We start from the raw sequence: 57,189 nt of genomic DNA, 5'->3' as shown, positions 1-57,189 counted from the left end.
CTTTGCCGGGTTCGCGCCGACGAAAGCGGCGCAGCGGATCCTGGCCGAATCACTGGCCCGCGACCTGGGACCGAAGGGCGTGCATGTCGCCTATCTGATCATCGACGCGGTGATCGACGTGCCCTGGCAGCGCGAGCGGCTGCCCGAAGCGGCGGACGACTTCTTCATCTCGCCCGCCTCGATCGCGGGCGAGGTCTGGCACCTCGCGCACCAGCCGCGCGACGCCTGGTCGTTCCTCGCCGAAGTCCGGCCCTTCCACGAGCCGTGGTGAGCGCCGTGGACACGTGGGGAGACGACGCGCTCAACGGCCTCGAGCAGCTTCGCGCCCTGATGGTGGCAGGAGCCAACCAGCCGCCGATGGGCGAAACGCTCGGCTTCACGCTGGTCGAGGTCGATCGCGGCCATGCCGTGTTCGAAGGCACGCCCGACCGGACCGTCTACAACCCGCTTGGCTCGGTGCACGGCGGCTATGCGGCGACCCTGCTCGACAGCGCCTGCGGCATTGCCGTGCACAGCCAGCTCGACGCCGGGCGCGGGCACACCACCCTCGAACTGAAGGTGTCGTACCTGCGCCCGCTCACCGACAGCAGCGGCACGGTGCGCGCGGCCGGCCGCGTCGTCTCGATGGGACGGCGCGTCGCGTTCGCCGAGGCGACGCTGCATGACGGCGAGGGTCGCTTGTGTGCGACGGCCACGTCGACGCTGCTGGTATTCGATATCGAGCGCTGAGCGATCGCATTCCGTGCGCTCCTCCCGTTCGAGAATTCCCATGAGGCAACTGAGATGGACAAGACGATGAAAGGACTGGAACTGCGATCGCTGGCGACGTCCGATGGACAGCTTCGCCTGAGCCTGGAGACGGTCGTGCTGGATGAGCCCGGCCCGGATGAGCTGGTGGTGCGGGTCGAGGCCACGCCCATCAATCCATCCGACCTTGGGCTCCTGCTCGGCCCTGCCGATGTATCGACCGTCCGGGCCGAAGGCGCGCCGGAACGGCCGGTGCTGGTCGCCGACATTCCGCAGCAGCGCCTGGCGGCCATTCGCAGTCGGCTGGATCAATCGCTGCCGGTCGGCAACGAAGGCGCGGGCACCGTCGTCAAGGCGGGTCGCGATGTGCAGCATTTCCTTGGCAAAAAAGTCGGGATGCTGGGCGGCGGGATGTATACGCAGCTGCGCAAACTGCGGGCGCAGGACTGCATCCTGCTGCCCGATGACGTGGACGTCGCGGACGGCGCGTCGATGTTCGTCAATCCGCTGACGTCGCTTGGCTTCACCGAGACGATGAAGGCCGAGGGGCACAGCGCCATCGTGCAGACCGCCGCCGCTTCGAACCTGGGCCAGATGCTCAACAGGATCTGCCTTGCGGACGGGATCGGGCTGGTCAATATCGTGCGCAGCAGCGCGCAGGCGGCGATTCTCCGCGAGATCGGCGCACGCCACATCGTCGACAGCACGTCGCCCGACTTCCAGGCCGAGCTGACGGAAGCGATTGCTGAAACCCGCGCCACCATCGGCTTCGACGCCATTGGTGGCGGCAAGCTGGCCGGCCAGATCCTGCAGGCGATGGAAACGGTCGCCAGCCGCGGCGTCACCACCTACAACCGCTACGGCTCGGATGCGTTCAAGCAGGTCTATATCTACGGCGCCCTGGACACCGGGCCGACCGTGATCGATCGGACGTTCGGCTTTGCCTGGAACGTCGGCGGATGGCTGCTTTTCCCGTTCATGCAGAAGGCGGGCCAGGAGGTCGCGGCGCGGATGCGCCAACGTGTCGTGGATGAGCTGACAACGACTTTCGCCAGCCACTACACGAAGACCATCAGCCTCACGGATGCGCTCCAGCCAGAAATTTTGGCTGCGTACGAGCGCAAGTCGACCGGCGAGAAGTATCTGATCAACCCGTCCTTGCAGGTGTAAAGGGGTCACGTGGCGATACTTACGATCGCGATTGCAATACACGAACATGTGCAGGCGCTGGACGTCGCGGGGCCGGTCGACGTGTTTGCCGAGGCAAACGGTCATGTTCCGGCCGGGGATCATTACAAGACGGTCCTGGTTGCAGCGGATCGCAAGCCGCTGCGGACATCCGGCGGCATGCTGGTGGTGGCCGACATGACGTTCGAGGAGGCGCGACGCGACTTCGACATCATCCTGGTGGCAGGCGGGCCGGAGCTGCCGGACACGTTGCCCGATGCCGAACTGCTGGAGTGGGTGGGGGAAGCGCCGCGCAGGTCGACGACCTACGGTTCGATCTGCACGGGCGCGTTCGTGCTCGGCCATGCCGGCCTGCTCGATGGCCGGAGGGTCACGACCCACTGGCAGAGTGCCGCCCAGCTGGCACGCATGTTCCCCGAAGCGAAAGTCGAAGCCGATTCGATTTATGTCCGCGACGGCCGACTCATCACGTCTGCCGGTGTCACGGCCGGGATCGACCTTGCCTTGGCGCTGGTCGGTCAGCGTCATGGGCCGGAGGTGGCCGTGGCCGTCGCCAAGCGGCTCGTCGTGGTGGCGCAGCGCCAGGGCGGCCAATCCCAGTTCAGCCCCTATCTCACGCCTCCCGTCGATCCCACGTCGTCGGTGGCGCTCGTCCAGCAACACATCGCGGCGCATCCCGCCCAGCGGCACGCGCTCAAGTCGCTTGCCGGCGTGGCGGACATGAGTCCGCGCAACCTGATCCGCCATTTCGTCCAGGAAACCGGAATCACCCCGCACGAGTTCGTCCTGCGGGCACGGATCGACGCGGCCCGAAAGGTCCTGGAAAGCAGCGACCTGCCATTGAAGACCGTGGCATACGACTGCGGTTTCGGAACCGCGGACCGCATGCGGATCGTCTTCAGGGAACGCCTCGGCGTGACTCCCGCGCAATACCGCGCCCGGTTCCGGCACCAGGAAACATCCCCGGCGTCATGAAATCGCGCTGTTCTGTCACGATCCGGCGCAAGGGTTTGATTGTTGCCAGGCGGATAACTGCCGACACTTGAGGTCAGTATTTTCCAGGAGTGGATTTCCATGACCGAGACCATCGCCGGCATCCGCGTGCCCGACAGCCCGCTGGTGCGCGCCGCCACCCAGCTTGTGCGCGACACCGAAGACGACCTGCTCTACAACCACAGCCGGCGCGTATTTTTATGGGGGGCGCTTTCCGGCAACCGGCGCGGCCTCGAATACGATCCGGAGCTGCTTTACCTGGGTGCCATGTTCCACGACATGGGCCTGACGCAGCGGTACTCGAGCGCCGACTTGCGCTTCGAGGTCGACGGCGCCAACGCGGCGCGCGACTTCATGAACGGCTATGACGTGCCCGAGCGCGACGTCGAAGACGTCTGGACGGCCATCGCACTGCATACGACGCCCGGCATCCCTGGGCACATGCGGCCGACCGTGGCCTTGGTGACCGCTGGCGTCGAGATGGATGTGCTCGGCATCGCCTACGACGAGTTCAGCCAGGAGCAGCGCCACGAGGTCTGTGCCTGTCATCCCCGCGAGGCGAACTTCAAGGAAGGCATCATCGACCACTTCGCCGATGGCATCAGGAAGAAGCCGGACACCGCGTTCGGCAACGTGAAGGCGGACGTGCTGGCGCTGAAGGTGCCGGGATACCGGCGGACCGACTTCTGTTCCATCATCCGCGGTTCCGCCTGGCCGAACTGATCAGCGGAATTGAGCAGCGATCCCGCGCCACGAGGGAGCGCGTGAGGCCAATCGTATTCCTGGGCCTGAGCCTCACCGGACCGGAGGCGCGCGCGGTCCTGGATGCGGAGTACCGCGCGCCCATCGTCCGCGGCGACCTGGATGCCATCGCTGAACCGGCGCAGGTCGTGATCGTCGACGGCCTGCTTGACCCTGACCTGCGGCTGGACCCCGAAGAAGCCGCCAGGGCGCTCGCTCGCGGCCTCGACCTCCACGGGGCCGCGAGCATGGGCGCGGTGTTGGCGGCGCGGCTGGAACCCCTGGGCATGAAAGGTGCAGGGCAGGTGTTCCAGATACTGCGGACGCTGGGTGGCGACCGGGAGGATCTGGTCCAGACACTGTTTGCGCGCGACGGGTTGGAGTTCAGGCCGCTCACGGTGCCGCTGATCAACGTGGTGGCCGGCCTTTGGTCGAGCGGATTGGGAGCCGGCGAACTTGCTGCGCTCGTCCACGTGCTCCGCGCCATCGCGCTGGATGCGCGGACCTGGGAGAACATCGAGGCTGCCGTTGCCGGCGCGGGTTTCCACCTGCCACCTGAGATCCGCCTGATGGACGCCAAGCGTGAGGACGCGCTCTGCCTGCTTCGGCAACTCAGGTAGCCGAGGAAAGCCTGCGACTCAGGCGTGCACCAGCCGCGCCACGGACTCTGCAACCGGCGTGTCGCCTTCGGTCAGTTCGATGATGATGCGGCTCACCGCTGGCTGTTCGATGATCCCCAACAGCGTCGCGGCCACGTCGTCGCGCGGCACGTCGCCGTAGGGAATGGCCAGGCCCGTGCGCACCTTGCCGGTGCCGGGCGCGTCCAGCAGCGTGCCGGGGCGCAGGATCACCCAGTCCAAGTCGGACTCGGCCAGATGCACGTCGGCGAGTTTCTTCACCGCCATGTAGTGCTCGAACGTCTCCGACACCGCCTTGCCGCGGGCGGCCTCGGGGAAGGCCGAGACCAGCAGGAAGCGCTGGATGCCCGCCTGCTGCGCCGCCGCGACCGCCAGTTCCAGCCCGCGGCCGTCGATGGCGTCGATCATCTCCGCTCCGCCCTTGCCGCCGGCGCCGGCCGAGAAGACGACCACGTCGCTGCCGGCCATGCGCTGCGCCAGTCCGTCGGCGTCGAGTTCCAGCAGGTTGCCTTGGACCGGGACGGCGCCCAGGGCTTCGAGTTCGCCGGCCTGCTCCGGCTTGCGGTACAGCGAACGCGGCTCATGCCCGCGCGCCGCGAGCTGTTGGGCGAGGCGGCGGGCGACTTTGCCCGAGCCGCCGATGATGAAGACCTTTCGCATGATGGGTTCCTCTTCGCTGTGATGTTTCGCCGCAGTTGCCACGAGTTGCCGCGTCGATAACAGACATGCGCGCCAAATCCCGGCAATCAAGCCAGATAGGCGTTACCTCTTCAAAAGGTATAGGACTCGCCGTCTTCCGGAACCAGTACGCGCTCGGGATCCATGCCCGTTGCCTTGATGTGGTCGTGCAGGTCCTGGCGCGTCTGCATGGCGTGATTGACGGCTTCCATGTGGCTGCCGATCACCTTGGCCCGAACCGGCCCAGGGGCCGGCGAGTTCGATGCGTTGCTTCGTCGGGTCGATGATCAGCGTTTCCATGTCGCATTTCCCCCTGCAAGTGATTGATCTCAATCCATTTGCAGGCGAGGGCGGGAAGCGGCAAGGCCGATTGCTGCAACGATCAGGGCCATGAACAGGCTGACATAATGTGCATTATGCGAAGTGTTAGAACGGACGGCGCGGGTGGCACAGTGACTTGCCCGCTTCATTCTCGGAGGCTGGGATGGCCATCTGCTGGCACTGTAAAGCCGAGTCAAGCAACGACCACCATGCGCGCGTGGTCTATAACCAGACCGCGCTGCATGGACCGTGGCGCGGATGGCACATGGCTGGGCAGCGACTCGTCAGCCCAAGCGGCGATTGGGTCGCACCGCACCTGCTCGACCGTTGGCTGTACCAACACAGCCGCTTGCATCCCTACCGCTGAAAAGCCGTGCTGCATGCAACCGCGGCGACATTCAGGCCTGCGCTATGGTCGCAGCTGGTGATTCATTGGGGGAAAGCAGCATGGCACGCCGTCAATCGGATCCCGCGCCGTGGGGATTCTCTGCCACCGCTTGGCAAGCGCTCGCGTTCGTGCTGCTCGGATTGCTGGCGCTGACCAATGCAGCGTGGTTCTACAACGTGCGCGTCGCGCGTGCCGAGGCCGCGGCCGTTACGCCCGCAGCAGCGCCGATCAGGACCGAGCGAGTCATCTACCAGACGCCTGATGGCCAAGAGCTGGCAGGACCGAGCGCCTACCCTACCCCGACGCCGGCTGCACCCGTACAACGCCGCCCAACCGACCAGGCAAAGCCGCTGTCCGGAGACGAGAAGTGCATCGGAGGAACCCGCTTCGGCGTCAGCGGAAGCACCTGGACGCAAAACGGCACCTGCTAAGGCAGCGCGAACCGGACAGGCCTCCCTCAGCGGCAGGTGGTGTCGCCTAGGCGTCGGTGCTGCAGCGCCTGGTAGTACCGACGCTGTTGCGATAGGTCGTGTTGCCGAAGGCATTGGACGAAGCGCGGGTCGCGGTCCCATCGCTGTTGCGGCACTTGGTGTTGCCATACGCGTCGGTGGAGCAGCGGGTCTGCGCCAGCGCGCTGGAATGGGCCGAGATCAGCCCGACAAGCACGAGCGGAATGATCTTCATGTTTTCTCCTGCTCCTGAAGGCGCCCGAGCTCAGCGACAGAGCCCAAGACCAACTGCTCCAATACATCGGGATCGATACCGGAGAGCCGGCGGATGGATCGGCTTGGTCTTGTTCTCGGCCATGGTGTCGAGGTCTGTTCAGGCTTCCAACGAATCAGGCCAGAGGAAATAGGCCCCGTAACGCTGCCCCATCCGGAACTCCCCGCCGGCGGCCTTTCCAGCCTCGGTGAGGTAATGCTTCTCGCCCCTGATTTCCAGATAGCCGCGAGCGACCAGCTTGTCGAGCAACTCAGCCGTCTTCATGCCGAGCTTCCTTGCAAGCTTGGATGAGGTCAGCTTGCCCGTGTCGCCGGCCTCCTCCTGTCCTCCATCCTGCTCCGCCTCACCAGGCTCATCGACCGTCACCCGCTCCATCGAGATTCGCACCTCATCGCTGATGCGGATGATGCGCTGCGCCTCTTCGTAGCCGTCGCGATACAGCTCGGCATCATCCTGACGGCGGATCAAGATGCCCATCTCGTTGTTGTTGACCTGGCTGAACTCGTAGAGGTTGAGGCTGGTGACGATGCACAGCTCCTCGTTGAGATAGCACTTGGCATGCAGGTTCTTGCAGAAGCTCGTGCGGATGTAGGTCTGCTCGCGCAACCAGCTGATCTCTGCCGGCTGCAGCTCGCTCTTGCCGTAGACGATCCGCACGTCGATCTTCAGCCGGTTCTTGTCGGCTAGCAGCTCCTTTACCCGGTCGTTGAGCTTCAGGTAGGGGCTGATGAGGATCAGGCGATCCTTGGCGTCCTTGATGAGCTCTTCAAGGAAGTAGTTGGTCGCGCTGGTATTGAGGAACTTTGCCACGGGCTACTCCTGTTCCCGAAAATGCCGGACGCTGCGTCACGCCCGGTCGAAACGAACTGGCTCGGGTCCGCGGTTCTGCGCGCGGACCACGACGGTGCCGGCCAGCTTGTCGTGCCAGCCCTGCTTCTTCGGGTCAAAAGCGACCCAGATGATGCCGAGGAACAGCGGGATCGTGGACACGAAGTAGGCGATGTAACGGCCAATCGCCTGGCCGACGCTCATCGGATTTCCGGTTCGCGCATCTACTACGCGCGCCGAAACCGCCATCTTCCCGGGCGTCGCCTGCTTGTAGACCCAGAACAGGACCACTGCGACGAATGGCAGGACCCATGAGATCAGGAAATCCGCAGGACCAGCAAAAAATGGGGCTTCGTCGTTCGTGAAGTACTCCCATCCGTAAATCATCACGGTAAGCGGAAGAGTCACCAGCAGGATGATGATCCAGTCGATGATGGTTGCGCCAACGCGTGCCCAAAAGCCTACGTACTCCAGTTCCTGGTCCTGCATTTGAAGCCCCCTGTTTTAGTTGTGCTGCTCGATGTTCTCAATGCTGTCGCTCAGATGCACCCAGCTGCGCTGGTGGGCAGCATAGATGGACGCCCGGGTTGCGGAAAGCCGGGCAACGGCCTACCCCCGCAACATAGCCACCCTCCTGCTCCTGCGCTCTCCCCAGCGCCACCAATTCGGCAGCCGCTTCTTCCGCGGGCCGCGTGCAGTGCACTTGGCCGCGATCTCATCGATTGAGAGCGCCACTGGACTGGCAGCGAGGATATCGGCCACGGCGCGCACCTGGGCAACGGTGTCATTTGGCCATGGCTGAGGCTTGATCGCTGGGGCTGCAGCGGGTTCTTGGTCGGTCCCGGCTGCTCCTCCGGCTTTGCGGCCGCGATGATCTCTGCGCCGTCTGCTCGACCAGTGAACGTTGGCCGCGGGTCGGAACAGCCGTCCCGTACCCCCATAACCAACCCTAATCCACTGCCCGGGCAGACATCCACTACCGGCAAAGAGCGAACAGCCCACCTCGCTCGGCTCAGGACGGCTGGCCAGAGGAGCGCTCCGCCCTTCTCGTCCTGTGGCCCTGACGCCTGCCAGGCTATGCGACTCCTCTTTGATCGACCTGCGCGCAAGCGCCGCCCACCGCGCTGGAACGACGATGTATACCCGCGCAGGCGACGTCATAGTTCCGAGCCGCCCTGGCGATCGTGCACCGGCAGGCTTCCGACTGGCCCCGCCGATGCGCGCAGCGGACAATAGTCACCATGAAACCCCACGACAGACCGGCCGAAGCCACGCCGGACCTGAGGAAATACGCCTGGCTGGCCATCGTGACCGCTGTGCTGACGGTCCTGCTCAAGGGCAGCGCCTGGGCCATCACCGGTTCGGTGGGCCTGCTGTCGGACGCCGCCGAGTCGATGGTCAACCTGGTGGCCGCGATCGTCGCCCTGGTCTCGCTGACGATCGCCGCCCGGCCGGCCGACGACGACCACCACTTCGGCCACAGCAAGGCGGAGTACTTCTCGGCCGCGCTGGAAGGCATCATGATCTTCGTCGCCGCGGCCTCGATCATCTACCTGGGCATCGATCGCCTGTTCAACCCGCGGCCGCTGGGATCACTCGGCATCGGCCTCGCCATTTCGATCGTGGCCGCTGTCCTCAACGGCGTCGTCGGGCGGATCCTGATCAAGGTCGGCACCCGACACCGCTCCATCACTCTGCGCGCCGACGGCAAGCACCTGATGACCGACGTGTACACCTCGGTCGGGGTCGTGGTGGGCCTGGGGCTGGCGTGGCTGACGGGCTGGAACTGGCTGGATCCGGTGATCGCGATCCTGGTGGGCGTGAACATCCTGGTCACCGGCTACCGGCTGATGTCCGAATCCGCCTCCGGCCTGATGGACGCGACCCTGTCCGCGGAAGACAACGCCAGGATCCACGCCATCCTGAACGCGCACGCCGAACCGGGTCGGATCGAATTCCATGCCGTGCGCACGCGCGAGTCCGGCGCCCGCCAGTTCATGGAGATGCACATGCTGGTGCCCGGTGACTGGACGGTGCTGCGCGGGCATGACGCCATGGAAGACCTGGTGGAGAAGATCGTGGCGGAGTTCCCGGCCATGCGCGTGACCGGGCACCTGGAACCGGTCTCCGATCCCCGCAGCTACGAAGACATGACCCTGTAGCCTGTCAAGGGGCCGGCTGCGGAAGCCACAGCTCCACGGCGTGCTGCGCATGGTCGTCGCGCAGTGGAACGACCAGCCCGGGCTGCTCCATGCCGTCGACCAGCAGTCGCGGCGGCATGCCTTTCCCGGCTTCCTGGCGCACGTGGATGCAGTAGACCGTGTCGCGGTAGCGATAGCGCACGCGGTAACCGGGCCAGTCGGGCGGGATGCAGGGCGACAGCCGCAGGGTGTCACCCTCGAGCCGCAGGCCCAGCAAGGATTCGACGACCAGCCGGTACATCCAGCCGGCCGAGCCGGTGTACCAGGTCCAGCCGCCGCGGCCGACGTGCGGTTCGACCGCGTACACGTCGGCGGCGACCACGTAGGGTTCCACCTTGTAGGTCGCGATGCGTTCTGCGGTGTCGCCGTGGTGGATCGGGTTGATCATGCGGAACAGTTCCCACGCGCGTGCATGGTCGCCCAGCTCGGCGAAGGCCATCGTCGCCCACACCGCCGCGTGGGTGTACTGGCCGCCGTTCTCGCGCACGCCGGGCACGTAACCGCGGATGTAGCCGGGGTCCTGCCCGGTCTTGTCGAATGGTGGATCGAGCAGCTGCACCAGGCCTGCATCGCGCCGCACCAGGCGCTGGTCCAGCGACTCCATCGCCTGCCTTGCGCGCACCGGATCGGCGGCGCCCGACAGCACCGACCAGCTCTGCGAGATCGAATCGATCGTGCACTCGTCGCTCTGCGCGGAGCCCAGCGGCATCCCGTTGTCGAACCACGCGCGCCGGTACCACGCGCCATCCCAGGCATGGTCTTCCAGCGCCTGGCGCAGCTGCGTCGCGCGTTCGAGGCAGCGTTCGGCGAACAGCAGGTCGCCGCGGTCGCGCGCCAGTCCGTTGAAGCGGTTGAGCACGTCGTACAGGAAGAACCCCAGCCACACGCTCTCGCCGCGGCCGCCCTCCCCCACCCGGTTCATGCCGTCGTTCCAGTCACCGGTGCCGATCAGCGGGAGGCCACGTTCGCCGAACAGGTCGAGCGCGCGCTGCAGGCCGCGCACGCAGTGCTGGTACAGCGTTTCACGCAGGCCGGAGCGCGAAGGCAGGTCGTAGTAGGACTCCTCGTCCGGGTCGACCTGGCGACCTTCGACGTAGGTCATGCGTTCGTTGAGCACGTCACGGTCACCGGTGGCCTCGACGTAGCGGCAGGTGGCCAGCGGCAACCACAGGTAGTCGTCGGAACACCGCGTGCGCACGCCGCGGTCCAGCGGCGGGTGCCACCAGTGCTGCACGTCGCCTTCCAGGAACTGGTGTTCGGCGCACAGCAACAGGTGGTCGCGCGCGAGCTTCGGATCGGCGTGCAGCATCGCCATGATGTCCTGCAGCTGGTCGCGGAAGCCGAACGCGCCGCCGGACTGGTAGTAGCCGCTGCGGGCGAAGTAACGGCAGCCGATGGTCTGGTAGAGCAACCAGCCGTTGGCGAGCAGGTCGACGGCTGGCTCGGGTGTTTCCACCTGTACCGCGCCGAGCGTGCGCAGCCAGCCGACGCGGACCTCGTCGAGGGCGTCCCAGGCCGCGTCGCGCCCGCGCGTCTCCTGCAGCGTCGCCAGCGCCTCGGCGCGCGTACGCCCTGCGCCGAGGCGGAATATCACGTCGCGCGACTGACCGGGCGCCAGGTCCAGCGGCACCTGGATCGCGGCGCAGGGATCGAGTCCAGCGCCAAGTCGCCCGGACAGGCGTTCGCGCGTCATCGCCGCCGGCGAGCGCAGGCTGCCGTTGCGGCCGATGAACTCGTTGCGATCGCCGCTGGCGCTGCGGCGCGCCTCCTCGCCGTGCCATCCCCCGGTTGCGACGTCGGCGGCGAAGAACGCGGCCCGGCCGCTGAATTCGGTGTTGTAGGCATTGCGCGCCAGCACCGCAGCGTGTTCCGTGGCGGGCTCGGTCACCACGTGCATGTGCGTGCGCGCGTGCAGGTCGCCGAGGATCCATTCCACGTAGCCGGTGGCACTGAGCCGGCGCGTGCGGTCGCCGGTGTTGCGCACGCGCAGCACGCTGAACTTGACGGCCGCGTCGCGCGCCACGTAGACCCACAGCTCGCTGGCGACATCGTCCTGCTCGTGCTCGTAGACGCTGTAGCCGAAGCCATGCCGCACCCGGTACACACCCTCGCCGCGGCAGGGCAGCGGCGTCGGCGACCAGAACCGCCCGGTCTGCTCGTCGCGCAGGTAGAACGCCTCACCGTTGCTGTCTCCCACCGGATCGTTGTGCCACGGCGTGAGGCGGAACTCGTGCGCGTTCTCCGCCCAGGTGTAGCCGGTGCCGGATTCGCTCACCACGCAGCCGAACTGCGGGTTGGCGAGCACGTTCGACCACGGCGCGGGCGTGTTGTCGCCCGGCTGCAGGTCGATCACGTATTCGCGACCGTCGGCCGAGAAGGCTCCGATGCCGTTGCCATCGCGCAGCGGTCCGGTGCCCGGGTCAAAGGGCCACGGGTCGAAGGCCGCGTCGCCGCCGCGGCCGGCGCTGGCGTGCTCGTCGGCGGTGGGCATCGGCATCAGCTCGTACTGGGTGGGCTGCGGCTGCAGCGGCGGCATCACCGCCTCCGGCGGCCGCCGATGCGCGATCTGTTCGGCCAGCGTGCCGTGCGCGTCGCTCACGATCACGCGTGCCACCGATTGCAGCAGGATGCGGTCCTCCTGCGGCAGCTGGTGTGCGGGTCGGACGAAGATGCCGCCGGGGCGGTCGATCACGTGAGCTTCCACGCCGGCCGATATCAGGCCCATGATCTGGTCGTGCAACTGCTGGCGATAGCCGCCCTGCTCGTCGTTCCAGATCACCAGGTCGACGGTCATGCCCTTGAGTCGCCAGTACGCGTAGGCCTGCACCATCTGCCGCACCAGTTCGATGTTTTCCGCGTCCTCGATCTGTACCAGCACGATCGGGTGGTCACCGGAGATCGCCTGCCCCCACAGCCCCGACTGGCCGCGGCGGTTCTGCAGCAGCAAGGATGGCTCTGCGCGCAGCGCCGGGTTCCCGTGCAGCACCAGCCCGGCCAGGTGCTCGTACAGCTGCGCGTCGGCCTGCGAGGCGTTGATCTGGCGACGCACCACCTGGCTGTGGGTCCAGGCCAGGTCGAACACGCGGTCGGCCAGCCGGCGGTCCCGGTATTTGTCGACCAGCACCCGGCAATCGTCGCGCGCCGCCGCCACGCCGCTCACCATGTCGATGGTCGCGGTCTGGTCCGGCGCCAAGTTGATCCGGAAGCGGATCGCGACCACCGGGTCGAGCACCGAGCCCTGGCTGTTCGACAACGGCGCCGGCTCGAGCATGGCGCGCGGCGCGCGCGCGTCGTGGCCGCGACCGATGAACCGCGAGCGGTCGGTCTCGTAGGAGATTTCCACGATGTCCGCGTCGTGCACCGCGACCAGATGGAACATCCACGACGGCACCTCGTCGTGCGCGCGCGGGCGTCGTGTGCACAGGATCGCCTGCCGCTCGGGCACCAGTTCGGTCTGCACGAACAGATTGCTGAAGGCCGGATGCAGTTCGTCCGAGATCGCCGGCGCCAGTACCACCTCGGCGTAGGTGGTGACTTCGATCGTGCGCGCCGTGCGCGACTGGTTGGTCACGTGCAGCCGGCGCAGTTCGATGTCGTCCTCGGGCGACACGGCGATCTCAAGGTGGGTTTCGAAGCCCTGCTTGCGGCCGCGGAACTCGGCCTTGGCGTCGGAGAAGATCGCCTCGTAGCCGGACACCTCCACGGCCGTGGGCTGGTACGAGGCCGACCAGAACTCGCCGCTGTCCACGTCGCGCAGATAGCACCAGTTCCCCCAGGGATCACGCGTGCCGTCCTCGCGCCAGCGCGTCACCGCCATGTCGTGCAGGCGGCTGTAGCCGCCGCCGGCGGTGGTCAACATCACGTGGTAGCGGCCGTTGGACAGCATCTGGATCGCCGGCCGCGGCGAAGAGGCGTTGCGGAAGATGCGCAGGCGGGTTTCAGGGGTGTCGGACATCACGGCCGCGCCGGCGACTTCGGTCGTGTGCGGATGGAAGGCGCCGGTGCGCGGGATGCGCTCCTGCAGCAGCAGCAGCGTGGCCCTGAATTCGGGGTCGGCCACGAACCGGCGCTGCATCGGCTGGTCGTGGAGCAGGTAGTCCAGCGCCAGCAGCCCCATGCCCTGGTGGTGGGCCATGAACGAGCGCACCAGCGCGTGCGGCTGTCCGCGCGGCAAGCGCGCAGGTGTGTAGTCGATCGCCTCGTACATGCCGTAGCGTCCTGCGAAGCCGGCGGCGGCCATCTGCTGCAGGTTCCGGCAGGCCTCCCCGGGCGCGACCATCAACGCCATCATGCTGGCGTAGGGCGCGATCACCAGGTCCTGCGCCAACCCGCGCCGCAGGCCGAGTCCCGGCACGCCGAAGGCGCGGTACTGGTAGTTCATGCGCGCGTCGACGGCGTTGTAGCCGGATTCGGAAATGCCCCAAGGCACGTCGCGCTGGCGTCCGTACTCGACCTGCCTGGCCACGCTCACCTGCGCGGTCTGGTCGAGCAGCGAGCCCTCGTAGCTGGGCATCACCAGCTGCGGCATGAGGTATTCGAACATCGAGCCGCTCCACGACAGCAGCGCCGGGTCGCCGTCGATGTCGGTCAGCAACCGACTCAGCGCGAACCACGCCTCCTGCGGCAGCTGGCCCCGGGCAATGCCGATGAAGCTGGCCAGGCGCGCTTCGGACGCCAGCAGGTCGTAGTAGCCGGGGTCGCTGCGGTGCTCGTCGACGTTGTAACCGATGGTGAGCAGATGGCGGCTGCGGTCGTAGAGGAAATCGAGTTCGCTCTGCGCGCACTGGCCGGCGACGTGGGCCAGGCGCTCGAACTCCACGATGCGGGCCCTTGCGGTGGCCTGCACCTGCGCGTCCGGCGAGGTGCGCGACAGTTCGCGCAAGGTCGGGATCGCCGACGTCGACAGCGTGGGCGGCAGCCACGCCAGCGCGGCGCTCGCGGCACGGCACTGTGCCAGCAGTTTCCGCCCCCAGTACGTGGCCTCCGTCGGCACATCCGCATCGGAATCCACGCCGGCCGGTGCGTCGTGCGCGGCCAGTGGTTCAGCCAGCACCGTGAGTTCGGCAAGCGCCAGCACGGCTTCGCCGCAGGTGACCGGCGATGCGGCGAGCAGCGCATCGATCCTCACGCGGAAGGCCTCGGCTACGCCGACGCCGGCTTCCTCCAATACCCCCGCGGCATCGCGCAAGCCCTGCCAGGTAGCGGGTGCCAGCACCGCCGAATCGGGCTGTGCCAGCAGTCCCTGGCGCAGGGTCAGCAGATGTCCGGAGAGGTTGCCGCTGTCGACGGTGGACACGTACAGCGGCGGCAGCGGGCGCAGCGTTTCCGTGTCGTACCAGTTGTAGTAATGGCCGCGATGCCCCGGCAGCAGCTCCAGTGTCGCAAGGGTGTTGCCGACGCGTTTGGCCATGGCATCGGCCTGCTGGTAGCCGAAGTCGTGCGCCGACAGGTTGGCGAGCAGCGACAGGCCGATGTTGGTCGGGGACGTGCGCCGCGCAACCGGCGGCAAGCGATGCTCCTGGATGTTGTCGGGCGGCAGCCAATGGTCGGCGGCGGTGACGAAGTCCTCGAAGTACGCCCACGTGCGCCGCGACAACCGGCCGAGGAACCTGCCCTGCTCCACCGACAGTCCGTGCGCCGCGCGCGCGCGCGGCCGCCCGGTCCACCAGGCCAGCCAGGGCGACAGCAGCCACAGCCCGAGCAGCGGCGCGGCCACGGGCAACGCCATCGGCTGCAGGCGGAAGAGCGCGGCCGCCACCACAAGCGCGAACGCGGGCGCGAACCACATCGAACGCAGTGACGCCGCCAGGCCGTCGCCCAGTGTCTTCTCGACTTCGCTGGAGGGACTCCACTGCAGCATGCGCCGGCGCGACACCAGCACCCGCCACAGTGTCCGCACGATGGCGTCGAGGCTGTAGAACGCTTCGTACGGCAGGAACGCCGCGCCCAGGACGACCCTCGCAAGATCGTGCCCCGCCGCCTGCACGCGATGCAGCAGGTGCGCGCGCAGCGGCAGCTCGTCCGGCTTGTCGAGCAGCGCGGTCATGGCCGTCACCAGCGGCGCCAGCAGCAGCGTCGACAGCACCCACAGCGTCCAGCGCAGCGGGTGAGGCGCGAGCAGCCAGCCAAGCACGAACAGCGACACCGTCGCCGCGGGCACGAGGCTGCGGCGCAGGTTGTCGAGCAGCTTGCCGCGCGAGAGCATCGACAGCGGGTTGCGTTCGCGGCGGCCTTCGCCGCCAGGCACCCACGGCAGCAGCCACGGCAACAGCTGCCAGTCGCCGCGGACCCAGCGGTGCCGGCGCTTGACGTCGAGTGCGTAGCGCGACGGATAGTCCTCGTACAGCTGCACGTCGCTGACCAGTCCGGCACGCGCGTAGCAGCCTTCGAGCAGGTCGTGGCTGAGGATCCGGTTGTCGGGGAAGCGCGCGTCCAGCGCCTGCCCGAACGCCGCCACGTCGTAGATGCCCTTGCCGACGAACGAACCCTCGCCGAACAGGTCCTGGTACACGTCCGAAACGGTGCGCGTGTACGGGTCGATTCCCGGCTCGCTGCCATACAGGCGCACGTACCACGAACGGCGTTCACCGCCCATGCGGGTGCCGACGCGCGGCTGCAGGATGCCGTAACCCCCTTCCACCACGCGCCGCCGCGGATCCAGCCGCGCCCGGTTGAGCGGATGCGCGAGCGTGCCGACCAGTTCGCGCGCGGCGTCGCGCGGCAGGTGGGTGTCGGTGTCGAGCGTGATCACGTAGCGCACGCCACGCAGCACGCCCGGCTCGCCGGCGATCATCGAGAACGCGCTGGCATCGCCTTCGTGCAACAGCGAGTTGAGCGCGGCAAGCTTGCCGCGCTTGCGTTCGTGGCCCATCCATCTGTATTCACGCGGGTTCCAGGTGCGCGGCCTGTGCAGGATGAAGAAGATGTCGTCGCCGCCGCTGGCGTGGCGCCGGTTGAGCGCTTCGATGTCGTTGCGCGCCGTCGCCAGCGCTTCGGCATCTTGTGGCAGTGCCTGCTCGTCGGCATCGAGGAAGTCCGTCAGCAGGGCGAAGTGCAGGTTGCGGTCGCGGTTGGCGAGGAACCTCACCTCCAGGGCGTCCACCAGCGGGCCCACCGTCGACGCGTCCCCGATCATGGTCGGCACCGCCACCAGCGTGCGCGCATCGTTCGGAATGCCGGCGGAGAAGTCCAGTCGCGGCAGCGCCCGTGGCAACACCAGCAGCGTCGCGAACCAGTTGACCAGGACCACGCCCAGCTCGCTGAAGGCAATCACGCACAGCACGCCCACCAGCCACAGCACGTCGCGCGCGCCAAGGATCGCCTGAGCGTCATGTACCAGCCCGGAGGTGAACAGCGCGACGATCGCGATGATCGGCACCAGATAGGCCGGCAGCGGCACGTGTCGGGTTCCGCGACGCAGCGAAGCAAACGGCCTGCCCTGCAGGGACAGCGCCCGTTCCAGCTGCGTGCGCCCGGCATCGATCAGGTAGTAACCCACGTGCGCGCTGCAGTCGTCTCTACCCGTTTGCTCCGCGCCTGCGCGCGCCAGTTCCAGCACGGCCGATGCGACTTCGGTCTCGGGCAGTTTGCCGCGACGGGCGATGTACTCGACCACATGGCGGTAGCGGTCGCGCGTGGCGAAGTCCATCCGCCTGTAGGTGCCGCCGGGGTCGTCGCGCAACGTGGCCTCGACCATGCTCAGTGTTTCGACGAACTTGCGCCAGTCGGTCATCGCCAGCAGACGCAGGCTGCCGATGCTGTTGCTGATCGACACCTGGTCGGCGGCCTGCTGCTGGCTTTCGGCCTGCACCAGTTGTGCGATGCCCTGCTCGTGGTCGGCCAGCCACTGTTCGATCCAGGTCAGTGGCAGGCCCAACGCCGCGCCTTGCCCCTGCAGGCGGCGCACGATCTCAGCGACGAACGCGCTGCTCGGCGGCGGCCGCGAACGCGCCATGTCGGCGATCACCAGCACCACGCTCTTGGGATCGGACTCTGCCATCGCCGAGAAGCGGTCGGCCCAGAAGTCGGCAAGGTCGCGGTCGATGCGGCCGGCAATGACCTGCGCGCTGACCCGGCGCAAATTCTCGATCAACGCCAGCCGCAGCATGATCGGGATCGCCCACAGCTCGCCAAGCGTGAGCGGCGTGACCGACTGGTAGGCGGCGATGAAGCGGTCCAGGCTCTCGACGTCGACGCGACCATCACCGTGCGAAATCACGTTGAGGGCGATGTCGTAGACCCGCGGGAGCTGATCGGACGGGCCGCCTTCCAGCCGCGGCAATTCGCGGCTGTAACCCTTGGGCAGGTGGCGGCGGGCGATGCGGACCTGTTCCTGGACCAGATACAGGTTGTCGAGCAGCCAGTCGCCGGCAGGGGTCAGCCTGCGCTTGGCGTGCGCGGCCTCGCCGAGCAGCTTGCTGGCGCGTTCGATCACCGCCTCGTTGGCGCTCAGCCGCGCCAGCAGCAGGTCGGCGCTGCGGTGTCCGCTCAGCCGGTGCGCCTGTGCCAGCACGCGGCCGTGCCGCTCCATCTGTTCGGCGCTGAACAGTTGGGCGCGCAGGGGTTGCTCGTGCACCGCGATCAACGGCCCAACTCGATGGCCACGCGGTGCGATTGGCCGTCGTCGCGCAGCGGGATCAGGCAGGGATCAACGTCCAGGATCCCGCCGTCGAGTTCGCAACGTGTGATGCCGCGGCATGCACCGTTCGGGTTGGCGACTTCGATCAGATAGCGGCTGCCGCCGTGGCGGTACTCGATCGAGAAGCCCGGCCACACCCGTGGAATGCAGGGATCCAGGCGCAGATGCGCGCCCTGCAGGTGGAAGCCCAGGACCGCTTCCAGCCCGGCCCGGTACAGCCAGGCGCCGGACCCGGTGTACCAGGTCCAGCCGCCGCGGCCGACGTGCGGCTCGACCGAATACACGTCGGCGACCGCGACATAGGGCTCGACCTTGTAGCGGTCCACGCCTTCGGGCGTGGATGCATGGTGGACGGGATTGATCAGCGAGAACAGTTCGAACGCGCGGTCGCCGTCGCCCATCTTCGCGAAGGCGAAGATCGACCACTGCGCGCCGTGCGTGTACTGGCCGCCATTTTCGCGTAGGCCCGGTGGATAGGCCTTGATGTAGCCGGGGTCGTGGTCGGTGTGCTGGAACGGCGGGGTGAACAGCAGCGCGACCTTCTCGTCGCGCAGGATCAGCTGCCGGTGGACCTGCTCCATCGCCGACTTCGCATGCGCCGGATCGCCGCCGCCGGCGATCACGCTCCACGACTGGGCGATGGTGTCGATGCGGCATTCGTCGCTTTCGTGCGAGCCCAGCGGCGTACCGTCGTCGTAGTAGCCGCGACGGTACCACTGGCCGTCCCAGCCGCCGGCATCCAGGCCCTTGCGCACCGTGCTCGCGACATCTTCCCAGCGCGCTGCGCGCTCGTGCTCGCCGCGCGCCTTCGCGTATGGCGCGAACGCATCGATGGTGGCGCACAGGAACCAGCCCAGCCAGGAACTCTCGCCCCTGCCCTCCTCGCCAACGCGGTTCATGCCGTCGTTCCAGTCGCCGGTGCCGAACAGCGGCAGGTCGTGCGCGCCAAGCGTGAGGCTCACGTCGATGGCGCGTGCGCAGTGTTCGTACAGGCTGGCATCGCTGTCCGCGGTCGTGGGCCGGAAGTAGGCTTCGTCCTGCCCGGGCTCGAGCTGCGGGCCTTCGATGAAGGACTGGCGCGTATCGAGCACGTCGGTGTCGCCGGTGGCATCCATGTAGTGACAGGCGACGAACGGCAGCCACAGGCGGTCGTCGGTCATGCGCGTGCGAATGCCCTCGCCGCTCGGCGGCAGCCACCAGTGCTGCACGTCGCCTTGCTCGAACTGGCGGCCCGCGGCACGCAGCAGCTGCACGCGCGCTTCCCCGGGGCGTGCGATGCAGGTGGCCATCACGTCCTGCAGCTGGTCGCGGAAGCCGTAGGCGCCGCTGGCCTGGTAATACCCGGTGCGCGCCCAGACCCTGCAGCACAGCGCCTGGTAGAGCAGCCAGCGGTTGAGCAGCAGGTCCATCGCCCGGTCGGGCGTGCGCACCTGCACGGTGCCGAGGATGTCGTCCCACTGCGCGACGGCTGCCTGCAGGACGGCGTCGAGGTCCACCTCGCGGTAGCGGCGCACCAGCTCGCGCGCGGCGGCGGCGTTGATCGCGTCGCCGAGCAGGAGCACGATCTCCTCTTCGCCATCGGCGGACAGTTCGAAGCGGGTTTGCAGCGCGCCGCAAGGATCCAGCCCGGCACCGGTGCGTCCGGACAGCGCTTCGCCTCCCTGGAGTGCCGCCGGCGCGGCCAGGTTTCCCCGCCGGCCGAGGAATTCGAGGCGATCGCCGCTGTGCGCGTGCTGGCGGCCACGCAGGTCCATGAACGCCACGCGTTCGCCAAACTCCGCGCGCCAGGCGTTGGCGGCGAACAGCGCGCCGGTGTCCCGGTCCAGAGAGGTCGCGACGAACGGCGCCGGCTGCGAGCCGTTCGGCCCCAGCGCCCACTGTACGAAGGCGGTCACCGACAGCCTGCGCGTGCGCCCCGAGCGGTTGCGCAGCCGCAGGCGCGAGATCTTCAGGCCATCGTCGACCGGCACGTACTGCAGCAGGTCGAGCTCGATGCCATGTTCGGCGTGCTCGAAGCGGCTGTAGCCGTGGCCGTGGCGCGCGACGTACTCGCCATCGTCGCCGCAGCGCGGCAGCGCCGTGGCGGTGAACAGCCGGCCATCCTCGTCGTCACGCACGTAGAGCACGTCCTGCGGCGGATCGGAGACCGGATCATTTGTCCACGGCGTGATCGGGTTGCGCTGGCTGTTCTGCGACCACGCGTAGCCACCGCCGGCCTCGGTGGCGGTGAAGCCGAAGTCCGGATTGGCGACGACGTTGAGCCATGGCATCGGCGGCAGCGCGCCGTTGCGGATGATCGTGACGTACTCGCGCCCGTCTTCGGCGAAGCCGCCGTGGCCGTTGAAGAACTCCAGGGTCGCCTCGATGCCGCCGCCCGATCCCCGCGACGGCGACCCGGCGGCCGCAGTCGGCTGGCGGGCGGCATTGTGCGGCAGGTCTGTCCCTGTCGCGGCCGGCAGCGCATCCACCTGTGCCGCGAGGCCACCGTCGCGCTGGTCGAGGGCAATCGCGGCCGCCGTCGCCAGCCCGGCCTGCAGTGCATCTGGCGCCTCGTCGGCGCGGAGTACGAACAGGTTCTGCCTGCCGCCCGGCGGCGGATTCCGCGTCGCGTGCCCCGTGAAGCGATCCTGCAGCGCGTCGTACGCCGCCGCCGACCCGGCGACGGCCACAAGGTCGGCCTCGAGACCGTGTGCGCGCCAGTACGCTTCGGCGCGCAGGACGTCATCCGCGAGCGCCAGGCCGGTATCGTCGTTGATGCGCAGCAGCACGATCGGGCGATCGCCCGAAATGCCGCCGGCCCAGAGCGTGGGCGCGCCGCCCTCCCCCTTCCCCAGCGCCGCGGGTGCGGTGCGCAGCGTCGGATCCGGGTACAGCAGCGCGGCCGCGAGACGCTGGAAGCGCCGCGCCTGCGCCGCATCCAGGCCCAGGCGCGACAGCAGCGCGTGCGCACGCTTCGACGCCTCCCCGGACGCCTGCGCGAAGGCATCCGCGCCGCGGAACCGATCGACCAGCGCGAGCGCCTCCTCGCGGCCAGCGGCCGCCACCGTCCACAGCTGCAGCGTGGCGGTGTCCCCGGGCGCGATGCGCACCCGGCGCCGCAGGCTGAACACCGGATCAAGCACGGTGCCGACCGTACCCGAAAGCGTCTCCGATTCGAGCGCCGCCGGGGCGCGCACGTCGCGGCCGCGGCCGATGAAGCGCGCCCGGTCGGTCTCCCACTGCGGTTCGCCGCCGTCGTCGCCTTCGACCTGCAGCCACTGCGCGGCACAGATCGACGGATCGCCTGGCGTGCGCACGCGACGCGTGGCAAGCAGCACGCGACGGTCGGCCAACCACTCCGTGCGCACGAACATTTTCGAAAACGCGGGGTGCGCGGCATCGCCCTGCTGCGGCGCAAGCACCAGTTCGGCGTGGCTGGTCAGTTCGATGATGCGCTCGCGGTCGCCGCTGTTGCGCAGGCGGACGCGCCGGACCTCCGCATCGGCATTGTCGGCGACGACGACCTCGGTGGTGGTTTCGATGTCGCCGTCACGGCGGCGGATGCCGGCGCGGCCATCGGTGAATTCCAGCGCATAGGTATCGGGCACGGCCCCGGTGGGCTGCAACCCGGCCGACCAGGTCGCGCCGCTGTCGACGTCACGCAGGTAGAGCCAGCAGCCGTGGTTGTCGCCTGTCGGATCGGCGCGCCATCGGGTGATCGCGCAGTTTCCGAGATGGCTGTAGCCGGAGCCGGCGGCGGTCAGCATCACGGTGTAGCACCCGTTCGATAGCAGCTGCAGTCGGGGCGCCTGAAGGAGGAGGCCGGGCGGCGTGCTTCCGGATGCCTGGTGTTGCATGGAACGAGGACTCCGGAAGGTGTCGTCCCCTTATTGCACGTTGGCGGTCACGGTGGGGTCAACGTCATGACCTGCTAACACCGGGGAACCTAGACTGCAGCCAACGTGCCGAAGACGATACAAAACAGCATCGCGGAGGCCGGCGAACCCTTGCTGGACCACTACCAGCGCGCCGCCTTCGGCTACTTCCTGCGGCACCGCAATCCGGTCAACGGCCTGTACGCCGACACCTCGCGCGAATGGTCGCCGGTCAGCATCGCGGTCGTCGGGTTCGCGCTGTCGACCTACCCGGTCGCGGTCGAACGCGGCTGGATCGGGCGGGCCGAAGCGGTCGAACATTGCGCCGCCGCGCTGCGCTTCTTCCGCGACAGCAACCAGGACGGCAGTCCAGGTTCCACGGGACACAAGGGCTTCTACTTCCACTTCCTCGACCGCGACACCGGCACCCGCGTCTGGCGCTGCGAGCTGTCGATGATCGACACGGCACTGCTGATCATCGGGGCGCTCATGGCCAGCCGCTACTTCGATGCCGACACGCCCGACGAGGCGGAGCTGCGCGCCATTGCCGATGGACTGTACCGCCGCATCGATTGGCGCTGGGCGCAAAACGGCGGCGAAACGATCATGCAGGGCTGGAAGCCCGAGTGCGGCTTCCTTCACTACGGCTGGGAAGGCTACAGCGAGGCGATCGTGCTGTACGTGCTTGCCCTGGGTTCACCCACCCACCCGATCGGCGAGGACTGCTACCGGGCCTGGACCAGCACCTACCAGTGGGAGAATCTCTATGGCCACGGCTTCCTGTACGCCGGCCCGCTGTTCATCCACCAGTTCTCGCATGCGTGGATCGACTTCCGCGGCATCCGCGACAGCTTCATGCGCCAGAAGGCCTGCGACTATTTCGAGAACAGCCGTCGCGCCATCCATGTGCAGCGCGCCTATGCCTGCATCAACCCGCGCGGCCACCGGGGCTACGGGCAGGATTGCTGGGGCCTGAGCGCCTGCGAGGGACCGACCGACGAAGTACAGGGAGTGGATGCGGAGCCGCGGCACCTGTTCGGCTATGCCGCGCGCGGCGTGCCCTATGGGCCGGACGACGGCACCCTGTCGCCGCCGGCGGTGCTGGCGAGCGTGCCGTTCGAACCGGAACTTGCGCTCGAGGCCATCGGCACGATGTGCCGACGCCATCCGGAGATCGTCCACGAACACGGCTTCACCAGCGGCTTCAACGCCGACCTGCGCGACACGGACGGAAAGGCGTGGGTATCGCCCGGCCTGTTCGGGCTCGACCAGGGCATCATCCTGTTGATGCTGGAAAACCATCGGACCGGCCTGCCCTGGGCGCTGATGCGCCGCTGCCGGTGCGTCGTCGACGGGCTGCGCCGCGCTGGCTTCGAAGGCGGCTGGCTCGATACCGCCGCGCGCGACGGGGAGCAAGGCTGATGCACCACCGCGACTCCGGCATCGGCACCGTGATCGACCCGTTCGTCCGTGACGAACTGCGCGACAATCTGCGCCCGGCCCGATGGCGCAATCCCAGGCCGGCCGAACGCTACGGGCTGGTCGTCGTCGGCGCCGGCGCCGCCGGCCTGGCGGCCGCGCAGGACGCTGCCGCCACCGGCGCGCGTGTTGCGCTGGTGGAGCGCGACCTGCTCGGCGGTGACCGCCTCAGCTTCGGCTGCGAGCCCTCCAAGGCCCTGGTGCGCACCGCCCGTGTGTACGCGGAAATGCGCGATGCCCGGAAGTACGGCGCCATCGCACCGCCACGGGTCGAGGTGGACTTCCACGCCGCGATGGAACGCGTGCTGCGGCTGCGCGCGCGCCTGAGCCGCGCCACCTCGCCGCGGATGTTGCGCGAAGCCGGCATCGACCTGTTCTTCGGCCATGCCATGTTCAAGGCCCCGGACCGGTTGGAACTGGACGGCGTGCAGCTGCGGTTCGACAAGGCGTTGATCGCGACCGGTGCCGAGCCCGACGTGCCCGACATTCCCGGCCTGCGCGACGTGGGCTACCTGACCAACGAAACGATCTTCGGCATCGCCGCCCTGCCCCGGCGGCTGCTGGTCATCGGCGGCGGCCCCCTAGGTTGCGAACTGGCGCAGGTGTTTCGCCGCTTCGGCAGCCGCGTGATCATCGTCCAGAACATGCCGCTGTTCCTGCCCCACGAAGAGCGCGATGCGGCGCAGATCCTGTCGGTGGCGTTCGCTCGCGACGGGATCGAGGTGCGCCTGAATACCGAGGTGACCGCCGTGCGCCGTGCCGGCGACGGGATCCACGCCGACCTGCGCACCGACGACTACGTGACAAGCGTGGTTGCCGATGCCGTGCTGGTCGGCACCGGGCGGCTGCCGCGCATCGACGACATGGGCCTGGAGGCGGCAGGTGTTGGACATGATGCGGTCGAGGGCATCCGGGTGGACGATCACCTGTGCACGGCAAACCCCGCGATCTACGCGGCCGGCGATGCCTGCATGGCCCACCGTTTCACCCATGTCGCCGTGGCCACTGCGCGCATGGCGGTGGCCAATGCCCTGCGCGGTGAACGGCAGCGCCTGGGCGATCTGGTGATTCCGTGGTGTACGTACACCGATCCGGAGATCGCACATGTGGGCCTGTACGTGCGCGAGGCCATGCTGCGCGGAATCCCCATCTCCACCAGCACGATCCCGCTGCACGCGGTGGACCGGGCGGTGCTCGACGGCGACGAGATCGGCTTCGTCAAGCTGCACGTCGCCGACGGCTCCGACCGCATCCTGGGGGCGACGATCGTGTCCCGCCGCGCCGGCGAGCTGATCGCGCAGATTACCCAGGCGATGGTCAACGGCACCGGCGTGCGCGGGCTGGCGCGCGTCATCCACCCTTACCCCACCGAGTCGTCCGCGATCGGCGCGGCGGCGCGAGCCTGGTGCCTCGAGCATCCTGTGTCGCCAAGGGCGTGACGAACAGCGCGGTTGCACAACGAGGAGGAAGACATGGAACTTGGCATGATCGGCTTGGGCAAGATGGGCGCGAACATGGCGCAGCGCCTGGTACGCGGCGGCCACCGCGTGGTCGGTTTCGACCCGAAACCCGAGGCGCGTTCACTGGCCGAAGGTTTCGGCGCGAAGTCGGCGACGTCGCTGGAAGATCTGGTGGACAAGCTGCCCGCGCCGCGCGCGGTCTGGATGATGGTGCCGGCAGGCGACATCACCGGCAGCACGGTCGACGCGCTGGTGAAGCTGCTGTCGCCGGGCGACACGATCATCGACGGCGGCAACTCCAACTACAAGAACACGCTGGATCGCGCGAAAGCCGTCTCCGACAAGGGGCTGCACTACGTCGACTGCGGTACCAGCGGCGGCGTGTGGGGGCTGGCCGAGGGCTACAGCATGATGATTGGCGGCGAGAAGGACGCGGTCGAGCGTCTGCGGTCTGTCTTCGAGACCCTGGCACCGGCCGAAGACCAGGGCTGGGGTCACGTGGGGCCGGTCGGCTCGGGCCACTTCACCAAGATGGTCCACAACGGCATCGAGTACGGGCTGATGCAGGCGTACGCGGAAGGCTTCTCGATCCTCGGGCACAAGAAGGACTTCGACCTCGACCTGCATCAGGTCGCCGAGATCTGGCGCACTGGCAGCGTCGTGCGTTCCTGGCTGCTGGACCTGACCGCCAACGCGCTGGGCAAGAATCCGACGATGGACGGCATCGCGCCGTTCGTGCCCGACTCGGGCGAAGGCCGCTGGACCGTGGCCGAGGCGATCGACCTCAACGTGCCGGCGCCGGTGATCACCCAGTCCCTGATCGCGCGCCTGCGTTCGCGCGACGGCGAATCGTTCGCCGACCGGCTGCTGTCGGCGATGCGCAACGAGTTCGGTGGGCATGCGGTGAAGAAGGAATAGGAGCACCCGCCCCGCCCTGCGACGCCTCACGATTTCTTCTTCAACGCTCCGCCCTTGTGCACCGCGACGTGGTCGGTCTTGTCGCTCTTGATCTCGTACTGCGGATCGTCTTCGCTGCAATGCCGGGTATAGCCGTGCCAGTCGAAGTCCTTGACGTGCACCTTGGTGATCATGCCGCTGACATGACCGGCCTCGGAGTTCCACGTGACGTGGTCGCCAACCTTGAAATCGTGTGACATCAGACTTTCTCCTTTCCGAGCAGCGCACGGGCGCGTGCGCAGACGTTGTCAACGGTAAACCCGTAGCGCTCCAGCATCTCGCTTCCTGGCGCCGAAGCACCGAAGCGGTCGACGCCGAGCACGTCGCCGTGGTCGCCGACGTAGCGGTGCCAGCCCTGCGGCGACCCCGCTTCCACCGCCAGTCGCGCAGGCACGGACGACGGCAGCACGGATTCACGGAATTCCTGCGGCTGTTCGTCGAACAGCTCCCAGCACGGCATCGACACCGCGCGCGCGGCGACGCCTTCGCCCTGCAGTTTCTCCACGGCGGCCAGCGCGAGACCGGTTTCCGCGCCGGTGCCGATCACGATGACGTCGGGTTTGCCGCCTTCCGCATCGAGCAATACATAGGCGCCCTTGCGCAGGCCATCGGCCGATGCGTACTTGTCGCGATCAAGCGTGGGCACTTTCTGCCGCGAAAGCGCAAACGCCACCGGCCGGTTCACCGCTTCAAGCGCAACGCGCCAGGCTACGGCCGTTTCGTTCGCATCCGCGGGCCGGATCACCAGCAGCCCCGGCACCGAACGCAGGCCTGCAAGTTGCTCCACCGGCTGGTGCGTCGGCCCGTCTTCGCCCAGCGCGATGCTGTCGTGGGTGAACACGTGCAGCACATGCAGGCGCATCAACGCGGCCAGGCGCATCGGCGGGCGCATGTAGTCGGAGAAGATCAGGAAGGTCGCGTCGTAGGGAATGATGCCGCCGTGCGCGGCCAGTCCGTTGCAGATGGTGCCCATCGCGTGCTCGCGAACGCCGAAGTGCAGGTTGCGGCCCGAATAACTCCAGCCGCCGCCGGCCGAGCCCTGCTCGTCCTCGCCCGGCGTGGCGCGCGGGTCGAAGTCGCCCAGGCCCTTCACCGCGGTGTAGGTCGAGGGATCGAGGTCCGCGGAGCCGCCGGTCAGCGCCGGCAGCTTCGGCGCGATCGCTGACAGCACCTTGCCGCCGGCTTCGCGCGTGGCCATGCCCTTGGCGTCCGCGGGGAACACCGGGATGTCCGCGTCCCAGCCGTCGGGCAATGTCGCTTCGAGGCTGGTGCGGAGCTCGCGCGCGTCATCGGCATAGGCATCGGCGTAGGCATCTAAGCGCTGCTGCCACGCGTCCTGCCCGCGCCTGCCGCGGTCGAGCGCGGAGCGGAAGTGCGCCATCGCGTCGTCGGGCAGCAGGAACGCCGGCTGCTCGGGCCAGCCGAGCTTGCGCTTGGTCGCCGCCACGCCCTCCTCGCCCAGCGGCGAGCCGTGCGCCTTGTAGCTGTCCTGCTCCGGCGAGCCGTAGCCGATGTGGGTGCGCACCAGCACCAGCGACGGCCGCGTGGTTTCGTCGTGTGCCCGCTGCAGTGCCCGTTCGATCGCGGCGACGTCGTTGCCGTCGTCCACGGTTTCCACGTGCCAGTCGTAGGCGGAAAAACGTGCGGCGCGATCCTCGGTGAAGGTGATGTCGGTGCCGGCGGCCAGGGTCACGTTGTTGTCGTCGTAGAGCACGTTGAGCTTGCCCAGCTTCAGGTGCCCGGCAAGCGATGCGGCCTCGGAGGCGACGCCTTCCATCAGGTCGCCGTCGCTGGCGATGGCCCAGGTGCGGTGGTCGACGACGACGTGGCCCGGGCGGTTGTAGCGCGCCGCCAGCTGCGCCTCGGCCATCGCCATGCCCACGGCGTTGGCGAAGCCCTGCCCCAGCGGCCCGGTGGTGACTTCCACGCCCGGCGTGTGGCCGCGCTCGGGGTGCCCCGGCGCCTTGCTGCCCCACTGCCGGAACTGCTTGATGTCGTCGAGCGTCAGGTCGTAGCCGGTGACGTGCAGCAGGCTGTATAGCAGCGCCGACCCGTGGCCGGCGGAGAGCACGAATCGGTCCCGGTCCGACCACAGCGGATTGGCCGGGTTGTGCTTCAGGAATCGCTGCCACAGCACGTAGGCCATCGGCGCGGCGCCAAGCGGCAGGCCGGGATGGCCGCTGTCGGCCTTCTGCACCATGTCGACGGAAAGGAAGCGCAGCGTGTCGATGCAGCGCTGGTCGAGGGATGCGGATGCCTTGTCTGGTGCCATGATCCTGCTCCGGTGACTGGGTGGGAGCGGCCATGGCCGGATGGCCTGCCTTGCGAACTGCATCGCGGCCATGGCCGCTCCCACAGGGGGATGCGGGTGTCTTCAGCTTTCGGCGAGCGCCGCATCGACGATGCCCTGCGCCTCGGCGAGGATCGCTTGCAGGTGATCGGGGCTCTCGAAGCTCTCGCCGTAGATCTTGTAGATGTCCTCGGTGCCCGACGGCCGTGCGGCGAACCAGCCATTGTCGGCGACGACCTTGATGCCGCCGATCGGCGCGCCGTTGCCAGGCGCCTTGTCCAGTACCTGGCGGATGTCGGCGCCCGCGAGCTTGTCGGCCTTCAGCCGCGCGGGCGAGAGCTTGCCCAGCAGCTCCTTCTGCTGTGCGCTGGCCGGCGCCTCAACGCGGTCAGAGAAGACCTCGCCGAAGGCCTCGCACAGCCCGCGGTAGTGTTCGGCCGGGTCGTGCCCGTGGCGCGCGGTGAGCTCGGCGGCGAACAGCGCCGGCGCCATCCCGTCCTTGTCGGTGGTCCAGACCGTGCCGTCGCGACGCAGGAAGCTGGCGCCCGCGCTTTCTTCGCCGCCCAGGCCCAGCGAACCGTCGAACAGGCCGTCGGCGAACCACTTGAAGCCCACCGGCGTTTCGTACAGCCTGCGCCCGAGTCGCTTGGCGACGCGGTCGATCATGCTGCTGCTGACCACGGTCTTGCCCACGGCGGCATTCGCGTCCCACTGCGGGCGGTGGCGGAACAGGTCGTCGACCATCGCGGCCATGTAGTGGTTCGACGGCAGCAGGCCCGCCTTCGTCACCACGCCGTGGCGATCATGGTCGGTGTCGCAGGCGAAGGCGACGTCATAGCGGTCCTTCATCCCGATCAGCCGCTGCATCGCGTACGACGATGACGGGTCCATGCGGATCTTGCCGTCCCAGTCGCGGGTCATGAAGGCGAACGTGGGGTCGACCTGCTCGCTGACGACATCGAGATCCAGCCGATAGCGCTCGGCGATGCGCGCCCAGTAGTGCACGCCGGCACCGCCCAGCGGATCGACGCCCATGCGCACGCCGGAGCCGCGGATCAGGTCGAAGTCGAGCACCTTGGCGAGGTCGGCGACGTAGTGATTGAGGAAATCGTGTTCGCGCGTGGTATTCGCGGCGTGCGCCTGCGCCAGCGGCACGCGCGCCACGCCCTTGAGGCTCGCTTCTAGCAGCGCGTTGGCGCGGTCCTGCACCTGGCGCGTAATCGCGGTGTCGGCCGGCCCGCCGTTGGCCGGGTTGTATTTGAAGCCGCCGTCGCCAGGCGGGTTGTGCGAGGGCGTGACGACGATGCCGTCGGCCAGGCCCGAGTCACGGTCGCGGTTGTGGACGAGGATGGCGTGAGACACGGCGGGCGTGGGCGTGTACTCGTCGCCCTGCGCGATCCGCAACTCCACGCCGTTCGCGACCAGCACCTCCAGCGCGCTGTCGCGCGCGGGTGCGGACAGCGCGTGGGTGTCGATGCCTAGGAACAGCGGCCCGTCGACGCCCTGCGCCTTGCGGTATTCGCAGATCGCCTGGGTGATGGCGAGCACATGGTGCTCGTTGAAGCTGCCGTCCAGCGAACTGCCGCGGTGGCCGGAGGTACCAAACGCCACGCGCTGCGCGGCGACCGACGGATCCGGCGTCACGTCGAAGTAGGCGGCAAGCAGCTTGTCGATGTCGATGAGCTGCGCGGGCTGCGCCGGCTTGCCGGCCATCGGGCTGATGTTCGTGTCCATGGCCACCTTGCTCAGCGGCCGCCGGCCAGCGACCGCGCCTTGTCGGCGATGCGCTGCAGCAGCTGGTTCCAGGACTTGACGAAGGCGTCGGCGCCGTCGCGCTGCAGCTGCGCGGCCAGCGCGTCGATGTCGACTCCGGCCGCGGCGATCTTCGCAAGCGTGGTGGCGAAGTCGCCGCCATCGTCGGCCAGCGCGCCGCGCACCTTGCCGTGGTCGGCGAAGGCATGCAGCGTCTTCTCGGGCACCGTGTTGATCGTGTCGGGTGCGGCCAGCGCTTCGACGTAGAGCGTGTCGGACGCCTTCGGGTCCTTGGTGCCGGTGCTTGCCCACAGCAGGCGCTGGGGCCGCGCGCCTGCCGCGGCGAGCTTTTCCCAGCGATCCGAAGCCAGCAGATCGCGATAGGCGCGATAGGTCTGCTGCCCCACCGCGATGCCCAGGCGGTTGTGCAGCTCTTCCGGCAGTTGCTCCGCGCTGGCCCTGTCCCAGCGGCTGATGAACAGCGAAGCGACCGAGCCCACCACCGGGTCCAGGCCGGCCTCGATGCGCCGCTCGATGCCGCGCATGTACGCGTCTGCCGCCGCGACATACTGCTGCATGGAGAACAGCAGGGTCACGTTGATCGGCACGCCGGCGAAGATCGATTCCTCGATCGCCGACACGCCTTCCGGCGTGCCCGGGATCTTTACATACAGGTTGTCGCGCCCGGCCTGCGCGTGGATGCGCCTGGCGGCCTCGATGCTGCCGGTGGTGTCTGCGGCCAGCAGCGGCGAGAGCTCCATCGACACCCAGCCGTCGACGCCGCCGGTGGCATCGAACACGGGGCGGAACAGGTCCGCCGCCCGGCGCAGGTCCTCCAGCGCCAGCTCGACGAACAGCTCGGCGTCGCGCTTGCCGGCGGCGGATTTCTTGCCGATGCCGGCATCGTAGGCGTCGCTGTCGCCGATCGCCTGGTCGAAGATCGTTGGATTCGAAGTCAGGCCGGTGATCGCGTACTCGTCGATGTAACGCTGCAGCGTGCCGTCGTCGAGGATCTCGCGGGTGATGTTGTCCAGCCACAGGCTCTGGCCGAGCTCGCGCAGGGATTGCAGGTGGTTCATGACGACTCCTGTCGTGTCGATACGGATTCAGCGGTGGCGGGTTCAGGGGTGGCGGGCTCGCGGTCTAGCACGGCTCGCTCGTCTCGGGCTGCGGGTCGTGCCAGCCTTCGTCGTTGACAACGATTCCGGTCGCCGACGCCGGCCCCCAGCTGCCCGGCTCGTAAGACTCGACCGGCGCGTGCTCCTGCAGCACCGGATCCACGACTCGCCAGGCGGCCTCCACCGCTTCGTCGCTGGTGAACAGGCCGGCGTCGCCGCGCACCGCATCGCCGAGCAGGCGTTCGTACGGCGACTTTTCGCCGACGTGCTGGTGGCGCGCGGTCAGTTCGACGGCCTCGCCGCGCATCTGGTCCCCGGCGCGCTTGACCCGCACACCGGTGGAGATCACCACTTCCGGGCTCAGGCGCAGGCGGAAATAGTTTGAATGCGCCGGCTGGCTCTCGTCGAAGATCGACAGCGGCGGGCACTTGAGGTCCACCATCACCTGGGTCGAGGTGATCGGCAGGCACTTGCCTGCGCGGATGTAGAACGGCACCCCCGCCCAGCGCCAGGTGTCGATGTACAGGCGCAGCGCGGCGAAGGTCTCCACGTCCGAATCCTTCGCCACCCCCGGCTCGTCGCGATAGCCGCGGAACTGGCCGCGCACCAGCTCGCCGGGCTCCAGCGGGCGCATGGCGCGGAACAGGCGCAGCTTCTCCGCCCGGATCGACTCGGGATCGCCGCCGATCGGCGCGTCCATCGCCAGCAGCGCGACCACTTGCAGGAGGTGGTTCTGGACCACGTCGCGGATCGCACCGACGCCGTCGTAGAAGCCGCCGCGGCCCTGCACGCCAAAGGCCTCGGCCATGGTGATCTGCACGTTGTCGACGTACTCCCGGTTCCACAGCGGTTCGAGAAAGGCGTTGGCGAAGCGGAAGTACAGCAGGTTCTGTACTGCTTCCTTGCCCAGGTAGTGGTCGATGCGGAAGAGCGAGGATTCCGGGAACACCTCGTGCAGGGTGGCGTTGAGCACCCGGGACGAGGCCAGGTCGCGGCCGAAGGGCTTCTCGACCACCACCCGCGCGCCCCGTGCGCAACCGCTGGCGCCCAGCGCGCGGACCACGGTCCCGAACAGGCTCGGCGGGATGGCCAGGTAGTGCAGCGGCCGCTGCGCGGCCCCGAGTTCCCTGCGCAGGCGCTCGAAGGTGCCGGCGTCGGTGTAGTCGCCGTCGATGTAGCGCAGCTGTGCGGCAAGCCGGGCGAAGGCGGCTTCATCCACACCGCCGTTGTGCACCAGGCTCTCGCGGGCACGTTCGCGCAGCTGGTCGACCGTCCAGCCGGCGCGGGCCACGCCGATCACCGGCATGTCGAAGCGGCCGCGCGCGACCAGCGCCTGCAATGCCGGAAAGATCTTCTTGTAGGCAAGGTCACCGGTGGCGCCGAAAAGCACGAATGCGTCGGAAACGGAAGTCAAGCGGACTCCTGTCCTGGGTGCGGTGCGCCGGCCATGCTACTGGGCCCCGGGTTAATGCCGGGTCATCGCCGGGGCGCCCGCCCAGCGCCGCAGCCTCATGCACCGGAGTTCGGCCAAGGTCAACTCCGGCACCGACGCAGTCGGCCTGGTGCATCGCACCGTTCAGACAGGGGCGGCTTCAGGCACCAGCGACGACTGTTCAAAGCACTCGATGAACAATTCGGTCAGAACCCGTACTTTCCGCCCGCCAGGCGCCACCCGAGGGTCAGCGGTCACAGAGCGCTCGTCACAGACCGACGCGGTATGCGGCATGGTCGGGAACCTTGGCAGATGGCGTGCTGCTCGGAGTTCTCCCGCTTGGCCGCGGGCACGCAAGTTGCGACCGCTGGGAGTTCAACATGGTCAGCACCTTCAATAAACGCGACGCAGATCGTGCACATTTGAAGGACCTTCACGGATATCTCCCGCTTGCGGGACTACTTTTGCATGACCTTTCTCGGTGACTCCGGGCACGAACCAAAAATCATGTCCCGCGAACCGATCAATGACTTGCCGCGCGCCACCCAGCTGGTGCCCCCCACCCGTGACCCGGATCGACTGATGATCATCGAGGGATCGGATCAGGTTCCGCGCGCAACCCTGCTCAAGCGTTTTCCAGTACCCCGCAATATGGGGGTAGCGCCCGAATCGCGTATCGAGAACGGCAAGACGTGGCCGGTGCCTGTCGGCGCGACGCGAACCAAACGGTTCCAGATCTACCGCTACGATCCAGATTCCACCGCCAATCCGCGCCTGGATACGTTTGAAGTCGATCTCGACGACTGCGGCCCAATGACGTTGGACGCACTTTTCTGGATCAAGAACAAGGTCGATCCAACCCTTACGTTCCGGCGCTCATGCCGCGAGGGCATCTGCGGCTCCTGCGCCATGACCATGGATGGCACGAACTGGCTCGCCTGCATGCGATTCATCACCGACCTGGCTTCGCCAGCAACCATCTATCCACTGGCGAACATGCCGGTCGTCAAAGATCTTGTTCCGGATCTCACGCATGTGTTCGCGCAATACACCGCGATCGAGCCATGGCTCAAGTCCCGAACGCCAGAACCCGAGCGCGAACGACTTCAATCGGTGGAGGAACGTCGCAAACTCGATGGCTTTTACGAGTGCATTCTGTGTTTCTGCTGCACGTCGGGCTGCCCCAGTCATTGGTGGAATGGCGACCGTTTCCTGGGCCCTGCGGTACTGCTCCAAGCTTGGCGTTGGCTTGCCGACAGTCGTGACGACGCAGCGGATGAACGGCTCGACGCACTCGATGACCCCTTCCGTCTTTACCGATGCCACACCATCCTCAACTGCACCCGGACGTGTCCGAAGGGCCTGAACCCGGGCAAGGCCATCGCAGAGATCAAGCGGCAGATGATCGAGCGCAGGGGCTGACGGCGGACCTCATGGAAAAACCGTCAAATCCTGTGCGGAAACGACCGATGCCCCGATCTCCCAATATCCAGATCTATCGCCCGCAGCTGACTTCGGTCCTGTCGATCGTCAATCGCATCACCGGCGTCATGCTGAGCCTGTGTGCCATCGTGTTGGTGCTCTGGTTGCTCGCTGCCGCATCAGGCCCGGGCCCCTATAGCCTCGTACAAAGCGTTATCGACTCCTGGGTCGGCCAAGCCCTGTTGGTGGCAGCCACCCTGGCGTTCTTCTTGCATCTTTGCGGAAGCATCCGCCATCTGCTTTTCGATGCCGTGCAGGGATTCGAGCTGCGTTTCATCTATCTGTCCGGCTGGGCCGTGGTGGTGGCGAGTGTGGTGTTGACGCTGTTGGCCTGGGTGCTCGCCATGCTCTTGAGAGGGAGCTAGGACATGGGCAGTCACGACATGCGATCCCCTGTGGCCCGTGCGGTCGGGCTAGGATCGGCGAAGGCGGGCGTCGAGCACTGGTGGGCCCAGCGCGTTTCAGCCGTGGCGCTCATCCCGCTCACGCTCTGGTTCGTCGCGTCGCTCATCGCGCATACCCACAGTGACCACGCCACCTTCCTGGCGTGGTTGAGGGCACCATTGAATGCCGTTGCAATGATCCTGTTGCTGCTGGCGTTGTTCCATCACACTGCACTCGGCCTGCAGGTGGTCATTGAGGACTACATGCACTCACGTGCCAGGTTCGCAGTGCTGGTAGCGATGCGTCTGACCTGTCTCGCATTGGCCGTTGCCGGTGCCATGGCTACCCTGCGAATAGTCTTCAAATGAACGCGAGCGTGAACCCGGAGGAGCACCATGATATTCATTGAAGCATCGCTGCCTGTAGCGCGCGAGCGGCTCGTCATGCTTGCCGACGACGCGCAACTCATTGAGGCCGCCAAACTCTTGCGCAATACCGGGACCGACCTTGTGGTGATTTGCGACGTGAATGGTGTGCTGGCGGGCGTCGTGACCAAGACCAACGTCGTCGACCAGATCAGCCGATGCCAAGGATGCGGCTGCACCACCGCGGTTTCATCTGTAATGGTGCGCGATGTTCTTGCTTGTCGGCCAGGAGATCGGATGGACGAGGTGTGGTCGAAGATGAAAACGCGTGGCTTGAAGAACGTTCCGGTGACAGACGAGGATTCCCGGCCAATGGGAGTGCTCAATGCCCGCGATGCGCTGCAAGCGCTCATGCAGGAAGTCGAGTACGAGGAATCGCTGCTTCGAGACTATGTGATGACCGTCGGTTACCATTGAGTCCAGTGTATGAGCCTTGCTGCTTCGGAGCTTTTTATGTCCGAAGTGCCTCCTCTGACGAATGCGGAACTATCGCAACTGCACTGCCATTGATTGGGCTGGCTACAGCACATCGGCCTTTTTCATGCATCCTGCCGATCCTCAGCCCCTTCGGCGGTAATCCCCCCCCATTTTCAGCAGTCGCCAAAAGTGGAGCTATTCGGCATTCATGGGTCATGTTGCCGGGTTGATGGGCCTGGGAGTGAATGCGCCGAAGGGTGCGTGCAAGGGACATGCCGACCGTCGTCAGGCCACTGGGACCAGGCTGCGGCGAGCCTTGGATCAGGGGCGTGCCAGCCAACTGGCCGCTTGTGCGATTCGCCCGCGTCTATCCGGGAAACCGCGGGGAACAATGCCATGCGCTTCTCACTCTTTCTGCTCGCGCTGTTGCTGGCACCACCCGTGCTGGCCCAGTCCTATCAGGGGCCGATCATCGACGTGCACCTGCACGCCGGCCCAGCCGCTCCCGGTGCGCCGAACCCCGCGACCGGCAAACCGACAACCGCGAACACCGATGCCGATCGGCAGCGCCTCACGCTCGAAGCCATGCGCGAGCACAACATCGTGCTCGGTCTCGCCAGTGGACCCGATCCCCACATGGCCGCCCTCCGCCAGGCAGGCGGCGATGCGATCTGGGCCGGGGCCTTCCTCGATGACGGTCGCACTCCCCTGCCCTCGTCCGAGGTCGTGCGGGCTGCATTCGCCAGCGGCGATCTGAAGGTGCTGGGCGAGATTGGCGCGCAGTATCACGGGCTCAACCCGAGCGATCCGTGGTTCGAGCCTTACCTTGCGCTGGCCGAGGAGTTCGACATTCCCGTCGGCATCCACACCGGGCTCGGACCGCCCGCAACGCCGTACGGCTGCTGCCCGGACTTCAGCGTGGAGCTCGGCAACCCGAAGCTGCTGGAGCCGATGCTGAAGCGCCATCCCAAATTGCGTGTGTGGCTGATGCACGCCGGCTGGCCCTACCTGCAGGAAACCAAGGCGCTGATGTACGTCTATCCGCAGTTGCATGCAGATGTGTCGGTGATCAACTGGATCATTCCGCGGCAGGAGTTCCACGACTATCTGCAGGCATTGATGACCGCAGGCCTGGGCGATCGCCTGATGTTCGGGTCCGACCAGATGGTGTGGCCGGAGGCGATCGGCCTTGCTGTTGACGGCGTTGACAGCGCGAGCTTCCTGACGCCAGAGCAGAAGCGGGCGATCTTCCACGACAACGCGGCGCGGTTCCTGAAGCTGCCGGTTCGCGACTGATCGCGATGCCGGGCGCGACCAGCCCCGTGCATACTCCACTGCATGATCGCGCTTGAACTGCAGGGTACGCTCGAGTTCCACCGCAGCCTGGTCCTGGTCCTGGACCTCTGCGGCACGTTCGCGTTCGCGGTCAGCGGCGCGACGGCCGCGGCGCGCCAGCGCCTGGATCTGTTCGGTGTACTCGTGGTCGCCTTCGCGGCCTCCACCTTCGGCGGCATCAGCCGCGACGTGCTGATCGGCGCCACGCCGCCAGCGGCGTTCCAGGACTGGCGCTACCTCGCAGTCGCCTTGGCGGCGGGCGTGATCGCCTTCTACTGGTCGAGTGCGGTCGAACGGCTGCGCAATCCCGTGCGGATGCTGGATGCCGTCGGGCTCGCGTTCTTCGCCGTCGCCGGCACGCAGAAGGCGCTGGTGTTCGGGCTCAGTCCGGTGATGGCCGCGCTGATGGGCATGCTCACCGGCATCGGTGGCGGCATGGCGCGGGACATCCTGCTGGCGGAGGTGCCGGCGGTGCTGCGCGCCGAGCTGTACGCGGTGGCGGCGCTTGCAGGGGCCGGAATCGTGGTGGTCGGCACGATGCTGGAAGCACCGGTGCTGCTGACCGCCATCCTTGGCGGCCTGGTCTGCTTCGGCCTGCGGATGGCGGCGCTGCGTTGGGGCTGGCAACTGCCGATGGCGCGTGGCGCGCAGCCACCGGATGACGGGAACCGCTAAACTGGCGACCGTGCGCACCCACGCCCTGCCCCTGCAGATCCTGCTGGCCCTCGCCCTGGTCCTGAACGGGATCGGGGGCGCGATGGCGGGCGTGCTCGCCGCGCTGCCGACGCCGGCGTCGCTGCAGCACGCTGCGGTAGATCGTGCCCCCGTCGAGCCGGGACAGCACGCCGATTGCGCCGATCAGGATCGCGGCGTTGCCGCCGCAGAGATTGAACTGCCTGCGTCGGACTGCCATTCCGTCACCGGGTCCGATTGCGGCGACAGCCCTCAGTGCCGGCAGGCCTGCATGCATGCGTCGGTCGCGATGGCACCGCTCCTGCTGGTGGGCGTCATCCAGCCGGCGGTGGATGCAGTCCTGCATCGCCTCGACTCCGGCCATCCGGCACCGATGCTGCCGAGCGCGATCCGGCCTCCCATCGCCTGACCGCAGCGCGTTCGCGCGCTTGTTCCCGGCTGTCGCCCGCATTGCAGGGCGGCGATCCCACCGAACCTCGATGCCGCGGCACGACCTGCCGGCATCGCTGCGTGATCCGGAGATTCCATGCATCACCCTCCTCCGCGCCCCGGCGCGAGCCTTCCCCGACGCCGCTTCGTGCAGGGCCTTGCGGCAGGCGGCGCTGTCACCGCGTTCGGCCTTGGTGCCCGCGCCAGCCACGCGGCGCCTGCGCTGCCGGTCCCGGTCCTCACCGGCAGTCATTTCGATCTCGCCATCGGCCGCTCCGCCGTCGATTTCACGGGCCGTCCGCGCCTGGCCACCACGGTCAACGGCAGCCTGCCGGGTCCGATCCTGCGCTTCCGCGAAGGCGACAACGTCACCCTGCGCGTGACCAACCGCCTGCGCGATGCGCAGTCCTCGATCCACTGGCACGGGCTGTTGTTGCCCGCGAACATGGACGGCGTGCCCGGGCTGAGCTTCGACGGTATCGCGCCGGGCGAGTCCTGGCTGTATCGCTTCCAGGTCCGGCAGTCGGGCACGTACTGGTACCACAGCCATTCCATGTTCCAGGAGCAGGCCGGCCTGTACGGCGCGCTGATCATCGACCCCGCCGAGCCGCCGCCGTACCACCACGACCGCGAGCACGTGGTGCTGCTGTCTGACTGGACCGACATGGATCCGGCCGCGCTGTTCCGCCGGATGAAGAAGGATTCCGCGTACGACAACTACTACCAGCGCACCGTCGGCGACTTCGTCCGCGATGCGCGCGCCGACGGCTTCGGAGCCACGCTGCGCGACCGTGCGATGTGGAACCGGATGCGGATGACGCCCACCGACATCTCCGACATCAACGGCCACACCTACACCTACCTGATGAACGGCACGGCGCCGGCCGGGAACTGGACCGGCCTGTTCCGTCCCGGCGAGAAGGTGCTACTGCGCTTCATCAACGGCTCGGCGATGACCTACTTCGACGTGCGCATCCCCGGCCTGAAGATGACCGTGGTGGCCGCCGACGGCCAGTACATCCATCCGGTGACGGTGGACGAGTTCCGGATCGCGGTGGCGGAGACCTTCGACGTGCTGGTCGAACCGGCCGGCGCGGACGCCTTCGCGATCTTCGCCCAGGACATGGGGCGCACCGGATACGCACGCGGCACGCTGGCCGCGCGACACGGCCTGGCCCCACCGGTGCCCGCGCTGGACCCGCGCCCGCTGCTGACCATGGACGACATGGGGCATGGCGGCATGGAGCATGGCGGTATGGATCACGGAAACATGGATCACGGCGGCATGGGGCACGCAGGCATGGATCACTCGAACATGCAGCACGGCACCGGGCACGGCAGTGTCGGCGGCCAGGCCGGGCATGCGGCGCACGGCATGGATCCGATGGCGCCCATGGCCGATGGCATGCAACGCCACCCACCGACCGAAGCCGGCAACCCGCTGGTCGACATGCAGGCGATGTCGTTGGCGCCGAAGCTCGACGATCCGGGCGTCGGCCTGCGCGGCAACGGACGCACGGTGCTCACCTACGGTGCGATGCGCAGCCTGTTCGACGACCCCGACGGCCGCGAACCCGGGCGCGACGTGGAGCTCCATCTCACCGGTCACATGGAGAAGTTCGCCTGGTCATTCGACGGCCAGAAGTTCATGGACGCCGCGCCCTTGCGCATGACCTACGGCGAGCGCCTGCGCATCGTGCTGGTCAACGACACGATGATGTCGCACCCCATCCACCTGCACGGGATGTGGAGCGACGTCGAGGACGGGGGTGGCGCCTTCCAGCTCCGCAAGCACACCGTGGACATGCCGCCGGGCACCAGGCGCAGCTTCCGCGTGCGTGCGGACGCGCTGGGGCGCTGGGCGTTCCACTGCCACCTGCTCTACCACATGGAGGCGGGAATGATGCGGGAAGTCCGCGTGGAGGAGCCGGCATGAGCGGCACGACACGAGGACTGCTGGCGCTTGCGATAGCGGCAGTCGTGACAGGCCAGGCCGTCGCCCAGGACCACGCGGGACACCGCGCCCATACGGCAGACACGACCCGTGCAGCGCACACGAGCCACGGAGCCCCCGATGCGAACCCCGCTGACGCGCATGCCGCGCACGAACCACTTCCCGCCCGCGACCCGCACGAAGGGCACGGGGCGCACGCAACGCACGCGCCCGGCATGCGCCATGAAACAGGGGCGCACGCACCACCGCTGACCGACGCCGACCGCGCCGCAGCCTTCCCCGAACTGCAGACGCACATGCAGCATGCGCGCGAACTCAACACCTACCTGCTCTTCAACCGGCTGGAAGCCTGGGACACGGACCACGGCAGTGGCCAGGCCTGGGAGGCGGAGGGCTGGATCGGCAGCGACATCCACCGCCTGTGGCTGCGCTCCGAGGGCGAACGCAGCGCCAGCCGCACCGAAGCAGCCAACGTGGAGCTGCTGTACGGACGCGCCGTCTCGCCCTGGTGGGACGTGGTTGCCGGACTGCGCCACGACTTCGCACCCGGGCGTTCGCAGGACTGGGGCGCCATCGGCGTCCAGGGCCTGGCACCGTGGATGGTCGAGGTCGCGGTGACCGGCTACGTCGGCGCGTCCGGTCGGACGATGCTGGGTATCGAAGTCGAACGCGAGCTGCTGTTGACCAACCGGCTCATCCTGCAGCCTGTGCTCGAAGCCACACTGCACGGCAAGGATGACTTGGCGCGCGGTGTCGGTTCCGGCCTGTCCACGGTGGAAGCCGGCCTGCGCCTGCGCTACGAAATCAGCCGGCGCTTCGCGCCCTATGTCGGCGTGGTTCACGAACGTGCTTTCGGTGACACCGCCGCGCTGCAACGGGCGTCCGGTCAATCGGGACGCGACACGCACGTCATTATTGGCGCACGGATATGGTTTTGAATCAATCGGTTACAGGAGATATGTGATGCAGTTTCTTAACAATAAGCCTGCCCTGCTTCTGCTCAGCTGCTTCGCCGTGGTCACGGCCTGCTCGGCCAGCAACGGCGCGCCAGCCGCGACCTCTACCGCCATCGCGACCCAGGCCCCGGCCCACAGCCCGGTGCCCGCGGCGCAGGACGAAGCATCGCTGCTGGTCGTGCACAAAAACGCCAGCTGCGGCTGCTGCGTGCTCTGGATCGACCACATGCGCGAGGCCGGCTTCGCCGTGCAGGTGCACGACCACGAGGACATGGGCCCGATCAAGCAGCGTGCCGGCGTGCCCTATGCCAAGGGCTCCTGCCACACCGCCGAGATCGATGGCTATTTCGTCGAGGGCCACGTTCCGGCCGAAGACGTGAAGCGCCTGCTCGCCGAGCGCCCGGATGCCCGCGGCCTGACGGTGCCCGGCATGCCCGCGGGCTCGCCCGGGATGGAACTGCCCGATGGCACCGTGCATCCCTACGCGGTCGAGCTGGTGGGGCACGACGGCAGCACCACGGTGTACGCGCGCCACGGCGAGTAAGCGCCCCGGCGGTCAGCCCATGTGCTGGCCGCCGTTGACGGCGATGTTGGCGCCGGTGACGTAGGCCGCGCCTTCGCTGCACAGGAACGCCACCACGGCGGCGATCTCCTCAGGCTTGCCCAGGCGCCCCATCGGCACCTGGGCAACGATGGATTCCACGATCTCCGGCTTCATCGCCTTCACCAGCGCGGTGCCCACGTAGCCCGGCGACACGCTGTTGACCGTCACGCCCTTGCGCGCGAGCTCCTGCGCGAGCGCCTTGGTGAAGCCCTGCACGCCGGCCTTGGCCGCCGAGTAGTTGGTCTGCCCGAACTGGCCCTTGGTGCCGTTGACCGACGAGATGTTGACGATCCGCCCCCAGCCGCGATCGGCCATGCCGTCGACGAAGGGCTTGCTGACGTTGAACATCGAATCAAGGTCCGTGCGCAGCACCGCGTCCCACTTCGCCTTGTCCATCTTGCGGAAAGTGGCGTCGCGGGTGATGCCCGCATCGTTGACCAGGATGTCGACGGCGATGCCCGCGTCCTGCAGCCGCGCGCCCAGGGCCTGGCAGCTGTCGTAGTCGGCCACGTCCACCGGTTCGACCTGGAACGTGCGGCCGGCGGCGGCCTGCGCATCACGCCAGGTCGACGGCTCTTCGACGCCGGCGAAACAGGTCACGACCACGCGGTGGCCGGCGTCGTGCAGGGCCAGGGCGATGGCTTCGCCAATGCCGCTGGTGCCGCCGGTGACCAGTGCGGTGCGCAGGGCTACGGGATCTGACATTCGGTGCTCCATGTGGATGTTGGAAGCCGCGCAGTATCGCCGCCACGACCGCCATCGAAAATCTTTCGCGGCGATGTGTTGACGGCACCTACGCCGCCCCCTACAATTTCGAGCTCACCAACGTGGGGCCATAGCTCAGCTGGGAGAGCGCCTGCATGGCATGCAGGAGGTCGGCGGTTCGATCCCGCCTGGCTCCACCACTCATCGACCCAGGCCGGTCGTGAGTGCGGACAGTTTCAAGTCCCCATCGTCTAGAGGCCTAGGACACCACCCTTTCACGGTGGACACCGGGGTTCGAATCCCCGTGGGGACGCCACACATGAAAAAGCCCGCCTTGATGGCGGGCTTTTTCTTTGCGCGTCCAGCGTGCTTTCCGGTCGTTCAGCCGCTGCTGTCGCGCGCGGCGATCTCGGCCCAGTCGACCTCGATGCCCTTTCGATGGCCCTTCTCCACCAGCTTCAGCCCGGACGGGTCGATGGTGAGGGTGTAGGCCTTGTCGCCGATCTGCACTTCGCGCTTCAGTGGTTTGTCGAGCTTCGTCGTCATGGGTTCACCTTTGTGCTGTCGGGGGAACTGCCCGCCGACGATAGCACCGGCGGTCCTGGAGGACACAGCGGCAGCGGCCGCAGGGTGGCCACGCCGTGGCCCCGCTCGGCCAGGTACTGCAGCCACTTGCCCAGGAAGGTGTTCATCCGCAGCCGGTGGCCGAGTACTTCGGCCGGCGGCGGAAACATGCCGATCGCGTCCTGCCAGCGGCGGCCGACGTAGCAATGGGTGGCCTCCACCTGGCGCGCGTCGCGGTACAGGCGCAGGTAGGCGGAGGGATCGGGCTCGCCGGTCACCGGGTCGGGCAGGCCGACGTAGGCCAGGCGCAGCTGGCTGGTGTAGGCATGGCGTTCGATCACGTCCAGGCGCAGGTCGAGCCCGTCGCCGATGCTGGAGACGTAGGCGCCCTCGGCCAGGTCGCCGGGTTCGAGCAGCCGCACCAGGCGTGTGTGGTTCTCGGCGTACAGCGCCATCAACCAGCCGAAACGGCTGAGGGTGGGGAATTTCAGGCGGCGTGCGACGAGTTGCGACATGCCTCGATGCTACACGCCGCGCGCGTGACGGGGCAGCTTGACGCCCTGCTGCACGCGGCCCAGTCTGTGAAGTCTCCCGGCCGCTAGAACATGCCGCGGCGGATGCCCAAGGTGCTCATCACCTTGCTGGAGATTTCCTCGATCGACGTGTGCGTGGTGCTGAGCACCGGGATGCGCTCGGCGCGGAACAGCGCCTCGGCCGCCGCCACTTCCCGCTTACAGGTCTCGAGCTCGGCATAGCGCGAGTTCGGCCGGCGCTCCTGGCGGATCTGCTGCAGCCGCACCGGATCGATGGTCAGCCCGAACAGCTTGGCGCGGTGGGCGCGCAGCCGCGGCGGCAGGCGGTCGTGCTCGAGGTCTTCCTCGGTCAGCGGGTAGTTGGCGGCGGCGATCCCGTGGTGCAGCGCCAGGTACACGCAGGTCGGCGTCTTCCCTGCCCTCGAGACCGCCACCAGGATCACGTCGGCGTTGTCGTAGTTGATCGACATGCCATCGTCGTGGGTGAGCGCGTAGTTCATGGCGTTGATGCGCTTGTGGTACGCGTCGAAGTCGACCATGCCGTGGGCCTGGCCCACGCGCGGCTGCCGGGTCTCCCCCAGCTCCGCCTCCAGCAGGCTCATGAAGGGCTCGAACACGTCCAGCACCAGCGCACCGCTGCCCTGTATGGCGGCGGTGAAGTCGGCGTTGACGCAGGAGTTGACCACGATCGGGCGCGTGCCGCTGGCCGCGCCTGCATCGCGGATCCGGCCGGCGATCTCGTGCGCGCGCTCGACGCTGTCGACGAACGGGATCCGCTCGGTGGCGAAGGCCGAGCTCCGGAACTGGGTCAGGAGGCTGTGGCCGACGGTTTCGGCGGTGATTCCGGTGCCATCGGAGACGTAGAAGACCGGACGCGGGCTCGACATGCGTGTTTTCCTTGGGGGCCGCGGGCGCCGCGGCGGGTTGGCTTGCTAAAATAGCCAAACTCGACGCCCGGCGCCGCAGGCCCGTGCAGCCTTCCCCACCGTTACACCGAAATTCCCCTGGAGTCCGCCTTGAGCGCCAACATCCTGTGGCTTGACGACCTTCGCCTCACTGACCTGGCCCAGGTCGGCGGCAAGAATTCCTCGCTTGGCGAGATGATCGGCAACCTGGCCCGGCTCGGCGTCTCCGTGCCCGGCGGCTTTGCCACCACCGCCGACGCGTTCAAGGACTTCGTCGCCCACAACACCCTGGAGCAGCGGATCTTCGACAGGCTGGCCACGCTCGACGTCGAGGACGTGGCCGCACTCACCCGCGCCGGCGGCGAGATCCGCGGCTGGGTGATCGACGCGCCGCTGCAGCCCGCGCTCGAGGCCGACATCCGCACCGCCTACGCCAAGCTGTGCGCGGACAATGGCGGCCAGGATGTGGCTGTCGCGGTGCGCTCCTCGGCCACCGCCGAAGACCTGCCGGATGCGAGCTTCGCCGGCCAGCAGGAGACCTATCTCAACGTCACGGGCGCCGACGACGTCGTGGTGAAGGTGAAGGAAGTCTTCGCCAGCCTCTACAACGACCGCGCCATCGCCTACCGCGTGCACCACGGCTTCAAGCACGAAGACGTGTTCCTGTCCGCGGGCGTACAGCTGATGGTGCGTTCGGACGTGGGTGCCTCGGGCGTGCTGTTCACGCTCGACACCGAGTCCGGCTTCCGCGACGTGGTGTTCATCACCTCCAGCTATGGCCTGGGCGAGAACGTCGTGCAGGGCGCAGTGAACCCGGACGAGTTCTACGTCTACAAGCCCACGCTGCGCAAGGATCGCCCGGCCATCCTGCGCCGCTCGCTGGGCTCCAAGCAGATCCGCATGGTCTATTCCGACCAGCCCGGCGAGCGCGTCCGCAACGAGGACACGCCCGACGAACTGAGCAACCGCTTCTCGATCAACGACGAGGACGTGCACGAGCTCGCGCGCCAGGCGCTGACGATCGAAGAACACTACGGCCGCCCGATGGACATCGAGTGGGCGAAGGACGGCAACACCGGCAAGCTCTTCATCGTCCAGGCGCGCCCGGAAACGGTGAAGTCGCGCGCCAAGGCCACGCAGATCGAACGCTTCATTCTCGGTGCGCGCGGTGACGTGGTCTGCGAGGGCCGTGCCATCGGCCAGAAGATCGGTTCCGGCGTGGCGCGCGTGGTGCGCTCGCTCGACGACATGGCCCGCGTGCAGCCCGGCGACGTGCTGGTCGCCGACATGACCGATCCCGACTGGGAGCCGGTGATGAAGCGTGCCGCCGCCATCGTCACCAACCGCGGTGGCCGCACCTGCCACGCCGCGATCATCGCGCGCGAGCTGGGCGTGCCGGCGGTTGTCGGCACCGGCAATGCGCTCGACATGATCGAGGACGGCAAGGAGGTCACGGTGAGCTGCGCCGAGGGCGACACCGGCTTCATCTACGCCGGCACCCTGCCCTTCGAGCGCATCACCACGGATCTCACCTCGATGCCCGAGGCGCCGCTGAAGATCATGATGAACGTCGCCAACCCCGAGCGGGCATTCGACTTCGGCCAGCTGCCCAACGCCGGCATCGGCCTGGCGCGCCTGGAGATGATCATCGCCGCGCATATCGGCGTGCATCCCAACGCGCTGCTCGAGTACGACAGGCAGGACGCGGAAACGAAGAAGAAGATCGACGCCCGCGCCGCCGGCTACGCCGATCCGGTGTCGTTCTATGTCGACCGCCTGGCCGAAGGCATCGCCACCCTCACCGCCTCGGTGGCGCCGAACCCGGTGATCGTGCGCATGTCGGACTTCAAGTCCAACGAGTACGCCAACCTCATCGGCGGCCAGCGCTATGAGCCCGAGGAAGAGAACCCGATGATCGGCTTCCGCGGCGCCAGCCGTTACGTCGACAAGGCCTTCGCGGAGGCCTTCGCGCTCGAGTGCCGCGCCGTGCTCAAGGTCCGCGAGACCATGGGCCTGGACAACCTCTGGGTGATGATCCCGTTCGTGCGCACGCTCGACGAAGGCCGCCGCGTGCTCGAGGTGCTCGCCGCCAACGGCCTGCGCCGCGGCGTCAACGGGCTCAAGGTGATCATGATGTGCGAAGTGCCTTCCAACGCGCTGATGGCCGACGAGTTCCTGGACATGTTCGACGGCTTCTCGATCGGCTCCAACGACCTGACCCAGCTGACGCTCGGACTGGACCGCGACTCCGCGGTAGTCGCGCACCTGTTCGACGAGCGCGACCCGGCGGTGAAGAAGCTGCTGTCGATGGCGATCCAGACGGCGAAGGCCAAAGGCAAGTACATCGGCATCTGCGGCCAGGGCCCCAGCGACCATCCGGACCTGGCCGAGTGGTTGATGCAGGAAGGCATCGAGTCGGTGTCGCTGAATCCGGACACGGTGGTGGACACGTGGCTGAAGCTGGCGAAGTCGAAGGCGAAGTCGGCTGGCTGAGGCGGGTCCGTCTGTCGCAAACAAGGAAGGCCGGGCTTCGTAGCCCGGCCTTCTTTTTTTGCACCGAATCTTCTGTGGGAGCGGCCATGGCCGCGATCGAGCTTGTACAGGTGCGTCCATCGCAGCTATAGCTGCTCCCACACCAGCAGATGGCTGGCGGTCAGTCGTGGGGGGCGAAGGCGCCCATGGCGTTGCGGTAGTGGCGCAGTTCGGCGATGGAGTCGTGGACGTCGCTGAGTGCGGTGTGGGCGGCCTGCTTGCGGAGGCCGGCGTGCACCTGGGGCGCCCAGCGCCGGGCCAGTTCCTTGAGCGTGCTGACGTCGAGGTTGCGGTAGTGGAACCATCGCTCCAGGGCTGGCATGCGCCGGTGCAGGAAGCGCCGGTCCTGGCAGATCGAGTTGCCGCAGATCGGCGACTTGCCCGCGGGCAGCCACTGTTCCAGGAACTCCAGCGTGCGCGCCTCGGCTTCGGCCATCGGCACGCCTTCCTCCAGCACGCGCCGCCACAGCCCGGAGCCGCCGTGCTGGTTGCGGTTCCATTCGTCCATCGCTTCCAGCGTCGCCAGCGGTTGGGCGATGGCCAGCTCGGGGCCTTCCGCCAGCACGTTGAGGTCGGCGTCGGTGACCACGGTCGCGATCTCGAGGATGGTGTCGTGGTCGGTGTCGAGCCCGGTCATTTCAAGGTCGATCCACACCAGCCGGTCTTCGTTGCCCACCCTCGCTCCTCGTTGCCTGTCAGGACGCGCATGATAACGCGCCTCAGTCCGGCGCCAGGCCCCGTTTGGCGCGGAAATAGTTGCGGAGGCGGCTGCCGGCCTCGTCGCCCAGGACGCCGCCAACGACCTCCAGGCGGTGGTTGTGGCGCGGGTCGGCAAGCAGGTCGAACACGCTGCCCGCGGCCCCGGTCTTGGGATCGCTGGCGCCGTAGACCACCCGCGCGATGCGGGCATGCACCATCGCCATGGCGCACATCGCACAGGGCTCCAGCGTCACGTACAGCGTGCAGCCGAGCAGCCGGTGGTTGCCAAGCGCCCTGCCCGCCACGCGCATCGCCACGATCTCGGCGTGAGCGCTGGGGTCGTGGTCGCCGATGTTGCGGTTCCAGCCCTCGCCCAGCACCTGGCCGGCAGCGTCGACCAGCAGCGCGCCCACCGGAATTTCGTCGAAGTCCCGTGCCGCCCGATCGGCCAGCGCGAGCGCCTGGCGCATCCAGGCCTGATCGCGCTCGTCCTCGGCGGTGGGCGGAGTGAGTTCCGGCATGGCGGCCATTCTAGTGGCTACCCGCGGCGTAAAATGCCCGGATCATCCGCCTGCAACCGTGCAGGGCCGGTCGCCGCCACGCAGCGAGGTCATCCATCGTGGGATCCGGTTCGCCTTCCCTCCAGCCGATGCAGATCGAGGTCGTCTCGGTGCAGTCGCAGGTCGTCTATGGCCAGGTCGGCAACACCATCGCGGTGCCGGCGCTGCAGGCCATGGGCCTGCGCGTGGCTGCGGTGCCGACGGTGGTGCTGAGCAATACGCCCCACCACGCCACCATGCACGGCGGCCCCATTCCGCTGGACTGGTTCCGGGGCTACCTGGACGATCTGCTGGCACGCGATGCGCTGCGCGAGCTGCGTGCGGTGGTGGTCGGCTATCTCGGCGGCCCGGCCCAGGCCGAGGTGCTGGCGCGCTGGATCGAGGGCCTGCTCCGCTCGCGCCCGGAGATCCAGGTATTCATCGACCCGGTGATCGGCGACGAGGACGTCGGCGTCTATGTCGACCCCGGCATGGTCGAGGCCTACCGTCGCCACCTGCTGCCGCTGGCCGACGGCCTGGTCCCCAATGCCTTCGAACTCGGCCTGCTGACGGGTCGGCCCGTGGCCGATATCGACCAGGTGGTGGAGGCCGCCCGCGCACTGCTGGTCGGACGCACGCGCTGGGTCGTGGCCACGAGCGCGGCGCCGGCGGGCTGGCGCAGCGGCACGATGCGGGTGGCCGCGGTGGATGGCGCCGGCGCCGGGATCATCGAGCATGCGCGCCTGGACACCACGCCCAAGGGCACGGGCGATCTCTTCAGCGCGACGCTTGCCGGCCGCCTGCTGGCCGGCGCCGGACTCGAGGACGCGGTGCGTGCCGCCTGCGACCGCGTGCTCGACGTGCTGACGACCTCGCACATCGCCGGGAGCGCCGAGATGCTGGTGTTCCCCGACCCCGATCCCGTCGCCTGACTTCGGCTCAGGCTGCGGGGCGCCGGCGGTGCATCACTATCCCCGCGACGCTCACGCCCAGTGCCACCAGCACCACGATGATCGTTGCCAGGGCGTTGATTTCCGGCGTCACGCCCAACTTGACCTTGGAATACACCACCATCGGCAAGGTGCTCGAACCCGGGCCGGAGGTGAAGCTCGCGATCACCAGGTCGTCCAGCGACAGGGTGAATGCCAGCAGCCATCCCGCCAGCAGCGCCGGCGCGATCAGCGGCAGGGTGATCACGAAGAACACCCGCCAGGGGCGCGCACCGAGGTCCATTGCCGCTTCTTCCAGGCTGTCATCCATGCCCGCCATGCGCGAACGCACGATGACGGTGACGTAGCAGGCGGTCAGGGTGATGTGCGCGAGCGTGATCGTCAGCATGCCGCGGTCGGGCCAGCCGAAGGCCTGCTGCAGGGTGACGAACAGCAGCAGCGAGGACAGGCCCATCATCACGTCGGGCATCACCATCGGCGCCGAGTTCATCAGGCTGAGCAGGCCACGCCCCGGGAAGCGCCCGAAGCGCGACAGTGCCAGGCCGCAGGCGGTGCCGAGGCAGACCGCCGCGGTGGCCGTGATGGCGGCAATGGTGAAGCTGCGCTGCACCGCGTCCAGCAGCTGGTCGTTGGCAAGCAGCGCGGTGTACCAGCGTGTGGAGAAGCCGCCCCAGACCGTGGCCACGCGCGATGCGTTGAACGAGTACACCATCACCGACAGGAGCGGCAGGTACAGGAAGGCGTAGCCCAGGGCCATCGCCGTGTACAGGAAGAACGGCGTGCGCTTCACCCCTCGGCCTCCTGCTCCACGCGCCGGTTCTCGAAGTACTCGAACACCAGCGTCGGCAGCACGATCATCACCAGCATCGCGATGGTCACCGCGGCGGCCAGCGGCCAGTCGCGGTTGGTGAAGAACTCGATCCACAGCACGCGGCCGATGGTCAGCGCATCGGGGCCGCCAAGGATGTCCGGGATCACGAACTCGCCGACCGCAGGGATGAACACCAGCAGCGCGCCGGCGATGATGCCCGGCATCGACAGCGGCAGCGTGACCCGCAGGAACGCGTGCCAGGGCTTGGCGCCGAGGTCCTCGGCGGCCTCCAGCAGGGTGAAGTCCAGCCGCATCAGGGTCGCGGTCAGCGGCAGGATCATGAAGGGAAGATAGTTGTAGACGATGCCGATGTAGACGGCGATGTCGGTATGCAGCAGCGCGAACCCGGGATCAACCAGCCCGACGGCCGAGAGTGCCTGCGCCAGCAGGCCGTTGGCCTTGAGGATGCCGATCAGCGCGTAGGTGCGCAGCAGCGAGCTGGTCCAGAACGGCAGGATCACCAGCACCAGCAGCAGCAGGCGCCGCACCGGCGTCGCGCGCGCGATGCCGTAGGCGATCGGGTAGCCCAGCAGCAGGCAGAACACCGTCGACACCGAGGCGAACAGCAGCGACTTCAGGTAGGCCGCGACGTACAGCGGGTCGCTGAGCAGCATCGCGTAGTTCGACACGTGCAGGCGCAGCGAGGCGGCGCCATCGGCGGTGTGTTCGATCAGCGCGGTGTACGGCGGTGCCTGGCCAAACACCGCCTGCGAGAAGCTGATCTTCAGCACGATCAGGAACGGGACCAGGAAGAACAGGCCCAGCCACAGCATCGGCAACGAGGTCACCAGGAAGCGGCCGCGGCGCGTGCGGAACTCGTGGCCGACCGCGCGGAACCAGCCGAACAGGTTCCGCACGACATCGAACCAGAAATCCCAGAGCCCTACGTTACGCACACTGTTCATGCGGTCAGCAGCACCGCGCTGGCGGCCTCCCACGACAGCCAGAGCGTGTCGTCCCAGTCGTAGTGCGGCTCGGAGCTGCGCGCCACGTGCGTTTCCTGCACGCGCACGATGGCGCCGGCCTCGGTCTCCACCTGGTAGATCGACACGTCGCCGAGATAGGCGATGTCACGCACCTTCCCCACCACCACGTTCTCGGTGGCGGCGGTGCCGCGTGCCGGCGGCGCCTCGTGGACGTCGATCTTCTCCGGGCGCACGGCGACGCTCACCGCGGTGCCTTCGGGCAGCGGGTCGGCGTGGCGGGCCAGCAGCTCGGCGTCCAGCGCATCGCACTGGATCCTGGCCTGGCCCGAGGCCTCGTCGGTGCCGAGCACCCGGCCTTCGAAGATGTTGATGCCGCCGATGAACTCGGCCACGAAGCGCGTGGCCGGATACTCGTACAGCACCGCCGGCGTCGACACCTGGACGATGCGGCCGGTGTCCATCACCGCGATGCGCGACGACATCGTCATCGCTTCTTCCTGGTCATGGGTGACCATGATGAAGGTGGTGCCGACGCGCTCCTGGATGTTCACCAGCTCGAACTGGGTGTGCTCGCGCAGGCGCCGGTCGAGTGCGCCCAGCGGCTCGTCGAGCAGCAGCAGCTTGGGCTGTTTCGCCAGTGCACGCGCCAGGGCCACGCGCTGCCGCTGGCCGCCCGAGAGCTGGTGCGGCTTGCGCTTGCCCAGCTGCGGCATGCGCACCAGCTCCAGCATCGCCTGCACGCGGTCGCGGATCTCACCCGCGGGCAGCCGGTCCTGGCGCAGCCCGAAGGCGATGTTCTGCTCGACCGTCATGTGCGGGAACAACGCATAGCTCTGGAACATCATGTTCACCGGCCGCTGGTAGGGCGGCAGGTGGGTAACGTCGATCCCGTCGATCAGGATCCGGCCCTGGTCCGGCGCCTCCAGCCCTGCAAGGATGCGCAGCAACGTGCTCTTGCCCGAACCCGAGCCGCCCAGCAGCGCGAAGAACTCGCCGCGGTAGATGTCCAGCGACACGTCATCGCAGGCGTAGACCTTGCCGAAGGCCCGGGTCACGCCTTCGATGCGCACGAAGGGTTGCGTGGCGGGATCCCCCCACGGCTCCGACGCGACGCTGCGCGCGGGAACGGACATCGCCTAGCGACCGCTCTTGATCGCGGTCCAGGCGCGCACGCGCAGGCGCTGCATGTCTTCAGGCAGCGATGTGGGATCGACCAGCTTGGCGCGCACCGCTTCGGGCGGATACACGCCTTCGTCGCCGGCGATCTCCGGGTCGATGAGGCCGGTGGCGGCCAGGTTGGCGTTGGCGTAGGCGACGTTGTCGGTGATCGCCGCGATCACCTCCGGCTCCATCAGGTAATTGACGAAGGCGTGGGCATTGCCGGGATGGCGGGCATCCTTCGGGATCGCGATCACGTCGGTCCAGCGGATCGCGCCCTCCTTCGGGATCACGTAGCGGATGTCCGGCGCCTGGCGCCCGGTTGCTTCGGCCGCTTCCACCGCGACATCGCGCGCCTGGCCGATGTCGCCGGAATAGCCCATCGCCACGCAGACATCGCCATTGGCCAGCGCGTCCTTGTACTCGGCGTTGTTGAAGGTGCGCACGTAGGGGCGGATCGCGGCGTAGACCTGCTTGACCGCGTCGATCTCGTCGGCGGCGCCCGCGTTCGGATCGCGGCCCAGCCACAGCAGCGCGGCGCCGAAGGCTTCCTGGTCGTCGTCGAGCACGTTGATGCCGCAGGACGCCAGCTTGGCGGCGTTGGCGGGGTCGAACAGCAGCCCCCAGGAATCCAGCGGCGCGTCTTCGCCGAGCACGGCCTTGACCTTGTCCACGTTCACGCCCAGGCCGGTCGTGCCCCACATGTACGGCAAGACGTGCGCGTTGCCCGCATCGATGTCGGCCAGGCCGTCCATGATCGCCGGATCCAGGTGCGCCAGGTTCGGGAGCTTCGCCTTGTCCAGCGGCGCGAACAGGCCGGCCCTGATCTGGCGCTGCGCGAACGGACGCGCGGAGGGGAACACCACGTCATAGCCCGAGCCGCCGGCGGTCAATTTGGTTTCCAGCGTTTCGTTCTCGGCATAGACGTCGTAGTTGACCTTGATGCCGGTCGCCGCTTCGAAGTTGGCGATGGTGTCGGGCGCGACGTAGTCGGACCAGTTGTACACATTCAGCACCTTTTCCTCGGCGCCCGCGGGAGCGTCGGGGTCGGCGGATCCGGGCTGGCTGCCTCCGCAGGCGACGAGGAACAAGGCGCAGGCAAGCGGGGCGAGGCGCAGGGACACGGCGGTTCTCCGGAACGGTGGCAAGGCAGGCATGTTCGGAGTGCGTCCGGGCGGTGTCAACGCGAATTTACCCGCAGGCCGCGGGGGTGTATCGTCCCGCGCCTCGCCCGGGCCCGGGCACGGAGAAAAGACATGCCCAAGTTGCCACTGTGCGTCGCGCTCGCGGCCCTGGTTTCGACCGCCCTGCCCGCCCATGCGCAGGAGGCCGAGGCCGCGTGGTCGTTCAGTGGCGAGGTGGTCGCTGCCAGCGATTACGTCTGGCGCGGCGTGTCCCAGACCCAGGAGGATCCCGCGCTGCAGATCGAGGCCATGGTGGAGCACCAGAGCGGCTTCTACGTGGGCGCCTTTGCCTCGAACGTCGACTTCGGCGACGGCGAAGACGGCATCGACCACGAAGTGAATGCGTACATCGGCTGGGCCGGCGAGCTGGGCGGCGGCACCGAACTGGACGTGTTCCTGTCCCGCGTGGCCTACCCCGGCCACAACGGCAGCGATTACGACATCGACTACACCGAGATCGAGGCGACGCTCGGCATTGCCGAGCATTACCACGTCGGCGTGGCCTATTCCCCGGACATCTTCAACCTGGATGCCAAAGGCTGGTACTACTACGCGGGCGCCGCGTTCCCGCTGGGCGACAGCGGCTTCACCCTGGGCGCGCAGGCCGGCCACTACGACCTTGATGATGCCGCCGGCGACAGCTACAGCGACTGGCTGGTATCGCTTGACCGCGACTTCGGCCCGATCAACGCCAAGCTGCAGTACAGCGACACCTCGAGCTACGGCGAAATCCTGTCCGACTCCGTGGGCGACGCCGGCCTGGCCGACGGGCGCGCCGCGCTGCTCCTTACCTGGGCCTTCTGACCCGGCTCACTCCCACTCGATGGTGGCCGGTGGCTTCCCGCTGATGTCGTAGACGACGCGGGAAACACCCCGCACCTCGTTGATGATCCGGTTCGACACCCGGCCGAGGAAGTCGTACGGCAGGTGCGCCCAGTGCGCGGTCATGAAGTCGATGGTTTCCACCGCACGCAGCGCGATCACCCATTCGTAGGCGCGCGCGTCGCCGACCACGCCGACCGACTTCACCGGCAGGAACACGGCGAAGGCCTGGCTGGTCTTGTCGTACAGCCCCGCCTTGCGCAGTTCTTCGATGAAGACCGCGTCCGCCCGCGCGAGGATGTCCGCGTACTCGGGCTTGACCTCGCCGAGGATGCGGACGCCCAGGCCGGGGCCGGGGAACGGATGGCGGTAGACCATCTCGTGCGGGAGGCCCAGCGCGACGCCGATGCGACGCACCTCGTCCTTGAAGAGTTCGCGCAGCGGCTCGACCAGGCCCATCTTCATGTGCTCGGGCAGGCCGCCGACGTTGTGGTGGCTCTTGATGACGTGCGCCTTGCCGGTCTTGCTGCCGGCCGACTCGATCACATCCGGATAGATCGTGCCCTGCGCCAGCCACTTCGCGTTCGCGAGCTTGCCGGCCTGCTCTTCGAAGATCTCGACGAACAGGTTGCCGATGATCTTGCGCTTGGCCTCCGGATCGGTCACGCCGGCCAGTGCGCTGAAGTAGCGCTCGCGCGCATCCACGCGGATCACGCGGATGCCAAGTCCATGCGCGTCGGAAGCGTCGGCAAAAGTCGTCATGACCTGGTCGCCTTCCTGCCAGCGGAGCAGGCCGGTGTCGACGAAGACGCAGGTGAGCTGGTCGCCGATCGCACGGTGCAGCAGCGCCGCGACCACCGACGAATCAACGCCGCCCGACAGGCCCAGGATCACCTCGTCCGAGCCAACGGTCTCGCGCACGCGCGCGACCTGGTCTTCGATGATGTGCTCTGCAGTCCACAGCGTGTCGCAGCCGCAGACGTCGACCACGAAGCGGCGCAGCAGCGCCTGGCCAGACTTCGTATGCGTGACTTCAGGGTGGAACTGGACGCCGTACCAGCGCTTGTCTTCGTTGGCAAATGCGGCGACCGGCACGCGCGGTGTGCTGGCGGTGACGGTGAAGCCCGGGGGCGCCTTGGCGACGTGGTCGCCGTGGCTCATCCACACGTCCAGGCGCGCAGGCTGGCTTCCGTGGTCGTTGAGGTCACCGAACAGGGTATCGGCCGCGACCAGGGTGACCTCGGCGTGGCCGTACTCGCGCGCGTCGGCGGACTCGGTCTCGCCGCCCAGCTGCTTGGCCATGGTCTGCATGCCATAGCAAATGCCCAGCAGCGGCAGGCCGCTGTCGAAGGCTTCCTGCGGCGCGCGCGGGGCATTCTCGACCGTTGTGGACTCCGGGCCACCGGACAGGATGATTCCCTTGGCGCCGAAGGCGGCGATCTCCGAGGGATCGTGGTCCCAGGCCCAGATCTCGCAGTACACGCCCAGTTCGCGCACGCGGCGCGCGATCAGCTGCGTGTACTGCGCGCCGAAGTCGAGGATCAGGATCTTGTCGCGGTGCAGGTCGGTCATGGGGTCGGATTCGGGGGCGTCTGTTCGGGGAGCGTGAGGCGGAACGTGCACTGCTCGAGCTCGGCATTCCACTCACCGCCATTGCCGGTGCAGGAGTCGCGCAGCTGCCAGTCGCGGTAGAAGCCGTAGCCGTAGAGCACCACCGCGACCAGCACGGCCAGCGCGAGGCCTCGCAGCAGGATGCGGCGCGCCGGCGACTGCGTGCGGGAGGATCGCGAGCGGCGCATCAGCCGGCCCTGTAGTTCGGCGGTTCCTTGGTGATCTGCACGTCGTGGACGTGGCTTTCGCGCTGGCCCGCGCCCGTGATCTTCACGAACTGCGGCTTGCTGCGCATGTCTTCGACCGTGGCGCAGCCGACGTAGCCCATGGTCGCGCGCAGGCCGCCGAGCAACTGGTGGATCACGCCGCTCAGCGGGCCGCGGTACGGCACCCGGCCTTCGATGCCCTCGGGCACCAGCTTGTCGGCCGAGGCGGCGTCCTGGAAATAGCGGTCGCTGGAGCCCTTCTCCATCGCCGCCAGGCTGCCCATGCCGCGATAGCTCTTGTAGCTGCGGCCCTGGTAGAGCTCGGTCTCGCCCGGGGTTTCCTCGGTGCCGGCGAACAGGCCGCCGATCATCACCGTGGACGCACCGGCGGCCAGCGCCTTGCCGATGTCGCCCGAGTAGCGGATGCCGCCGTCGGCGATCAGCGGGATGCGGTCTTGCAGTGCCTCGGCAACCATGTCGACCGCGGTGATCTGCGGCACGCCCACGCCCGCGACCACGCGCGTGGTGCAGATCGAGCCCGGGCCCACGCCGACCTTGACCGCGTCGGCGCCGGCATCCATCAGCGCCAGCGCGGCGTCGCCGGTGACGATGTTGCCGCCGACCACCTGCAGCTTCGGGTAGTTCTTCTTGGCCCAGGCCACGCGGTCGAGCACGCCCTGCGAATGGCCGTGCGCGGTGTCGACGATGATGACGTCGACGCCCGCGGCGGCCAGGCGCTCGATGCGTTCCTCGGTGTCGCCACCGACACCGACCGCGGCGCCGACCAGCAGGCTCTCGGAGGCATCCTTCGCCGAATCCGGATTGTCCTGCGCCTTCTGGATGTCCTTGACCGTGATCAGGCCGCGCAGCTGGAAGTCGTCGTTGACCACCAGCACCTTTTCGATGCGGTGCTTGTGCAGCAGCTGGATGACCTCGTCGTCGCTGGCGCCTTCCTTCACCGTGACCAGCTTGTCCTTGCGGGTCATGATGTTGCGCACCGGGTCGTCAAGCTTCTTCTCGAAGCGCATGTCGCGCCCGGTGACGATGCCGACCAGCTGGTCGCCGTCGACCACCGGAACACCGGAGATGTTGCGCGCGCGGGTGAGGCGCAGCACTTCGCCGATGGAGGTCTGCGGGCTGACGGTGAAGGGTTCGCGGATCACCCCGGCCTCGAAATTCTTGACCTGCAGCACGTGCGCGGCCTGGCGCTCCGGGCTCATGTTCTTGTGCATGATGCCGATGCCGCCGAGCTGGGCCATGGCGATGGCGAGGCGCGCTTCGGTCACGGTGTCCATCGCGGCGGACACGATCGGGATGTTCAGGCGCAGGTCGCGCGTGAAACGGGTGGCGAGCGAAACGTCCTTGGGCAGCACGATGGAATGCGCCGGAACGAGCGAAACGTCGTCGTAGGTCAGTGCTTCAGCCTGGATGCGCAGCATGGCCGTGCCAGTGGTGGTGAAGCACGACATTGTACCCGGCCGCAGTGGCGCCGGCGCGCCCCGGCGGCGGGATGCGGCGTCCCGCTCAGGCGTCGGTGCCGGAGGCCTCGAGGGCTTCGGCGGCTTCCAGGGTGTTCTGCATCAGGGTCGCCACCGTCATTGGCCCGACGCCACCGGGGACCGGCGTGATCCAGCTGGCACGCTCGGCCGCCGCGGAAAAACCGACATCGCCGACCAGTCGGCCATCGTCAAGGCGGTTGATGCCGACATCGATCACCACCGCGCCCGGCTTCACCCAGTCGCCCGGGATCAGGCCGGGCTTGCCGACGGCCACCACCAGGATGTCGGCCTCGCCGACGTGGCGGCGCACGACCTCGGGCGGCGTGAACTTGTGGCAGCTCGTCACCGTGCAGCCGGCAATCATCAGCTCCAGCGCCATC

The 57,189-nt window shown here is 67.8% G+C and carries 49 protein-coding genes and 2 tRNA genes (2 of these 51 only partly in view); 26 read left to right on the top strand and 25 right to left on the bottom strand.

Translation table 11 applies throughout. From position 1 onward, the window contains the following. The 6 genes from ACW5F0_RS02850 to ACW5F0_RS02825 form a co-directional block, all read left to right on the top strand. Positions 1–271 carry the end of an SDR family NAD(P)-dependent oxidoreductase gene (locus ACW5F0_RS02850; RefSeq protein ID WP_456998989.1) on the top strand. Its footprint begins 431 nt before the window's first position, so only the last 271 of its 702 coding nucleotides appear in the window; its start codon lies off the left edge, out of view; its stop codon occupies positions 269–271. A gap of 5 nt (positions 272–276) precedes the next feature. Next, a complete protein-coding gene (locus ACW5F0_RS02845) occupies positions 277–729 on the top strand; it encodes a PaaI family thioesterase (protein WP_456964513.1) in 453 nt (150 codons plus the stop codon). Positions 730–783: 54 nt separating this feature from the next. After that, the gene (locus tag ACW5F0_RS02840) at positions 784–1,917 is read left to right on the top strand and encodes a zinc-binding dehydrogenase (protein ID WP_456998988.1); all 1,134 of its coding nucleotides are present in this window, start codon (positions 784–786) and stop codon (positions 1,915–1,917) included. Positions 1,918–1,926: 9 nt separating this feature from the next. After that, complete coding sequence (locus tag ACW5F0_RS02835) at positions 1,927–2,910, top strand: GlxA family transcriptional regulator (protein ID WP_456964511.1); 984 nt, start codon at positions 1,927–1,929, stop codon at positions 2,908–2,910. A 99-nt stretch (positions 2,911–3,009) separates the two neighbouring features. Next, positions 3,010–3,651, top strand: coding sequence for an HD domain-containing protein (locus ACW5F0_RS02830; RefSeq protein WP_456964510.1), 642 nt, complete (start codon positions 3,010–3,012; stop codon positions 3,649–3,651). Positions 3,652–3,692: 41 nt separating this feature from the next. Then, positions 3,693–4,289, top strand: a complete 597-nt coding sequence (locus tag ACW5F0_RS02825; RefSeq protein WP_456964509.1) for a TfuA-like protein — start codon at positions 3,693–3,695, stop codon at positions 4,287–4,289. Positions 4,290–4,307: 18 nt separating this feature from the next. Here the strand turns inward: ACW5F0_RS02825 and ACW5F0_RS02820 are convergent, their stop codons facing one another. Next, positions 4,308–4,967 (bottom strand): NAD(P)-binding oxidoreductase, encoded by a 660-nt coding sequence (locus ACW5F0_RS02820; RefSeq protein WP_456964508.1) that lies wholly within the window; start codon positions 4,965–4,967, stop codon positions 4,308–4,310. A 786-nt stretch (positions 4,968–5,753) separates the two neighbouring features. Here ACW5F0_RS02820 and ACW5F0_RS02815 point away from each other — a divergent pair. Continuing rightward, positions 5,754–6,125 carry a hypothetical protein gene (locus ACW5F0_RS02815; RefSeq protein ID WP_456998987.1) on the top strand — a complete coding sequence of 124 codons (372 nt, stop codon included), beginning with the start codon at positions 5,754–5,756 and terminating at the stop codon, positions 6,123–6,125. A gap of 46 nt (positions 6,126–6,171) precedes the next feature. Here the strand turns inward: ACW5F0_RS02815 and ACW5F0_RS02810 are convergent, their stop codons facing one another. From ACW5F0_RS02810 to ACW5F0_RS02800, 3 genes are all read right to left on the bottom strand, one after another. Further along, positions 6,172–6,378: a hypothetical protein gene (locus ACW5F0_RS02810; RefSeq protein ID WP_456998986.1), complete on the bottom strand. Its 207-nt coding sequence runs from the start codon at positions 6,376–6,378 to the stop codon at positions 6,172–6,174. Positions 6,379–6,516: 138 nt separating this feature from the next. Beyond that, positions 6,517–7,227: a phospholipase D family protein gene (locus ACW5F0_RS02805; protein WP_456964505.1), complete on the bottom strand. Its 711-nt coding sequence runs from the start codon at positions 7,225–7,227 to the stop codon at positions 6,517–6,519. Between the two features lie 36 nt (positions 7,228–7,263). Beyond that, on the bottom strand, positions 7,264–7,734 hold the full coding sequence (locus ACW5F0_RS02800) for an RDD family protein (protein WP_456998984.1): 471 nt from the start codon (positions 7,732–7,734) through the stop codon (positions 7,264–7,266). 752 nt (positions 7,735–8,486) lie between these two features. On the opposite strand from ACW5F0_RS02800, the gene ACW5F0_RS02795 reads away from it, so the two are divergent. Continuing rightward, a complete protein-coding gene (locus ACW5F0_RS02795; RefSeq protein ID WP_456964503.1) occupies positions 8,487–9,407 on the top strand; it encodes a cation diffusion facilitator family transporter in 921 nt (306 codons plus the stop codon). Between the two features lie 4 nt (positions 9,408–9,411). Here ACW5F0_RS02795 and ACW5F0_RS02790 read toward each other — a convergent pair whose 3' ends face one another. Together ACW5F0_RS02790 and ACW5F0_RS02785 are read right to left on the bottom strand one after the other, a co-directional pair. Next, on the bottom strand, positions 9,412–17,976 hold the full coding sequence (locus ACW5F0_RS02790) for a GH36-type glycosyl hydrolase domain-containing protein (RefSeq protein WP_456999161.1): 8,565 nt from the start codon (positions 17,974–17,976) through the stop codon (positions 9,412–9,414). 50 nt (positions 17,977–18,026) lie between these two features. Beyond that, positions 18,027–21,920 carry a GH36-type glycosyl hydrolase domain-containing protein gene (locus ACW5F0_RS02785; RefSeq protein ID WP_456998983.1) on the bottom strand — a complete coding sequence of 1,298 codons (3,894 nt, stop codon included), beginning with the start codon at positions 21,918–21,920 and terminating at the stop codon, positions 18,027–18,029. A gap of 105 nt (positions 21,921–22,025) precedes the next feature. Between ACW5F0_RS02785 and ACW5F0_RS02780 the strand changes: the two genes are divergently transcribed. Genes ACW5F0_RS02780 through gnd form a run of 3 tightly spaced genes read left to right on the top strand, consistent with a single transcriptional unit; the run spans position 22,026 to position 25,795 of the window. Then, a complete protein-coding gene (locus tag ACW5F0_RS02780) occupies positions 22,026–23,360 on the top strand; it encodes a glucoamylase family protein (RefSeq protein ID WP_456998982.1) in 1,335 nt (444 codons plus the stop codon). Then, positions 23,360–24,856 carry a mercuric reductase gene (locus ACW5F0_RS02775; RefSeq protein ID WP_456998981.1) on the top strand — a complete coding sequence of 499 codons (1,497 nt, stop codon included), beginning with the start codon at positions 23,360–23,362 and terminating at the stop codon, positions 24,854–24,856. The genes ACW5F0_RS02780 and ACW5F0_RS02775 overlap by 1 nt, the downstream gene beginning before the upstream one ends. A 12-nt stretch (positions 24,857–24,868) precedes the next feature. Continuing rightward, complete coding sequence (gene gnd, locus ACW5F0_RS02770) at positions 24,869–25,795, top strand: phosphogluconate dehydrogenase (NAD(+)-dependent, decarboxylating) (RefSeq protein WP_456998980.1); 927 nt, start codon at positions 24,869–24,871, stop codon at positions 25,793–25,795. Between the two features lie 26 nt (positions 25,796–25,821). Here gnd and ACW5F0_RS02765 read toward each other — a convergent pair whose 3' ends face one another. The 5 genes from ACW5F0_RS02765 to zwf all read right to left on the bottom strand — a co-directional run bounded on the left by ACW5F0_RS02765 (position 25,822) and on the right by zwf (position 32,408). Then, positions 25,822–26,034: a DUF2945 domain-containing protein gene (locus ACW5F0_RS02765; protein WP_456998979.1), complete on the bottom strand. Its 213-nt coding sequence runs from the start codon at positions 26,032–26,034 to the stop codon at positions 25,822–25,824. Further along, positions 26,034–28,106: a transketolase gene (gene tkt, locus ACW5F0_RS02760; protein ID WP_456998978.1), complete on the bottom strand. Its 2,073-nt coding sequence runs from the start codon at positions 28,104–28,106 to the stop codon at positions 26,034–26,036. Before tkt ends, ACW5F0_RS02765 begins: the two co-directional genes overlap by 1 nt. 102 nt (positions 28,107–28,208) lie before the next feature. Further along, on the bottom strand, positions 28,209–29,858 hold the full coding sequence (pgm, locus tag ACW5F0_RS02755) for a phosphoglucomutase (alpha-D-glucose-1,6-bisphosphate-dependent) (protein ID WP_456998977.1): 1,650 nt from the start codon (positions 29,856–29,858) through the stop codon (positions 28,209–28,211). A gap of 11 nt (positions 29,859–29,869) precedes the next feature. Then, the gene (gene tal, locus ACW5F0_RS02750) at positions 29,870–30,955 is read right to left on the bottom strand and encodes a transaldolase (RefSeq protein WP_456998976.1); all 1,086 of its coding nucleotides are present in this window, start codon (positions 30,953–30,955) and stop codon (positions 29,870–29,872) included. A 64-nt stretch (positions 30,956–31,019) separates the two neighbouring features. Beyond that, positions 31,020–32,408, bottom strand: a complete 1,389-nt coding sequence (zwf, locus tag ACW5F0_RS02745) for a glucose-6-phosphate dehydrogenase (RefSeq protein WP_456998975.1) — start codon at positions 32,406–32,408, stop codon at positions 31,020–31,022. A 600-nt stretch (positions 32,409–33,008) separates the two neighbouring features. On the opposite strand from zwf, the gene ACW5F0_RS02740 reads away from it, so the two are divergent. From ACW5F0_RS02740 to ACW5F0_RS02695, 10 genes are all read left to right on the top strand, one after another. Beyond that, a complete protein-coding gene (locus ACW5F0_RS02740; RefSeq protein ID WP_456965250.1) occupies positions 33,009–33,848 on the top strand; it encodes a succinate dehydrogenase iron-sulfur subunit in 840 nt (279 codons plus the stop codon). A gap of 47 nt (positions 33,849–33,895) precedes the next feature. Then, positions 33,896–34,273, top strand: coding sequence for a succinate dehydrogenase, cytochrome b556 subunit (sdhC, locus tag ACW5F0_RS02735; RefSeq protein ID WP_456998974.1), 378 nt, complete (start codon positions 33,896–33,898; stop codon positions 34,271–34,273). Between the two features lie 3 nt (positions 34,274–34,276). After that, positions 34,277–34,660: a succinate dehydrogenase, hydrophobic membrane anchor protein gene (gene sdhD, locus ACW5F0_RS02730; protein ID WP_456998973.1), complete on the top strand. Its 384-nt coding sequence runs from the start codon at positions 34,277–34,279 to the stop codon at positions 34,658–34,660. Positions 34,661–34,687: 27 nt separating this feature from the next. Beyond that, a complete protein-coding gene (locus ACW5F0_RS02725; RefSeq protein WP_456998972.1) occupies positions 34,688–35,134 on the top strand; it encodes a CBS domain-containing protein in 447 nt (148 codons plus the stop codon). Positions 35,135–35,530: 396 nt separating this feature from the next. Then, positions 35,531–36,430 (top strand): amidohydrolase family protein, encoded by a 900-nt coding sequence (locus ACW5F0_RS02720; protein WP_456998971.1) that lies wholly within the window; start codon positions 35,531–35,533, stop codon positions 36,428–36,430. 42 nt (positions 36,431–36,472) lie between these two features. Then, complete coding sequence (locus tag ACW5F0_RS02715; protein WP_456998970.1) at positions 36,473–37,144, top strand: trimeric intracellular cation channel family protein; 672 nt, start codon at positions 36,473–36,475, stop codon at positions 37,142–37,144. 10 nt (positions 37,145–37,154) lie between these two features. Further along, the gene (locus ACW5F0_RS02710; protein WP_456998969.1) at positions 37,155–37,571 is read left to right on the top strand and encodes a CopL family metal-binding regulatory protein; all 417 of its coding nucleotides are present in this window, start codon (positions 37,155–37,157) and stop codon (positions 37,569–37,571) included. A gap of 117 nt (positions 37,572–37,688) precedes the next feature. Beyond that, entirely contained in the window at positions 37,689–39,527 is a 1,839-nt protein-coding gene (locus ACW5F0_RS02705; protein ID WP_456964487.1) for a copper resistance system multicopper oxidase, read from the top strand. Between the two features lie 233 nt (positions 39,528–39,760). Next, on the top strand, positions 39,761–40,483 hold the full coding sequence (locus ACW5F0_RS02700) for a copper resistance protein B (RefSeq protein ID WP_456998968.1): 723 nt from the start codon (positions 39,761–39,763) through the stop codon (positions 40,481–40,483). 25 nt (positions 40,484–40,508) lie between these two features. Next, the gene (locus ACW5F0_RS02695; RefSeq protein ID WP_456998967.1) at positions 40,509–41,045 is read left to right on the top strand and encodes a DUF411 domain-containing protein; all 537 of its coding nucleotides are present in this window, start codon (positions 40,509–40,511) and stop codon (positions 41,043–41,045) included. A 12-nt stretch (positions 41,046–41,057) separates the two neighbouring features. Here the strand turns inward: ACW5F0_RS02695 and phbB are convergent, their stop codons facing one another. Then, on the bottom strand, positions 41,058–41,810 hold the full coding sequence (gene phbB, locus ACW5F0_RS02690; RefSeq protein ID WP_456998965.1) for an acetoacetyl-CoA reductase: 753 nt from the start codon (positions 41,808–41,810) through the stop codon (positions 41,058–41,060). Between the two features lie 124 nt (positions 41,811–41,934). Here phbB and ACW5F0_RS02685 point away from each other — a divergent pair. Both ACW5F0_RS02685 and ACW5F0_RS02680 read left to right on the top strand, forming a co-directional pair. Then, a tRNA-Ala gene (locus tag ACW5F0_RS02685) sits at positions 41,935–42,010 on the top strand. Between the two features lie 40 nt (positions 42,011–42,050). Next, a tRNA-Glu gene (locus tag ACW5F0_RS02680) sits at positions 42,051–42,126 on the top strand. Positions 42,127–42,191: 65 nt separating this feature from the next. Here the strand turns inward: ACW5F0_RS02680 and ACW5F0_RS02675 are convergent. The 3 genes from ACW5F0_RS02675 to ppsR all read right to left on the bottom strand — a co-directional run bounded on the left by ACW5F0_RS02675 (position 42,192) and on the right by ppsR (position 43,794). Beyond that, positions 42,192–42,356 (bottom strand): hypothetical protein, encoded by a 165-nt coding sequence (locus tag ACW5F0_RS02675; RefSeq protein ID WP_456964483.1) that lies wholly within the window; start codon positions 42,354–42,356, stop codon positions 42,192–42,194. Further along, positions 42,353–42,889, bottom strand: a complete 537-nt coding sequence (locus ACW5F0_RS02670; protein WP_456964482.1) for a DUF1249 domain-containing protein — start codon at positions 42,887–42,889, stop codon at positions 42,353–42,355. The genes ACW5F0_RS02675 and ACW5F0_RS02670 overlap by 4 nt, the downstream gene beginning before the upstream one ends. A gap of 83 nt (positions 42,890–42,972) precedes the next feature. Continuing rightward, complete coding sequence (gene ppsR / locus ACW5F0_RS02665) at positions 42,973–43,794, bottom strand: posphoenolpyruvate synthetase regulatory kinase/phosphorylase PpsR (RefSeq protein WP_456964481.1); 822 nt, start codon at positions 43,792–43,794, stop codon at positions 42,973–42,975. 129 nt (positions 43,795–43,923) lie between these two features. Between ppsR and ppsA the strand changes: the two genes are divergently transcribed. Beyond that, the gene (gene ppsA / locus ACW5F0_RS02660; protein WP_456964480.1) at positions 43,924–46,305 is read left to right on the top strand and encodes a phosphoenolpyruvate synthase; all 2,382 of its coding nucleotides are present in this window, start codon (positions 43,924–43,926) and stop codon (positions 46,303–46,305) included. 160 nt (positions 46,306–46,465) lie between these two features. On the opposite strand, the gene orn is transcribed toward ppsA, so the two are convergent. Both orn and tadA read right to left on the bottom strand, forming a co-directional pair. Then, entirely contained in the window at positions 46,466–47,020 is a 555-nt protein-coding gene (gene orn, locus ACW5F0_RS02655; RefSeq protein WP_456964479.1) for an oligoribonuclease, read from the bottom strand. Positions 47,021–47,063: 43 nt separating this feature from the next. Continuing rightward, positions 47,064–47,573 (bottom strand): tRNA adenosine(34) deaminase TadA, encoded by a 510-nt coding sequence (tadA, locus tag ACW5F0_RS02650; RefSeq protein WP_456998963.1) that lies wholly within the window; start codon positions 47,571–47,573, stop codon positions 47,064–47,066. A 119-nt stretch (positions 47,574–47,692) separates the two neighbouring features. On the opposite strand from tadA, the gene pdxK reads away from it, so the two are divergent. After that, complete coding sequence (gene pdxK, locus ACW5F0_RS02645) at positions 47,693–48,514, top strand: pyridoxine/pyridoxal/pyridoxamine kinase (protein WP_456964477.1); 822 nt, start codon at positions 47,693–47,695, stop codon at positions 48,512–48,514. Positions 48,515–48,521: 7 nt separating this feature from the next. Here pdxK and ACW5F0_RS02640 read toward each other — a convergent pair whose 3' ends face one another. Genes ACW5F0_RS02640 through ACW5F0_RS02625 form a run of 4 tightly spaced genes read right to left on the bottom strand, consistent with a single transcriptional unit; the run spans position 48,522 to position 52,611 of the window. Continuing rightward, positions 48,522–49,322 (bottom strand): ABC transporter permease subunit, encoded by an 801-nt coding sequence (locus ACW5F0_RS02640; RefSeq protein ID WP_456964476.1) that lies wholly within the window; start codon positions 49,320–49,322, stop codon positions 48,522–48,524. Beyond that, positions 49,319–50,308, bottom strand: coding sequence for an ABC transporter permease subunit (locus ACW5F0_RS02635; protein WP_456964475.1), 990 nt, complete (start codon positions 50,306–50,308; stop codon positions 49,319–49,321). The genes ACW5F0_RS02640 and ACW5F0_RS02635 overlap by 4 nt, the downstream gene beginning before the upstream one ends. Then, a complete protein-coding gene (locus tag ACW5F0_RS02630; protein WP_456998962.1) occupies positions 50,305–51,462 on the bottom strand; it encodes an ABC transporter ATP-binding protein in 1,158 nt (385 codons plus the stop codon). Before ACW5F0_RS02630 ends, ACW5F0_RS02635 begins: the two co-directional genes overlap by 4 nt. Before the next feature lie 3 nt (positions 51,463–51,465). Beyond that, complete coding sequence (locus tag ACW5F0_RS02625; RefSeq protein WP_456964473.1) at positions 51,466–52,611, bottom strand: polyamine ABC transporter substrate-binding protein; 1,146 nt, start codon at positions 52,609–52,611, stop codon at positions 51,466–51,468. Positions 52,612–52,743: 132 nt separating this feature from the next. On the opposite strand from ACW5F0_RS02625, the gene ACW5F0_RS02620 reads away from it, so the two are divergent. Then, positions 52,744–53,475 (top strand): TorF family putative porin, encoded by a 732-nt coding sequence (locus tag ACW5F0_RS02620; RefSeq protein WP_456998960.1) that lies wholly within the window; start codon positions 52,744–52,746, stop codon positions 53,473–53,475. 6 nt (positions 53,476–53,481) lie between these two features. Here ACW5F0_RS02620 and guaA read toward each other — a convergent pair whose 3' ends face one another. From guaA to folD, 4 genes are all read right to left on the bottom strand, one after another. Beyond that, positions 53,482–55,065, bottom strand: coding sequence for a glutamine-hydrolyzing GMP synthase (gene guaA / locus ACW5F0_RS02615; RefSeq protein ID WP_456964471.1), 1,584 nt, complete (start codon positions 55,063–55,065; stop codon positions 53,482–53,484). After that, positions 55,062–55,292, bottom strand: coding sequence for a hypothetical protein (locus tag ACW5F0_RS02610; protein ID WP_456964470.1), 231 nt, complete (start codon positions 55,290–55,292; stop codon positions 55,062–55,064). The genes guaA and ACW5F0_RS02610 overlap by 4 nt, the downstream gene beginning before the upstream one ends. Then, complete coding sequence (gene guaB / locus ACW5F0_RS02605; RefSeq protein WP_456998959.1) at positions 55,292–56,749, bottom strand: IMP dehydrogenase; 1,458 nt, start codon at positions 56,747–56,749, stop codon at positions 55,292–55,294. The genes ACW5F0_RS02610 and guaB overlap by 1 nt, the downstream gene beginning before the upstream one ends. Before the next feature lie 85 nt (positions 56,750–56,834). Then, positions 56,835–57,189, bottom strand: the 3' end of a protein-coding gene (gene folD / locus ACW5F0_RS02600) for a bifunctional methylenetetrahydrofolate dehydrogenase/methenyltetrahydrofolate cyclohydrolase FolD (RefSeq protein WP_456964468.1). Its footprint extends 536 nt past the window's final position; 355 of the gene's 891 nt are visible here — the last part of the coding sequence; its start codon lies off the right edge, out of view; it ends in the stop codon at positions 56,835–56,837.

This window comes from Luteimonas sp. A534, from assembly GCF_054072805.1.
This window is presented reverse-complemented; position numbering and strand designations above follow the sequence as displayed.

Excerpts from the sequence above, each read along its gene's own strand:
- ACW5F0_RS02840 (WP_456998988.1), top strand. The coding sequence starts at position 784 with ATGGACAAGACGATGAAAGGACTGGAACTGCGATCGCTGGCGACGTCC.
- ACW5F0_RS02830 (WP_456964510.1), top strand. The coding sequence starts at position 3,010 with ATGACCGAGACCATCGCCGGCATCCGCGTGCCCGACAGCCCGCTGGTG.
- ACW5F0_RS02820 (WP_456964508.1), bottom strand. The coding sequence starts at position 4,967 with ATGCGAAAGGTCTTCATCATCGGCGGCTCGGGCAAAGTCGCCCGCCGC.
- ACW5F0_RS02815 (WP_456998987.1), top strand. The coding sequence starts at position 5,754 with ATGGCACGCCGTCAATCGGATCCCGCGCCGTGGGGATTCTCTGCCACC.
- ACW5F0_RS02810 (WP_456998986.1), bottom strand. The coding sequence starts at position 6,378 with ATGAAGATCATTCCGCTCGTGCTTGTCGGGCTGATCTCGGCCCATTCC.
- ACW5F0_RS02800 (WP_456998984.1), bottom strand. The coding sequence starts at position 7,734 with ATGCAGGACCAGGAACTGGAGTACGTAGGCTTTTGGGCACGCGTTGGC.
- ACW5F0_RS02795 (WP_456964503.1), top strand. The coding sequence starts at position 8,487 with ATGAAACCCCACGACAGACCGGCCGAAGCCACGCCGGACCTGAGGAAA.
- ACW5F0_RS02790 (WP_456999161.1), bottom strand. The coding sequence starts at position 17,976 with ATGGAGCGGCACGGCCGCGTGCTGGCACAGGCGCACCGGCTGAGCGGA.
- ACW5F0_RS02785 (WP_456998983.1), bottom strand. The coding sequence starts at position 21,920 with ATGCAACACCAGGCATCCGGAAGCACGCCGCCCGGCCTCCTCCTTCAG.
- ACW5F0_RS02775 (WP_456998981.1), top strand. The coding sequence starts at position 23,360 with ATGCACCACCGCGACTCCGGCATCGGCACCGTGATCGACCCGTTCGTC.
- ACW5F0_RS02765 (WP_456998979.1), bottom strand. The coding sequence starts at position 26,034 with ATGTCACACGATTTCAAGGTTGGCGACCACGTCACGTGGAACTCCGAG.
- tkt (WP_456998978.1), bottom strand. The coding sequence starts at position 28,106 with ATGGCACCAGACAAGGCATCCGCATCCCTCGACCAGCGCTGCATCGAC.
- pgm (WP_456998977.1), bottom strand. The coding sequence starts at position 29,858 with ATGGACACGAACATCAGCCCGATGGCCGGCAAGCCGGCGCAGCCCGCG.
- tal (WP_456998976.1), bottom strand. The coding sequence starts at position 30,955 with ATGAACCACCTGCAATCCCTGCGCGAGCTCGGCCAGAGCCTGTGGCTG.
- ACW5F0_RS02740 (WP_456965250.1), top strand. The coding sequence starts at position 33,009 with ATGATCATCGAGGGATCGGATCAGGTTCCGCGCGCAACCCTGCTCAAG.
- sdhC (WP_456998974.1), top strand. The coding sequence starts at position 33,896 with ATGCCCCGATCTCCCAATATCCAGATCTATCGCCCGCAGCTGACTTCG.
- sdhD (WP_456998973.1), top strand. The coding sequence starts at position 34,277 with ATGGGCAGTCACGACATGCGATCCCCTGTGGCCCGTGCGGTCGGGCTA.
- ACW5F0_RS02725 (WP_456998972.1), top strand. The coding sequence starts at position 34,688 with ATGATATTCATTGAAGCATCGCTGCCTGTAGCGCGCGAGCGGCTCGTC.
- ACW5F0_RS02720 (WP_456998971.1), top strand. The coding sequence starts at position 35,531 with ATGCGCTTCTCACTCTTTCTGCTCGCGCTGTTGCTGGCACCACCCGTG.
- ACW5F0_RS02715 (WP_456998970.1), top strand. The coding sequence starts at position 36,473 with ATGATCGCGCTTGAACTGCAGGGTACGCTCGAGTTCCACCGCAGCCTG.
- ACW5F0_RS02705 (WP_456964487.1), top strand. The coding sequence starts at position 37,689 with ATGCATCACCCTCCTCCGCGCCCCGGCGCGAGCCTTCCCCGACGCCGC.
- ACW5F0_RS02700 (WP_456998968.1), top strand. The coding sequence starts at position 39,761 with ATGCGCCATGAAACAGGGGCGCACGCACCACCGCTGACCGACGCCGAC.
- ACW5F0_RS02695 (WP_456998967.1), top strand. The coding sequence starts at position 40,509 with ATGCAGTTTCTTAACAATAAGCCTGCCCTGCTTCTGCTCAGCTGCTTC.
- phbB (WP_456998965.1), bottom strand. The coding sequence starts at position 41,810 with ATGTCAGATCCCGTAGCCCTGCGCACCGCACTGGTCACCGGCGGCACC.
- ACW5F0_RS02675 (WP_456964483.1), bottom strand. The coding sequence starts at position 42,356 with ATGACGACGAAGCTCGACAAACCACTGAAGCGCGAAGTGCAGATCGGC.
- ACW5F0_RS02670 (WP_456964482.1), bottom strand. The coding sequence starts at position 42,889 with ATGTCGCAACTCGTCGCACGCCGCCTGAAATTCCCCACCCTCAGCCGT.
- ppsR (WP_456964481.1), bottom strand. The coding sequence starts at position 43,794 with ATGTCGAGCCCGCGTCCGGTCTTCTACGTCTCCGATGGCACCGGAATC.
- tadA (WP_456998963.1), bottom strand. The coding sequence starts at position 47,573 with ATGGCCGCCATGCCGGAACTCACTCCGCCCACCGCCGAGGACGAGCGC.
- pdxK (WP_456964477.1), top strand. The coding sequence starts at position 47,693 with ATGCAGATCGAGGTCGTCTCGGTGCAGTCGCAGGTCGTCTATGGCCAG.
- ACW5F0_RS02635 (WP_456964475.1), bottom strand. The coding sequence starts at position 50,308 with ATGAACAGTGTGCGTAACGTAGGGCTCTGGGATTTCTGGTTCGATGTC.
- ACW5F0_RS02630 (WP_456998962.1), bottom strand. The coding sequence starts at position 51,462 with ATGTCCGTTCCCGCGCGCAGCGTCGCGTCGGAGCCGTGGGGGGATCCC.
- ACW5F0_RS02620 (WP_456998960.1), top strand. The coding sequence starts at position 52,744 with ATGCCCAAGTTGCCACTGTGCGTCGCGCTCGCGGCCCTGGTTTCGACC.
- guaA (WP_456964471.1), bottom strand. The coding sequence starts at position 55,065 with ATGACCGACCTGCACCGCGACAAGATCCTGATCCTCGACTTCGGCGCG.
- ACW5F0_RS02610 (WP_456964470.1), bottom strand. The coding sequence starts at position 55,292 with ATGCGCCGCTCGCGATCCTCCCGCACGCAGTCGCCGGCGCGCCGCATC.
- guaB (WP_456998959.1), bottom strand. The coding sequence starts at position 56,749 with ATGCTGCGCATCCAGGCTGAAGCACTGACCTACGACGACGTTTCGCTC.